Source organism: Streptomyces sp. MUSC 14 (assembly GCF_001866675.1).
Taxonomy (GTDB): Bacteria; Actinomycetota; Actinomycetes; order Streptomycetales; family Streptomycetaceae; genus Streptomyces.
On the sequence record NZ_MLYN01000113.1, the window covers coordinates 1 to 42,095 of the forward strand.

The 42,095-nt window shown below is 70.9% G+C and carries 34 protein-coding genes and 6 pseudogenes; 25 read left to right on the forward strand and 15 right to left on the reverse strand.

Going from position 1 to position 42,095, the window contains the following annotated elements; translation table 11 throughout:
- Nucleotides 1-76: 76 nt before the first annotated feature.
- Nucleotides 77-1,294: an NAD(P)/FAD-dependent oxidoreductase gene (locus BIV25_RS45165; protein WP_071378427.1), complete on the reverse strand. Its 1,218-nt coding sequence runs from the start codon at nucleotides 1,292-1,294 to the stop codon at nucleotides 77-79.
- A 136-nt stretch (nucleotides 1,295-1,430) separates the two neighbouring features.
- Between BIV25_RS45165 and BIV25_RS45170 the strand changes: the two genes are divergently transcribed.
- Complete coding sequence (locus BIV25_RS45170) at nucleotides 1,431-2,006, forward strand: TetR/AcrR family transcriptional regulator (protein WP_177235660.1); 576 nt, start codon at nucleotides 1,431-1,433, stop codon at nucleotides 2,004-2,006.
- Nucleotides 2,007-2,070: 64 nt separating this feature from the next.
- On the opposite strand, the gene BIV25_RS45175 is transcribed toward BIV25_RS45170, so the two are convergent.
- Nucleotides 2,071-2,250, reverse strand: coding sequence for a hypothetical protein (locus tag BIV25_RS45175; protein ID WP_071378429.1), 180 nt, complete (start codon nucleotides 2,248-2,250; stop codon nucleotides 2,071-2,073).
- A 98-nt stretch (nucleotides 2,251-2,348) separates the two neighbouring features.
- On the opposite strand from BIV25_RS45175, the gene BIV25_RS45180 reads away from it, so the two are divergent.
- Complete coding sequence (locus tag BIV25_RS45180; protein WP_371273154.1) at nucleotides 2,349-2,738, forward strand: FAD-dependent monooxygenase; 390 nt, start codon at nucleotides 2,349-2,351, stop codon at nucleotides 2,736-2,738.
- A 384-nt stretch (nucleotides 2,739-3,122) separates the two neighbouring features.
- Here BIV25_RS45180 and BIV25_RS45185 read toward each other — a convergent pair whose 3' ends face one another.
- Nucleotides 3,123-4,280 carry an FAD-dependent monooxygenase gene (locus BIV25_RS45185; RefSeq protein WP_071378431.1) on the reverse strand — a complete coding sequence of 386 codons (1,158 nt, stop codon included), beginning with the start codon at nucleotides 4,278-4,280 and terminating at the stop codon, nucleotides 3,123-3,125.
- Between the two features lie 73 nt (nucleotides 4,281-4,353).
- Between BIV25_RS45185 and BIV25_RS45190 the strand changes: the two genes are divergently transcribed.
- Both BIV25_RS45190 and BIV25_RS45195 read left to right on the forward strand, forming a co-directional pair.
- Complete coding sequence (locus tag BIV25_RS45190; RefSeq protein WP_071378432.1) at nucleotides 4,354-4,911, forward strand: TetR/AcrR family transcriptional regulator; 558 nt, start codon at nucleotides 4,354-4,356, stop codon at nucleotides 4,909-4,911.
- 169 nt (nucleotides 4,912-5,080) lie between these two features.
- Complete coding sequence (locus BIV25_RS45195) at nucleotides 5,081-5,680, forward strand: hypothetical protein (protein ID WP_071378433.1); 600 nt, start codon at nucleotides 5,081-5,083, stop codon at nucleotides 5,678-5,680.
- A 546-nt stretch (nucleotides 5,681-6,226) separates the two neighbouring features.
- Here BIV25_RS45195 and BIV25_RS45200 read toward each other — a convergent pair.
- Nucleotides 6,227-7,054, reverse strand: a complete 828-nt coding sequence (locus tag BIV25_RS45200) for a LysR family transcriptional regulator (RefSeq protein WP_071378434.1) — start codon at nucleotides 7,052-7,054, stop codon at nucleotides 6,227-6,229.
- A gap of 69 nt (nucleotides 7,055-7,123) precedes the next feature.
- Between BIV25_RS45200 and BIV25_RS45205 the strand changes: the two genes are divergently transcribed.
- Together BIV25_RS45205 and BIV25_RS45210 are read left to right on the forward strand one after the other, a co-directional pair.
- A complete protein-coding gene (locus BIV25_RS45205; protein ID WP_071378435.1) occupies nucleotides 7,124-8,011 on the forward strand; it encodes an NAD(P)H-binding protein in 888 nt (295 codons plus the stop codon).
- On the forward strand, nucleotides 8,008-8,703 hold the full coding sequence (locus tag BIV25_RS45210; protein WP_071378436.1) for an SDR family NAD(P)-dependent oxidoreductase: 696 nt from the start codon (nucleotides 8,008-8,010) through the stop codon (nucleotides 8,701-8,703). The genes BIV25_RS45205 and BIV25_RS45210 overlap by 4 nt, the downstream gene beginning before the upstream one ends.
- 712 nt (nucleotides 8,704-9,415) lie before the next feature.
- Here the strand turns inward: BIV25_RS45210 and BIV25_RS48880 are convergent.
- A pseudogene (locus BIV25_RS48880) lies at nucleotides 9,416-9,688 on the reverse strand (winged helix-turn-helix transcriptional regulator); the annotation flags it as partial.
- A 109-nt stretch (nucleotides 9,689-9,797) separates the two neighbouring features.
- Here BIV25_RS48880 and BIV25_RS45215 point away from each other — a divergent pair.
- From BIV25_RS45215 to BIV25_RS50135, 12 genes are all read left to right on the forward strand, one after another.
- A complete protein-coding gene (locus BIV25_RS45215) occupies nucleotides 9,798-10,703 on the forward strand; it encodes a virginiamycin B lyase (protein ID WP_071378437.1) in 906 nt (301 codons plus the stop codon).
- A gap of 339 nt (nucleotides 10,704-11,042) precedes the next feature.
- Nucleotides 11,043-12,548 (forward strand): carboxylesterase/lipase family protein, encoded by a 1,506-nt coding sequence (locus tag BIV25_RS45220; RefSeq protein WP_071378438.1) that lies wholly within the window; start codon nucleotides 11,043-11,045, stop codon nucleotides 12,546-12,548.
- A 262-nt stretch (nucleotides 12,549-12,810) separates the two neighbouring features.
- Entirely contained in the window at nucleotides 12,811-13,368 is a 558-nt protein-coding gene (locus tag BIV25_RS45225; protein WP_071378439.1) for a GNAT family N-acetyltransferase, read from the forward strand.
- Nucleotides 13,369-13,703: 335 nt separating this feature from the next.
- On the forward strand, nucleotides 13,704-14,081 hold the full coding sequence (locus BIV25_RS45230) for a hypothetical protein (protein ID WP_256257210.1): 378 nt from the start codon (nucleotides 13,704-13,706) through the stop codon (nucleotides 14,079-14,081).
- A gap of 524 nt (nucleotides 14,082-14,605) precedes the next feature.
- The gene (locus BIV25_RS45235) at nucleotides 14,606-15,148 is read left to right on the forward strand and encodes a hypothetical protein (protein WP_256257211.1); all 543 of its coding nucleotides are present in this window, start codon (nucleotides 14,606-14,608) and stop codon (nucleotides 15,146-15,148) included.
- A 169-nt stretch (nucleotides 15,149-15,317) separates the two neighbouring features.
- A complete protein-coding gene (locus BIV25_RS54135) occupies nucleotides 15,318-18,914 on the forward strand; it encodes a CHAT domain-containing protein (protein WP_071378440.1) in 3,597 nt (1,198 codons plus the stop codon).
- Nucleotides 18,911-19,606: a hypothetical protein gene (locus BIV25_RS45245; RefSeq protein WP_071378441.1), complete on the forward strand. Its 696-nt coding sequence runs from the start codon at nucleotides 18,911-18,913 to the stop codon at nucleotides 19,604-19,606. Before BIV25_RS54135 ends, BIV25_RS45245 begins: the two co-directional genes overlap by 4 nt.
- Nucleotides 19,606-20,259 carry an RES family NAD+ phosphorylase gene (locus tag BIV25_RS45250; RefSeq protein WP_071378442.1) on the forward strand — a complete coding sequence of 218 codons (654 nt, stop codon included), beginning with the start codon at nucleotides 19,606-19,608 and terminating at the stop codon, nucleotides 20,257-20,259. Before BIV25_RS45245 ends, BIV25_RS45250 begins: the two co-directional genes overlap by 1 nt.
- A gap of 120 nt (nucleotides 20,260-20,379) precedes the next feature.
- Nucleotides 20,380-21,384, forward strand: a complete 1,005-nt coding sequence (locus tag BIV25_RS45255; protein WP_371273153.1) for a hypothetical protein — start codon at nucleotides 20,380-20,382, stop codon at nucleotides 21,382-21,384.
- A gap of 200 nt (nucleotides 21,385-21,584) precedes the next feature.
- Nucleotides 21,585-22,262: a hypothetical protein gene (locus tag BIV25_RS45260; protein WP_071378444.1), complete on the forward strand. Its 678-nt coding sequence runs from the start codon at nucleotides 21,585-21,587 to the stop codon at nucleotides 22,260-22,262.
- 356 nt (nucleotides 22,263-22,618) lie between these two features.
- On the forward strand, nucleotides 22,619-23,362 hold the full coding sequence (locus BIV25_RS51900; protein WP_177235658.1) for a protein phosphatase 2C domain-containing protein: 744 nt from the start codon (nucleotides 22,619-22,621) through the stop codon (nucleotides 23,360-23,362).
- The gene (locus tag BIV25_RS50135) at nucleotides 23,359-25,014 is read left to right on the forward strand and encodes a DUF4189 domain-containing protein (protein WP_071378446.1); all 1,656 of its coding nucleotides are present in this window, start codon (nucleotides 23,359-23,361) and stop codon (nucleotides 25,012-25,014) included. Before BIV25_RS51900 ends, BIV25_RS50135 begins: the two co-directional genes overlap by 4 nt.
- Before the next feature lie 390 nt (nucleotides 25,015-25,404).
- Here the strand turns inward: BIV25_RS50135 and upp are convergent, their stop codons facing one another.
- The 5 genes from upp to BIV25_RS45295 all read right to left on the reverse strand — a co-directional run bounded on the left by upp (nucleotide 25,405) and on the right by BIV25_RS45295 (nucleotide 34,761).
- Entirely contained in the window at nucleotides 25,405-26,127 is a 723-nt protein-coding gene (upp, locus tag BIV25_RS45275) for a uracil phosphoribosyltransferase (RefSeq protein WP_079177317.1), read from the reverse strand.
- Nucleotides 26,128-26,153: 26 nt separating this feature from the next.
- Complete coding sequence (locus BIV25_RS45280) at nucleotides 26,154-28,043, reverse strand: HAD-IA family hydrolase (protein WP_256257212.1); 1,890 nt, start codon at nucleotides 28,041-28,043, stop codon at nucleotides 26,154-26,156.
- The gene (locus BIV25_RS45285; protein WP_071378447.1) at nucleotides 28,040-28,993 is read right to left on the reverse strand and encodes a pseudouridine-5'-phosphate glycosidase; all 954 of its coding nucleotides are present in this window, start codon (nucleotides 28,991-28,993) and stop codon (nucleotides 28,040-28,042) included. Before BIV25_RS45285 ends, BIV25_RS45280 begins: the two co-directional genes overlap by 4 nt.
- Nucleotides 28,994-29,024: 31 nt before the next feature.
- Nucleotides 29,025-33,179, reverse strand: coding sequence for an amino acid adenylation domain-containing protein (locus BIV25_RS45290; protein ID WP_071378448.1), 4,155 nt, complete (start codon nucleotides 33,177-33,179; stop codon nucleotides 29,025-29,027).
- Nucleotides 33,180-33,501: 322 nt separating this feature from the next.
- Nucleotides 33,502-34,761 (reverse strand): MFS transporter, encoded by a 1,260-nt coding sequence (locus tag BIV25_RS45295; protein WP_079177318.1) that lies wholly within the window; start codon nucleotides 34,759-34,761, stop codon nucleotides 33,502-33,504.
- Between the two features lie 67 nt (nucleotides 34,762-34,828).
- On the opposite strand from BIV25_RS45295, the gene BIV25_RS45300 reads away from it, so the two are divergent.
- Entirely contained in the window at nucleotides 34,829-35,506 is a 678-nt protein-coding gene (locus BIV25_RS45300; RefSeq protein WP_071378449.1) for a FadR/GntR family transcriptional regulator, read from the forward strand.
- Between the two features lie 310 nt (nucleotides 35,507-35,816).
- Nucleotides 35,817-35,969 (forward strand): hypothetical protein, encoded by a 153-nt coding sequence (locus tag BIV25_RS51910; protein WP_177235659.1) that lies wholly within the window; start codon nucleotides 35,817-35,819, stop codon nucleotides 35,967-35,969.
- Between the two features lie 66 nt (nucleotides 35,970-36,035).
- Here BIV25_RS51910 and BIV25_RS54890 read toward each other — a convergent pair.
- Nucleotides 36,036-36,140, reverse strand: a pseudogene (locus BIV25_RS54890) (dehydrogenase); the annotation flags it as partial.
- A 75-nt stretch (nucleotides 36,141-36,215) separates the two neighbouring features.
- Nucleotides 36,216-36,341: pseudogene (locus BIV25_RS51915) on the reverse strand (hypothetical protein); the annotation flags it as partial.
- Between the two features lie 5 nt (nucleotides 36,342-36,346).
- On the opposite strand from BIV25_RS51915, the gene BIV25_RS45310 reads away from it, so the two are divergent.
- Both BIV25_RS45310 and BIV25_RS53970 read left to right on the forward strand, forming a co-directional pair.
- Nucleotides 36,347-36,757: a class I SAM-dependent methyltransferase gene (locus BIV25_RS45310; RefSeq protein WP_079177322.1), complete on the forward strand. Its 411-nt coding sequence runs from the start codon at nucleotides 36,347-36,349 to the stop codon at nucleotides 36,755-36,757.
- Nucleotides 36,758-36,837: 80 nt separating this feature from the next.
- Nucleotides 36,838-37,247 (forward strand): annotated as a pseudogene (locus BIV25_RS53970) (Tn3 family transposase); the annotation flags it as partial.
- A 45-nt stretch (nucleotides 37,248-37,292) separates the two neighbouring features.
- On the opposite strand, the gene BIV25_RS45325 reads toward BIV25_RS53970, so the two are convergent.
- Nucleotides 37,293-37,898, reverse strand: coding sequence for a helix-turn-helix domain-containing protein (locus tag BIV25_RS45325; RefSeq protein WP_107486720.1), 606 nt, complete (start codon nucleotides 37,896-37,898; stop codon nucleotides 37,293-37,295).
- A gap of 142 nt (nucleotides 37,899-38,040) precedes the next feature.
- On the opposite strand from BIV25_RS45325, the gene BIV25_RS45330 reads away from it, so the two are divergent.
- Entirely contained in the window at nucleotides 38,041-39,027 is a 987-nt protein-coding gene (locus BIV25_RS45330; RefSeq protein ID WP_071378453.1) for an alpha/beta fold hydrolase, read from the forward strand.
- Nucleotides 39,028-39,281: 254 nt separating this feature from the next.
- On the opposite strand, the gene BIV25_RS45335 is transcribed toward BIV25_RS45330, so the two are convergent.
- A complete protein-coding gene (locus BIV25_RS45335) occupies nucleotides 39,282-39,980 on the reverse strand; it encodes an SDR family NAD(P)-dependent oxidoreductase (protein WP_071378454.1) in 699 nt (232 codons plus the stop codon).
- A gap of 105 nt (nucleotides 39,981-40,085) precedes the next feature.
- On the opposite strand from BIV25_RS45335, the gene BIV25_RS45340 reads away from it, so the two are divergent.
- Nucleotides 40,086-40,964 carry a helix-turn-helix transcriptional regulator gene (locus BIV25_RS45340; protein WP_071378455.1) on the forward strand — a complete coding sequence of 293 codons (879 nt, stop codon included), beginning with the start codon at nucleotides 40,086-40,088 and terminating at the stop codon, nucleotides 40,962-40,964.
- Between the two features lie 266 nt (nucleotides 40,965-41,230).
- Nucleotides 41,231-41,832: pseudogene (locus BIV25_RS45345) on the forward strand (nucleotidyltransferase family protein).
- A gap of 78 nt (nucleotides 41,833-41,910) precedes the next feature.
- On the opposite strand, the pseudogene BIV25_RS45350 reads toward BIV25_RS45345, so the two are convergent.
- A pseudogene (locus tag BIV25_RS45350) lies at nucleotides 41,911-42,078 on the reverse strand (transposase); the annotation flags it as partial.
- Nucleotides 42,079-42,095 lie beyond the last annotated feature (17 nt).

Below are 42,095 nucleotides of genomic sequence, written 5' to 3' on the forward strand. Positions count from 1 at the left end.
CGAACCTCGCTCGGTATGCGCATACCACACCAACGACGCAGAGACCGTGAAGCAACGCGTTGATTCTTTACGAGCCCTAAGCCCCGGTGCGCTCGCCCGCCCGGCGGGCCCGTTCCTGTCGGTAGGCCTCCGCCCGGGCGAGGTAGTCCCGGTGCTCCTGCTCGGGGTCCGGCGGCAGGTCGGGCGTGTCGGTGGTGGCGAAGAACTGCACCAGTGCCTCGTTCGAGTTCACGGCGAGCTCTCCGGAGCGGGCGAACATGTCCGACTCGTAGCGGGCGGCCCCCTCGTCGAGACAGGCCGCCTGGCTGATGGCGTGTGCGAGTTCCGCGCCGTCCAGCATCGCGAGGTTGGCGCCGTGACCGCCGAAGGGCGCCATCAGGTGGGCCGCGTCGCCGATCAGTGTGACCCCGGGGGAGTGCTCCCAGGTGAGCGGGGCGGGCAGCGCCCAGAAGGAGCGCGGCACGTAGTCGCCGTCGTTGCGGATGATCAGCGCGCGCATGTCCGCCGACCAGTGGCCGAACTCCCGGGCCAGGTGGGAGCGGATGCTTTGCCGGTCGGTGAGGTCCACGCCGGCCCCGACGTGCCAGTCCGGTGCGGCGCGGAACGCGATGTAGCCGCGGACCACGCCGTCGCCGTTGCGCTGCAGGATCACTGCGCGGCCGTTGTTGTCGTTGGAGAACATGTGGCCGGAGCCCACGATCCCGGCGACCTCGGGGTGGCGGGAGTCGACCTCGTCGAACCGGGCGTCCAGGAAGCAGACCCCAAGGTGCTGTGGGGTGGCGTCGCTGACCAGGGGTCGGACCTTCGACCACGCCCCGTCGGCGCCGATCACCAGGTCGGCCTCCACGGAGGTGCCGCCCGCGAACTCCAGGCGGTGTCCGCCGTGGCCGAGCGGGGTCGCGCGGACGAGCCGGTGGCCCCAGCGGACGGTGCCGGGCCGCAGGTGGTCGAAGAGAAGGCGGCGCAGCCGGCCGCGGTCGATCTCCGGGGCGGCCTCGTCGCCGGGGCCGGGGGTGAACTCCGCCAGGACCGCGCCATGGTGGTCGCGGCGGGTCATGGCCTGCCCCTCCGGCCGGGCCAGTGCCATGAAGGCGTCGAGCAGCCTGGCGTCCGCGAGGGCGATCTGCCCGGAGTCGGCGTGCAGGTCGAGCGTGCCGCCGGAGTCGCGGGAGTCCACGGCGTCGTCGGCGTCGTACACGGTGACCTCGATGCCGTGCCCTTGCAGGACGCGGGCGCAGGTGAGGCCGGCGGGTCCGCCGCCGACTATGCAGATCCGGGGTGTGCTGTTCGTCATCGGGACCTTCCCCTCGGGTGGCGCGGATCGCGAACGGGTCGCGACAGCACCAGGCTAGGTGCAACCGCTCAAAAAGCGTAACAGCTCAACTTTCTAATTCGATGCACTTACGGGGTAAGGTGAGCGGGTGACCGAGATGGGGCGCCGAGAGCGCAAGAAGGCAGCCACCCGCCAGGCCCTTGCGGACGCGGCACTGCGGCTGTTCGCCGAGCGGGGCTACGACGAGGTCGGGGTGCGCGAGATCGCCGACGCGGCCGACGTCTCGGTGACGACGCTCTTCAAGCACTTCCCCGACGGCAAGGAGGCGCTGGTCTTCGACCAGGACGCGAACCGCGAGGCGGCCCTGGTCGCAGCAGTCCGCGAGCGCCCCGCCGGCCAGTCCGTCCCGCAGGCACTGCACCGGATGCTGCAGGGCGAACACTCCCGGCGGGTCCACGCCGACCCCCGGTTCGACGACTTCCTGCGCCTGATCGACACCACCCCGGCGCTGCGTGAGTACGCCCGCCGGATGTGGCTGCGACACGAGCACGCCCTGGCCGCGGCGATCGCCGACGACGCCGGACTGCCCACCGACGACCCGGGCTGCCGGGCGCTGGCCCACTTCGCCCTGGAGGCACCCGTTCTCGTCCGCGGGTCCCGCGATCCCGGCACCGCCCTCGACCGGGTCTTCGACCTGCTCGGCAACGGCTGGACCGGCGCCCGCGTGGGCTGACCCGGCGTCAGCGCCCAGTACCCAGCGGCACCCCAGGACGCGCGAGCCCCGAACGAGATCGCCGTCATGGCCCCGAAGCGGGCGACGGCCAGGCCGCGACCTGGACGGGAAGGCCCTCGACGATGTCTGTGGTGAACGTGTCCGCGCTGCGCTGGACGGTCTCCAGGCGGTCACGTTCGCGCGGGTCGTCGTTGCCGAGCAGGCCGGTGCGGTGGGGGGTGGTGGCGGCTTGGCGTGGTGTCACGGGATTCGCCTGTTCGTGGGGAGGAGTGGCCGGGGTGCGGTCCGGCGTGACGGGCGGGAGGTGGCGGCAGCCGCCACGGCGGGGCCGGATGCGGTGGGATCGGGCACGGCGGGGCCGGTCGCAGTGAGCGGGCGGCAGCGGGAAGGAGCGTACGGCGGCAAGTGGGAAGTCCCCGCCTCCTCGCGGCCATGGCGGACGCCGAGGACTTCTACTTCGCCTCGACCTGCCAGGTCCAGCTGGAGCACTGGTCGGCCGGACGCATCGCCGTGCTCGGCGACGCCGGCTACTGCGCCGCCCCGACCGCGGGCATGGGCACCTCCCAGGCCCTGATCGGCGCCCACTGCCTCGCGCGGCACCTGACCGCCGCCGACGGCGACCACCGCGCGGCCTTCGCCGCCTACGAAGCCGAACTGCGCCCCTGCGTCGCCGAGAACCAGGCCAAGGGCCGCGAGGCCGTCGCCATGTTCGGCGGCGACCCGCAGCACTGACCCGGTCAGAACCCTCCGGAGGCAACTGCCCGGCCGCCGGCCGGAGGAGGAGGAATCCGGGGGCGGTCGGCCTCTCAGCCACGACGTCGCCCTCTACCAGGCGGGACTGCGCGTGACGCTTACCGTGCGGGCGGCGGGTGTGGCGAAGGACGCGGCCACCACGAGTATCAGAACCGCGCACACGGCGTTGCACAGTCCGGCCTGCTGGCGGAGAGCTCCGAGTGAGGGCGGGCCCACCAGGACGGCGACGTGTCCGACGGCGGCGGCGAGGCAGCCCTTCGCAGTGCAGCGGGCCGCCGGATTCGGCGGCGAGCGCGACGTGGCCCGGAAGATGTCCGGTGGTCCGCGAGATGTCCGGTGGTGAGGTGGCGGGCACGAACCGGATCAGTGCAGCGACGGCGGGACCCAGGCGTGATGGCGCAGGATCATACGTGTGGCGACCCGGGACGGTGTCAGTCGCATCGCCGTGTTCCGCAGGGTGACGGCCAGTGGGTGGGAAAGCTGCTGGCCCATTCTCCCGGCCTGCCGGGCAGCCCGTGCGACGGCCTGGCTGCGGGGCCGGCGCACGGCGTCGTAGCGGGCGAGCGCCGTCTCGACGGTGGACTCGGCGCCGAGGGCGGCGGCCAGGGTGACCGCGTCCTCCAGTGCCTGGCAGGCACCCTGTCCGAGGTTGGGGGTCATCGCATGGGCCGCGTCGCCGAGCAGCGCGATCCGACCGACCGCGTATGCGGGGAGCGGCGTGCGGAGTTCGCTGACGTCGTGATGCAGCACGGCCGCGGGCCGGGTCGCGTCGAGCAGCGCGGGGATCGGGTCGTGCCAGGTGTGGAACCGTCGGCGCACTTCGGCCAGTGGGTCGGCGAACCGGGTTCCGGCAGGGTGGCTGAGGACGGCGTGCCACTCGGCCCGCCCGTCCAGGAAGGCGATGTGCCCGAACTCCGACCCTCGGCCCCAGGTCAGCTCGAAGTCGGTGCGCAGGTCGACCGCGTGCTCGGTGATGGCGCGCAGCACCGTCGAGCCGCTGTGGACCGGGCCGGGATGGTCCGGGAAGAGACGGCTGCGGACGTTGCTGCCGATACCGTCGGCCGCCACCACCAGATCGGCGTTCAGGACCGTGGCGCCGCAGTCGACCTGAACCGTCCCGGGGCCGGCCTGCTCGACCCCGGCCACCTCCGAGCCGATCACCAGTGATGCGGCGGGCAGACAGTCGCGGAGGATGCGGTGCAGGGCGGAGCGGGGGATGCCCGTGATCGGCGTGCCCACCGCCTTCTCCAGCGCCGAGCCGTCCAGCCGGGTCAGCCGGCCGCCCCGGGGTGTCCGCGTGCCGCCGCTGTACTGGCCTTGTGACGCCTCCCGAACGGCCTTGCCGACGCCGAGTTCGTCCAGTGCCCGCAGGCCGTTGGCGGCCAGTGAAATGCCTGCCCCCGCGTCCTCACGCAGGGACGCACGCTCAAGGACCGTCACGGCCCATCCGATGCGGTACAGACCGATCGCGGCGGCCAGCCCGCCGATGCCCCCTCCGACCACCACTGCCGTGTTCCCCATGCCGGACCCCCTTATTTTCTACATCTGTAGAAACCCACCTTATCCCGAGTCTCTACGGGTGTAGAAAGGGGGCATGGCTTCCGATCGGCGCACCCTTCTGGCAGACGCGGCTCTCGACGTGCTCGTCGACGAAGGGATGCGCGGCCTGACCCACCGCGCGGTCGACCGGAAATCCGCCATGCCGCCCGGCACCACCTCGGCCTACTTCCGCACCCGTGCTGCGCTGCTGACCGGACTCGTCACCCGCCTGGTCCAACGTGACCAGGCGGAACTTCACACGATGGCGGAAGAGCTTCTGCCCCTGCGCACCGTCGAGGAGCTGGTGGACGGCATGATGCTGCTCACCCGACAGCGGCTCACCGGTGAGGGCCGCCGCCGTTCGCTCGCCCGCCATGCCTGCGCCGTCGAGAGCGTGCGCGACCCGGAGCTGCGGGAGATCCTCGTGCCCCGCGAGAACGCCGGCCGCGAAGCCGTCCGGCTGTTCCTCACCGCGCACGGCGTCACGGACGTCGAGAACCGCACGCACACTCTGCTGACCTGCATCGACGGACTGGTCTTCGATCGGCTGGTGAACGGCGGCGAAGTACGGCGCGAGGCTCTCGACGGCCTGGTCGCCGCCGCGCTGCGTTAGGACCGAGGCGCCCACGGCGTCCACGGAGTCCACGGCCCTGCTCGAACCGGCCGACGGCCTCAGCCGCCTCCGCTGCCTGCGGACCTCATTCCGAAACGCTCCTCAAACCGACGAGCGCCCACGGGGCGGGGCGTGAGAGGGTGCGGTTCGATCGGGGACAGGGGGAAACGTGGGGCTGGTCTACGGCTACGACATCTGTCTTCGTGCTCGGAACGTCGCGAGGGCGTTGGCCGAACTCGCCGAACTGGCGCCACCGGCACGTGCCGTACCGCCGCTTGAGATCACCCTGCCCGGCGGTGACCGGATCGTCCTCCCGTTCACGTCCGGTTTCAAGAGCGAGCCGGTCGACTGCTCCACGAGCAGCACGCTCGAGCTCGACATGTCTCTCATGTTCGATGTCGATGACGCACTGCGTGAGTACGCGCAGACGAACGGCCGTGAACCCGAGGCGGACGGGCGCGTCCAGATCGGGTACATCTACGCGACGATCCGGTTCGAGTCCCTTCTGCACCCCGGCTACACGTCGGTGGAGTGCTGGGCAGCGACGTCGAGGATGAGCCGCTTGTTCGCGCGGTCGGCCACCATCAGGAAGACGTTCACCGACCTCACCGCCGACAGCGGAGGAGTGTGCTGTCTGTTCGACACCGGCGACGGCGCCCCCGAGCACGTGTGCCGGATCGACGGCGAACCCACCCGGGAGACGGTCTCCGGTCCCCGCTTTCCAGATCTGCGAACACTCGTGGCGACGTGGCCCGACTGCGAGAAGTGAGCACCGGTGCTCTCTGTTCTTCTTCGTCGGGCCCGGGTCGTGGACGAGGTCCGCGGGCAGTTGGGCCACGCCCGGTCGTCGACGCGTGGGCCCTTGGCCGCGTCGCCGCAGGACAGGGTCTGCCAGACGTCGTCGGGTGCCTCGCCGATGAGCAGCTCGTCGATGCGCCGGATGCCGGCCAGGGACTCGATCCGCTGGGACTTGGGCACCGCCACGAGACGGCCGACGTCGAGCTCGGATCAGGCAGCGCAGGGCTCGTCCGGACCCGCAGGTGGCAGGACGCCGACGCCAGCCGGTCCACCTGAGGCCCGTGCTCGGTTGGCGACGCCAGTCCCGTCCGGGGTGACGGTCCATCTGCGTGAGGAACTCGTTCGCCGGCAGGATCTCGTGGTGGCCGGTGTCGACAAGACCGTCCACACCAGGCAGGACGCCCCGAAGGAAGGCCCGGGGCGCCGCTCGTAGTCCGCCAGGATCCCGCCCGAGAGGTCGATGTCGTACGAGTACGAGTATCAGTACGAGTACCCGTTCGGCGGGGAGGGTTCCTCGTCAAGGAGACAGGCTCCGGGCGCTACGGAGCGCCGTGGTGGCGATGTCCAGGAAGGCCAGGACCAGTGGTTCGCGGGTGGTGGTGGGGGCCACCAGGCAGGTTTCCTCGGAGGGTACGTCGGTGACCGGGATGTGGGTCAGGTCGGGGCGGGAGTAGGTGCGGGCGACGCTCAGTGGGACCAGGGCGATGCCGTGGCCGGAGGCGATCAGCTCGAACTTCTCCTCCGCGGAGGTGGTGCGGCGGCGGGTCGGGGTGTCCAGGACCGGCTCGCCCTCCAGGTCGGCCAGGGTCAGTACGTGACGGCTCGCCAGGTGATGGCTGGTCGGGAGGCAGGCCACCCGGGGTTCTCTGCCGATCGGGACGGTGGACAGCCCCGTGTCGTCGAAGGGGCGGCGCAGGAAGCCGACCTGGGCGCGGCCGTCGCGCAGCGGGAGGTCCTTCTCCCACCAGTGCGCCGGGACGACGTCGATCTCCACTTCCGGATGGTGCTCCCCGAAGGCCCGGATCGCCTCCGAGACGTGCAGCCCGGGGGAGAAGGCGACCATCAGCCGCCGCACGCCTCGGTCGGCGTCCCGGACGCGCCGCAGCCCGGCCTCCACCGCCGCCAGGATGCCCTTCGCCTCCTCGTGCAGCTGATGCCCGGCCGCCGTCAGCTCCACCCGGCGCGTCGTCCGGTTGAGCAGCGTGCACCCCAACTCCTGCTCGAACGCCCTGATCTGCCGGCTGAGCACCGGCTGGGCGATGAACAACTGCTGCGCTGCCCGCCCGAAGTTGCCGTGCTCGGCCAGCGCGACGAAGTAGCGGAGCTTGCGCAGATCGAGACTCATGCCCTCAGGGTATCGAGCGGGGGCAAAGGGTATTGGACGCCCGAAACGTCCGGGCCGAGACTCGAAGGCATGATCGTAGTCACCACTCCCACCGGAAGTATCGGCAGCTCGCTGCTGCGCGGCCTCCTGGACCGGACCGACGAGCCGGTCCGTGTCGTCGTCCGCGACCCCGCCCGGCTCCCCGACGCGGTCCGCGACCGCGTCGACGCCGTCACCGGCTCGCACGGCGACCCCGCCGTGCTCGACCGCGCCCTCGCCGGCGCCGACGCCGTCTTCTGGGTCGCCCCGCCCAACCGCCAGGCGCCCACCCTGGACGCTGTCTACGCCGACTTCACCCGCCCCGCCGCCAAAGCCTTCGCCGCCCACGGCGTCGGCCACGTCGTCAGCGTCTCCGCGCTCGGCCGCGGCACCCCCGTCGCCGACCACGCCGGGCTGGTCACCGCCTCCCTCGCGATGGACGACCTGATCGCGGCAAGCGGCGTTGCCCTCCGGGCCCTGGCCAACCCCAGCTTCATGGAGAACCTGCTGCGCCAGACCGCCTCGATCCGTGACGACGGCGTCTTCACCGACACCGTCCCCGCCGACCTCAAGGCCCCCGTCGCCAGCACCCGCGACATCGCCGCAGCCGGGGCCCGGCTGCTGACCGACCGCAGCTGGACCGGCACCGGCGAGGTGCCCGTACTCGGCCCGGAGGACCTATGTGCCGCAGACCTGGCCCGCATCATGAGCGAGGTCCTCGACCGCCCGATCCGCTACCGCCGGCAGTCCCTGGAGGACTTCCGCGCCGCGCTCCAGAGCCACGGCACGGGACAAGCCCTCGTCGAGGGCTATGTCGCGATGATGCGCGCCAAGGGCGAGGGCCTCGACAACGGTGTGCGGCGCACCCCGGACACCGCGAGCCCCACCACCTTCCGCACCTGGTGCGAGGAGGTCCTCAGGCCGGCGGTGGACGCATGAGCGGCACAGCCCCGACCGCTCTGATCGCCGGTGCCTCCCGCACCCTGGGCCTCGGCCTCGCCGCCGAGTACGCGCGCCGCGGCTGGCACGTCGTCGGCACCGTTCGCGGCGAGGCCCGCACCGGTCTGCACGACCTCGCGGACGCCTCCGACGGCCGGGTCACCGTCGAGCAGCTGGACATCAACGAACCCGAGCAGATCAACGCGCTCCGCGACCGGCTCGCGGGACGCAGCCTCGACCTGCTCTTCGTCAACGCCGGCATCACCCGCGGCGACCTGCCGATCGCGGACGTGCCCACCGACATGTTCACCGACGTCATGGTCACCAACGCGCTGAGCCCGATGCGCGTCGTCGAGGCGCTGCGCCCGCTCGTCGTCGCGGACGGCACCATCGGCGTGATGTCCTCCCGGCAGGGCAGCCTCGCCCACAACACCCACGGCGGCCAGGACGCCTACCGGGCCGGCAAGTCCGCCCTCAACCAGCTGATGCGCAGCTACGCCGCACGGTACGCCGACGCAGCGCACAGCCTGCTCCTGATGTGCCCCGGCCACGTCCGCACCGAACTGGGCGGCCCTGGCGCACCTCTGACGGTGGATCAGGTCGTCCCCGGGATCGCCGACACCATCGACCGACACCGCGGCGAGCCGGGCCTGAAGTACCTCGACTACCAGGACCACACCATGCCCTGGTAGCCGCCGGCCGGCTCACGGTTGAGGTGCTGGCTCCTGGGCGCGTGCCCGTACCGGACGACTCGCCGTCCTGGTCGAGGCCGTGGTCGAAGGCTCCTCACCCGTGCCCGACCGGGGCCCGTTCACTGCTGGGCAGCCGGTTCGCCGTCCGCTGCGCTGCTTGGCGCACAGGCGGTCGTGACGGGAGGCGGCGACAGAATGTGACACCTCGTCACCCGTTACCCGTCCCCCGTCACCTGCCACTCGCCGTCCGCCGCCCGTCAAACATCGCAACTCACGTGCACAGGAGTTCTGTTGCCCCCATTCAACTGAGTCTCAATGGTGGTGTCCCCTGTGAACGCAACAGGGAGAACCTGCCCGACATGACGCTTCGCCGGGCACGCACCGGACACCGTGAGGTAGGCCGTCCCTTGGCCGAGGCGATCCAGAAACCGCCTTCTTGACCACATGTCCCCCACCCCCCCGTGCGTGACGACGCGCGCTGAGCCTGTCCGGGACGCGCGTCCGGGCGCAGGCGTGCGGTGCCCTCGTACCGGCGGCCGTTGAAGGTCGGCGTCACCGATGCTTCGAACGTCGGCGACGTGTCGTACGCCCGTGCCCGCGGTATCGCTGTGGAGGTCGTCCGGCCCGCGGGCGCGGCCCGTCAACCGGCCGGACATCTCGCGTCGCTGTGTGCGTCCGGGGACAGACGCTGACCGTCTCGTCGACCGTCACCTCACCGGTGTCGTTCTCCGCCGGTCTTCTGCACGTGCGTGGTGTCGGCGTCGAGGAGGGTTCCGTCAGCGCCGGTCGGCTTGATGTCCGGTACGCGGGCGCCGTGCTCATCGACCAGCGTCGAGTGCGCTTCGCCGGGCTCGAAGGCGTGGTGTTCTCCCCACTGGCGCAGGGTGAGGAGGACGGGGAAGAGGTCGCGGCCCGCGTCGGTGAGTACGTACTGCAGGCGGCGGCCCGAGGGCGCGGTCCGCTGGGCGAGGACTGCGCGCAGCGTGGTGGGACTGGCCCACCGACCTGGTCACCGAACACGCCCGCACCATCATGGCCGGAACGCCGGCCGACATCGAACGCATCGCCGCCGAACACGGTTTGGGGAAGCCCCTTTGACCCAGGTATCCATCGAAGAGTACGCGGTGGCCGACGGCGAGGCCGGACCCTACGCCCTGACCACGGGGCCGGACGGCGCGCTGTGGTTCACCCTCGTCCACAGCGGCCGGATCGGCCGGCTCGTCCCCGGCGAGAAGCCGACGAGCCACCGGCTCGACCCCGGCTGCGGGCCCACCGTCATCACGCCCGGCCCGGACGGCGCGCTGTGGTTCACCGAGTATCGGGCGGACCGGATCGGGCGGATCACCATCGACGGTGTCATCGACGAATTCCGCGTGCCCGGCCCCGGCTGCGGGCCGTTCGGCATCGCGGCGGGACCCGACGGTGCGCTGTGGTTCACCGAGACCGCCGCCGACCGCATCGGCCGCATCACCGTCGACGGCCGCATCACCGAGTTCCCGCTCCCCGCCACAGGCGCGTTCCCCTCAGCGATCACCGCCGGTGACGACGACGGGATGTGGTTCACCCTCAACCAGTGGAACGGCATCGGCCGGATCGGCATGGACGGTGCGGTCACCCTGCATCCCCTGCCGACGGAGGCGGCGGCGCCGGTGGGGATCGCCGCAGGCCGCGACGGCGCGTTGTGGTTCGTCGAGATCGCCGCCGGGCAGATCGGACGGATCACTCCCGCCGGGCAGATCACCGAGTTCCCGCTGCCCGACCGCACCGCCCGGCCGCACGCCGTCACCGTCGACGGCGAAGGCACCGTCTGGTTCACCGAATGGCGAGGCAACCGCATCGGCACGATCACCCCCGACGGCTCCCTGACCGTCCACGGCCTGCCCACCCCCCACTCCGAACCCCACGGAATCGCCCCCGGCCCCGACGGCGCCCTGTGGGCCGCACTGGAGATCGGCTCACTCGCCCGCATCGCCCCGGCGGACGGAGCGGAACCTTCATGACATACGCACTCGTGATCTCCGAGACGGACGAGTCACGCCCCCGGATCCAGGCCGACCGGTCCGCATACCGCAAGGAACACGAAGGCTGGACCGGCAGCCTCGCCGCGGCCGGGAAACTGCCGGCGGCGAGACCCCGGAGACCGAGCACATCACTCCTTCGACGGCAGGTTCGTCATCGAGGCGGACGACCGTGAGGAAGCCCCTCCCCACCCCGCCCGCCACCGTGGCTCCCGAGGCCGGCGTACGCGTGTACGTCCCCGGCCACGTAAAACTGATGTCGCTCCGATGACCCGGCTGAGCCGACTGAGCCGGCCATGTCCCATCCAGTGGAGGAAACCTGTGGATGTCCGCACGACGAGAGACGGTCTGGTCCGGGGCCGACGGGTGGCGGCGCCCGATACCGTGGCGTTCCTCGGTGTTCCCTACGCTGCCGCGCCCTTTGGGGCCAACCGCTTCCGAGAGCCGCGTCCGGTTCAGGCGTGGGAGGGGGTCCGTGAGTGCCGGGACTTCGGACCGATAGCCCCGCAGTCGGCACGGCTTCCAGGGGCGCCGTCCTGGTCGCCCGGCGACGAGGACATCCTCACGCTCAACGTCTGGGCTCCCGCGACCGGCAGCGGTCCGGCGCCGGTCCTGGTCTGGATCCACGGTGGTGCCTACACCTTCGGCTCCTCCGCGCAGCCCGACTTCGACGGCACCGCCCTGGCCGGTGCCGGTCTGGTGGTGGTGACCTTCAATTACCGGCTGGGTTTTGAAGGGTTCGGGCACGTTCCGCCCGGTGCAGAGCCGCCGTTCCCGGAGAACCGGGGCTTGCTCGACCAGATCGCCGCGCTGCAGTGGGTACGTGAGAACATCGCCGACTTCGGCGGCGACCCGGCCAACGTCACGGTAGCGGGGCAGTCTTCCGGGGCGGCCTCGGCTGCCTGCCTGATGGTGATGGACCGGGCACGCGGGCTGTTCCGCCGTGTCATCGCCCACAGTGTCGTCGGCCCGTGCTACTCCGCCGATCTCGCCGCTGAGACCACCCGGAGGGTCGCGGCCGCGGCGGGCATCCCCGCCACCTCCACACACCTGACGTCCGCCACCCCGCAGGCACTGCTCGCGGCCTCCGATCGTGTTGTCGATGACTACCGGCACGACCCGGATTCCGGGCCCCGCCACTACAACTCCGTGCTCTACGGTCCGGTCGTCGACGGAGACATCCTGCCCAGCGACCCCCTGTCGGCGACGGCAGCCGGAGCTTCGGAGGCGGTGGATCTCCTCGTGTCCCACACCACTCAGGAGTACTGGCTGATGGACGCCGTCGGCAGTACGGCGAAGGTCACCACCGACACACAACTGCGCAGCTTCGCCCGGGACTTCCACCTCCCCGACAACCTGGTGCCGGGATACCGGCAGCTGATGCCCGACGCCCCTGTCCACGACGTCCATCTCGCGATCCTCGGTGACCTGCTGTTCAGCGAGTACACCAGCCGACTGGCGGAGCGGCATGCGCAAGCCGGTGGCCGGGCATTCCTGTCCTGCTTCGCCCGCCACCGCGAGCGCCCCGGGGGAGTGGCACGCGCCTGGCACTGCGCTGACATCCCCTTCGCCTTCGGCAACACCATCCTCAAAAGTGTCGAGTTCCTGATCGGAGGTCCACCCGACACCGCGGACCAGGAGCTGTCCCAGCGCATGATGGGGGCATGGGTCAGCTTCGCCACCTCCGGTGACCCCGGCTGGTCCCCCCTCGACGGCCCGTCGACACACCCCCATGTCTGGGACACCGCAGACAGCCCTGCTGGAGCGCAGAACACGGCGGCCCGTGCCCTGTGGCGCCACGCGGACTACGCACCGCTTCGGCCCTGAAGCGAAACTCGGGTCCGCAGGGTGGTCCGGTCGGTTGTCGGCGGTCGACGACATCGACACGCCGGACGGTGTCTCGTCGGGCTTGTGCACTTGCCCTGCCGGCCCGATCCGGGCGTCGCCGAACAGGTCCGCGAGGACTTCGGCCAACTCGGAACCGCACATCAAGGGGCACCTTTGCCAACCGCGAAGTGCCAGGTCACGGGCCGTCCGAGGGCGGCGAAAGCCCTGGACGTCGCACCCTGCGCCGTGATCCGATGGCGTGATGACATCGTTCTGGACGAGCAAACGGATACGCCTGCGCGGCATCGAGCCCGACGACTGGACCGCGTTCATGCGCTTCGCCGAGGACGAGGAGAGGCTGGGAGACCTGCTGAACCCACCGCGTTCCGCCGAGGGCTTCCGCGCCTGGGCGAAGGAGCAGGCCGCCGCCACGTCCGACGGCGACTGCTTCCAACTCGCCGTCGAAGCCGTCGACACAGGGGAACTGGTCGGTGCTGTCGGCTCGTACCACGCCGACCCACGTGCGGGCTGGTTCGAGTACGGTGTCACGATCGGCGCTGATCATCGGCGCAAGGGCTACGCGGCAGAGGCCGTGGTGCTGTTGCTGCGCTTCATGTTCGCCGATCGGCGCTACCACAAGTGCGAAGCCCGGATCTTCGCGCACAACGAGGCATCGTTGGCGCTTCACCGTCGACTGGGATTTACCGAGGAGGGCCGCCTCCGCGATCGCGTGTTCCTCGCCGGCGGGCACCGCGATCTCGTCGTGATGGGCATGCTCGCCGACGAGTTCACCCGACACCACTCGATGAGCGATGTGTGAGCTGGCCATGCCAGATCCACAAGCCGCCGCTTGTTGTGCCGGTCGACCAGATGCGCAAGAACGTATTCGTTCACGCGGATGCACGGCCAACCGGCCGGCACGGGCAATCGTGGTCGTGAACCCGTCTACCAGGAGCTTCATCGCGGGCGCAGGCCAACCGGCGGATTGATCAACCGGGTTGGCGGCCGACTTCGTTGCTGCGAGCTCTGTATAGGCTGGCGCGCGTGGATGTGACGGGGTGTCTTGGGTGTGACCTTCTGACCGGGCGCCGGGAGTTGCCCGGGGGTGTCCTGCACGAAACCTCTGCCTGGGTGGTGAACCACGTCGTCGGTCCGATGAATCTCGGCACCTTGATCGTCGGTCCGCGGGAGCACGTCGTGGCCATCGCGGAGCTCGACGACACGGCAGCGGCGGAACTCGGCCCGCTGCTGCGCGCTACCGCTCGTGTCGTGGAGACGTTGTGCCGGCCCGAGCAGACCTACGTCTGCATGTGGTCGCACGGCCGCGATGCGCGCAAACACCTGCACATCGCGGTCCAGCCCGTGACCGCGGATGTGCGAGCCCGCTACGACGGGCTGCGCTCCGAGCAGCTCCAGGCCCGGATGCTTGCGGATGGTGACGAGCCGGACACCACGGAGGTCGAGCAGTTCTTCGAGCGGGCTCGCGAGCTGTTCCGGGCGATCGCCGACAGCAGCGTCGAACAGCGCGGCTGATCACCGGTGCCAGGCCCACCCGCACGGTGGTGGCAGCGGTTCATCAGGACGAACACTCCCCACCCCGAGGTATTCGCGCCGGTACCTGGCCCGACGCTGACCAAAGAGACAGAACCCAGGCTCTACCTGCGCTTTCGTGTGTCACTGTGCAAGGCGGCACCAGAGCCCCCTCTCCACTGTGCAACGTGGCACTCCACATGATGCGTCGTCGGTCCTAGGTTGGCCGGCGGCTGAGGGGGCTGTGTGGAGTCGTGTGGGAACGGGACTCCACACGACCACTCCGGGCGGCCTGGGTCGCCCAGGAACCGCCGCTGAGCAGCCGGAGCCATGCCCCCTGTGGCGTTTTCGTCGTTACGTCCGCCCTCCCCGGCGGCGGCATCCATCGCAGGAGCTGGGCGCCGTCTCGACCATGCGCCAAGCGGCCGTGAAGTCCACGGCCGCCGCAGCACCCACCGCAGGCACCCGCGGTGGCCAGGAAGTGCGAAGCTGGAAGCAAACCGCCTACGGGGGACGGGAGTTGGATCATGGACGCGTCCGTGATGTCCGGGCTGGGCGTGGCGGTCGTCGGTGTGCTGGGCACCTTGCTGTCCTCCCTGCTGACCCAGCGTGCGGCGGACGAATCCCGGCGGCGGGAGAGGGCCGAGGAACGCCGGGAACAGGAGGGCCGGGCCCGGCTCGACGCACGGCGGGACACCTATGTCGCGCTCAACACCGCCTGTCGGCAGTATCTGGCCGCGCTGACGGACCAGATGCACGCCCTCGCGAACGCGGACGGCTCCCCGGCCGTGAGCCGGCGGCTGACCGAGGCGCGCGACGCCCACCGGGACTGCTACGCCGAGGCTCAGCTGCGGGTTCCCGATCCGGTGCTCGACCTCGCCGGGACCGTCAACCGCTCGCTGAGCGCGACCTACGGCATGCTGATGCGGCTCGATCACGGCGACCCGCGCCCCGGGGACTCGCTCGGCGCCGTACGGACGGACATCGAACTGCTCTGGCGGCACATCCGACTGATGCGGCAGCGGATGCGCACCGACCTGGGGGTGCCGGGGCCCGAGGGGGACGGCTGAGGGAGCGGTGTGCGGCCGGGTACAGCCGAGGTGCGGCCGGGTTGCGGTCGGTGTGCGGTTGAATCCAGGTCGTTTTCCGTCCGGTGCCCCGTATCCGCGACCCGGCGGCGATCGACTGGGCATGATGCGAGGACCGTGAGACGGGACAGGCGGCTCGAACGGGGGAGCGATGAGTGACGACAGCGGTGGGGCGCAGGCACTGCGGATGTGGGCCCGGGACGCCGCGGCCCGGGCCGATCCGCTGATTCCGTTCACCGAGGTCCCGGCATCGGCCCGGTTCGAAGTCATGTCCGAACCGGGGATCCAGGACCGAACGATCAGTGAACTGACCGAACTGGAAGGGCTGTTGGAACCCGGCGAGGCAGTGCGCCACGCGGTGGTCGCACGGCTGGGCGTGCTGCTCGCGCTGCGGTACGCCGGCCCGGGCGGGGGCGGGGGCGGGGGCGGGGGCGGGGCCGAGGACCGCAGGCGGGTGCTGCGGTACATGCGCCAGGTCCGCGACGCCGAGCCGAAGGCGCCCGAATGGGAACGGCGGTGTGCCGCGTTCGGGCTGCTGGTGACACTGTTCCCGAGTCCTGAGCTGGGCGGGCGCGCCGGAGGGCTTCCCGACCACGCGGCCTTCATGGACTGGTATCTCAAGGACGGTGGGAGTTTCGACGTCGCGGAACTGCCCCGGCTCTTCACCGACGTCCAGGTCCTGCCGATGCCGCCGGAACTGCGACAGGTCCTCGACCGGGCGGTCCCCGCACTCGGCCTGCTGACGGAGATGCTGCGGCCGGGCGGTGCGTCCCGGGTGACGGGCGAGCAGCTGGCCGGCGTGCTGCCGGACGACTTCCCGTGGGCCGACCAGATCGCGACGGTGAGCAAGACCCGGGAACGTCTTCGGGAGCAATCAGCCTCCACGGATGAGGGGTTCCGGCCCGACCGGCCCGACCGGCCCGACCGGCCCGACCGGCCCGACCGGCCCGACCGGCCCGAGGCGAGCGAGGCGGGCGCGGCGGAGGCGGAGTCACGGAACAGAGCCCGGGTACTGTCCGCGCTCCAGGCCGTTCACCCGGGCTTCGTCAGCCCGGAGGCGCTCCGTAGGATGAACGAGGAACTGGACCGGGACCCGGTGCACCCCCCGCTCCGGCCCGAGGACCGTGCCATGGACGCCGTTCCCCAGGCCCTGCAGGAAGCGGTGACGGCTTTCCGCAACGGTGACCCCGATCTGCTCGACTCGGCGCTCGGCCGCATGGCCGATGTCTCCGGCCGGCTCCCGGCGGGGCACGAACTGGACGCCATGGTGGACGCGCTGCGGTCCGCGGTCGTGGGCAGCGCGGAGGCGGTCGGCGGGAGCCTTGAGGACGCGGCGGTCGCCCACCAGCTCCTCGAATCGGCGGTGGAACGCCTCGCCGAGACCCGGTCCCCGCTGAGTCTCACCGTGATGACCCGGACCGTCCTGGCGCTGTCCCGGCTGGACCGGGCCCGACAGGCCGAAGACCTGGCCGAGTTGGACACGATCCTCGACGAACTGCTGAGCCTTCGGGACAGCGCACCGCGGGACGACGACATCGCCGTCAACATCCTGATGGCCCTGGCCCAGGCCTACGACGCGCGAGGCGCCCTGCGCGGCGACGCCGCCGACAGACAGCGCATGTTCGCCTGCCTCGAGGAAGCCGTGCGGCTGGAGGATCTGTCACCGCCCCTCAAGGAGCTGACCCGGGAGCTGACCCGCCTGATCCGGATCCAGCGCGGCCAGGAGGAGAACGATCCCGAGCTGATCCGCGCGGGCCTCGCCATCCCGTCCGCGACGACCCTGAGGAGCGAGGAGGGCGAGTTCCGGACAGCGGTGGGCCTGCTCTCCCTGTACGACCACACCAAGGATCCCGCCGATCTCGACCGGGCCATCGCGGGCTTCGAGCGGATCCGGGAGCGAATCCGGCGGGGCGAGGAGACGCTGCTCGCGGGAAACGTCCTGTGGCACCTCGCCGAGGCGTACGCCTGCCGGTCCGACCACACCGAGGACCCGGCGGACCTGGACGCGGCCATCACCGCCGCGTTGGACTCCCTGCACTGCGTCGCCGCCGACGTCCTCCTGCAGTCCGGCGCCGAGCACGGCCTGCTGACGGCCAGGAGCGGCGGCGAACGCGGGGTTCTGGTCGCCCGCTGGGCCGCGGTGTGCGGTCGCCTGGCCGAGGCGGTCGAGGCGCTGGAATGGAGCCGGGCGCTGGTGCTCCAGGCCGCCTCGGCCTCCGCGGGGGTACCCGAGCTGCTGCGGGCGCGGGGGAAGCGGGAGCTGGCCGACGCCTGGGGCGAGGCGTCCGCCTCGCGGCCGGGTGGGCCGGACAGACAGCTCCCCAGCAGCCTGCGCCGCCGCGCCCTGGAAGCGCTCGGCTACCGGCGCGACGACGATCGCCGGCAGCTGTTCGGCATCCCGACGATCGAGGAACTGTGCGGCGCGGCAGCCGCGGCCGACACCGACATGCTGGTCTATCTGGTGCCCGGGGACGCGGAGAATCCGGGGACGGCCCTCGTCCTGGCACCTGAGACGGGGGCCATGACCGCCCTGGTGCCCGCCCTGTCCGGCAAGGGGAGCGGGCCGCTCGCCGGATACCTGGACGCCGCCGCGGCCCGGTCCCGGTACCGGAACGAAGCCGCCGAGCACGCCTGGGAGGAGGCCCTCGGAAAGCTCTGCGACTGGTCCTGGTCCGGAGTGATGGCACAGGTCTGCGAGCTGGCCGCCGGACTCCGCGCCGACGCCTGCGGCAACGAGGACGGCCCGCCCGCCCCGCCCCGGGTCGTCCTGGTGCCCTGCGGGAACCTGGGCGTGGTGCCCTGGCACGCGGCGCGGGCCCGCGACGGGGACGGGTACCGCTACGCATGCCAGGACATGGTGGTGAGCTACGCCGCCTCGGGCCGTCAGTTCCTCCTCGCGACGGCGCGCGAGAGGACCCCGGTGGACGCGGCGCCGGTGCTGGTGGCGGATCCCCGGCTGACACTGACCCACGCGGAACGGGAGATCAGCGCGCTGCACGCCGGTTTCTACCCGCGGGCGAGGCTGTTCGGCGAGTTCTACCAGCCGCCCGCGCCCCCGGAGGCGCCCGGAACGCCGGCCGAACTGCTGGAGCTGCTGACGGCCGGACACGAGCGGCCGCTCTCGCTGCTGCATGTGGCGTCGCACGGTTGTGCGGGTCCGCGTCCGACCGTCTCGGCGCTCAGCCTGGCGTTCCCCGGCGACTCCGAGTCCTGGCCCGCCGGGCTGGGCGGCCCCGGAGCCCTGCCGGACGCGGGCATGCTGACCGTGACGCGCCTGCTGGACCGCCCGGCCGAGGACGGGGCGCGGCCGGGCAGCGGGCCGCTGGTCGTCCTGAGCGGGTGCGAGACGGACCTGAGCACCCGCGACCACGACGAGGCACTGACCCTCACCACGGCCTTCGTGGCGCGGGGCGCGCGGAACGTCGTGGGCTCACGGTGGACGACGACCGACAGCGCCTCCGCGCTGATGATGGCGGTCTTCCACCACTTCGCGGCCGTCGAGGGCTTCGATCCGGCCGGCGCCCTGCGAGCGGCGCAGCTGTGGATGCTGGATCCGGGGCGCCGGCTGCCCGACGGCGTGCTGGACGTACTCACCGCGGGCGAGGCCGAACTGCCGGGCCTGACCCGGCCGGCGCTCTGGGCCTCCTTCATCCACCAGGGGCACCCCGGCCCTTCGTCCGGGACACGCACGCACAGGGGCACCCCGGTTCTTCGTACGCGGCACACACGCGCAAGGGGTACCGCATGAACGCCGAGGACCTGCTCGACCTGATCAGGTCGCACTGGCCGGACATCCGCTCCGCCCTCGATGACGAGCGGCGTGACGTGCTCCTTGCCCGGCTCGGGGACCTGGCCGCCGCCCCGTCCGAGGAACGGGCCGTGCGCCAGGCCGCACAGGGGGTGCGGCTGGCCCTGCTGGCCCTGCCGCCGGGCCATCCCGTGCGGTCCGCGCTGGACGGGCCGCGATGGGCGGGGCCCGCGCGGCCCACCCCGGACCTGGCCGAGCGGGCGAGGGAACTCCACGCCCGGCTCACCGTTTCCGGCCCGCCCACGGGCACGGCCACGGACACTGGCACGGACACGGCGGGAATCCTCGCGCAGGCGCGCCAACGGCTTCTGGCGGAACCGTCGTTCTCCCCCGCCGAGGCACGGCACCGTTGCGCGGACCGCGCCGCCGGCACCGACGGGCTGATCCGGCTGGACGACCCGGTACGCGGACCCCGCTATCCGGCCTTCCAGTTCACCGGCGGCGACGGAGGCCCGCTCCCCGTGGTGCGCACGGTCAACCGCCTGCTGCTGGCTCAGGAGGATCCCTGGGGCGCCGCCGACTGGTGGCTGAGCGGCAACCTCTGGCTGGGCGGTCGGCCCGCGGCACTCCTCGGGCGGCTGCCCGACGATCTGCTGGTCGGCGCGGCCTCGGCGATGCTGGAGGGCGACTGATGCCCGACCGATTCCCGCCGGCCGCCTACCGGTTCACGCCCCACGTGTCGACGCTGCCCGCGGGCTCGCAGCTGTGGCGGTGCCACAGCGGCAGGCGGCCACCCGAGTCGTTCAACCCCGTCGCCGTCGACTCGCACTTCGGCGGCAACCGCTTCGACGGCACGTCCGAGGATCCCTACCCGTTCCTGTACGCGGGCGCCGAACCCGCCACGGCGCTCGCCGAGGTGCTGCTGCGCTCGCTGGACTTCGACACCGGGTCGGGATGCCGGCTGGTGCCGCGTGCCTGGGTGGCGGGCCGCTCGCTGAGCCTCCTGCGCACCCGGGTCGATCTGACGCTGATCCGGCTGGTCACCGAGGAGGACCTGGCCGCGGTCTGCCAGGACTCCTGGCTGCTGGAGGCGGAGGGTGCCGGATACTCGCAGACCCGGCGCTGGGCGAGCGAACTGCGCGTCCAAGTGCCGCATGCACAGGGCCTGTTGTGGCAGTCACGGCGGCACAGGCCGCGGCATGCGGTGGTCCTCTTCGGCGACCGCTGCGGTGCCGAGCCACTCAAACCGGACCCCGCCCTGGGGATCAACGACCTCGGATCCCCCACCGGCATCGCGGAAGCCAACCGCCTGCTCGCCCCGCTGCGGGCGGCGCTGGTCCCCTGACGGGGCGCCCTGGGCTTCTTGTGGCCAGGGACGCGGCGATGCATCCTTTGGGTCATGGCGGAGGGGACAGCTGATCACGCCTCAGTTCTCCATGATCTGAAGGAAGTTCGCCGAGCGGGGATGGTGCGCCTGCGTGACGTTCGGCTGCCCGCGCTCAGCGCGGCGGCCTCGGCGGCACTCGCGCGCGAAGGCGCGTCCGGGAGCGGGACATCCGCCGTCGCGGTCGAGTGGCTGCTGCGGCTGGCGGTGGACCGGCTGGGCGGCGGGAACCTGCAGGAGGCGGCCGAGTACACGCTGGGAATGGCTCCGGGGACCCGGGACTGGCCGGGCGCCGACCGCCGCAGACGCGCCGCCGGGGTGTACGGCGTCAGCGTGGAGCGGTTCCGCAAGCACCAGGAGGGGATGGTGCTCGGCCAGATCGCCGAGCAGATCGGCCGGCTGACCGCCGAGGCCCCGCCGACCGGGACCCCCGTGGACACCCACCGCGCCCTCACCGTCGCGGCGGGCGACCGGAGTGTTCCCGTCACCCTCCATGTGCACCCCGTCGATCTGCTGCGCGGCGTGGACGCGATCGTGGTGCCGTCCAATACGCACTTCGCGCTGCCGGAGGCGTACAAGTCATCGGTCTCCGCCTCCTTGCGGCGTGCCGCGGCGTCCTGGAGCCTGACCGGAGAGCTGCTCGCCGACCCCGTCCACGAGGAACTGCGCGACTGGGCCGCCCGGAACGGCACTTCGGGCCGGCCGGTGGTGCCGGGGACGGTGGCGGCCACCGGCTCCGGCGCACTGGCGGAGCGGGGGATACGCCGGCTCTACCACGCCGCCGTCGCCGTTCCCCGGTCCGGGACCAACGACTACGACGTGCTGCCGGCCGACGTCACCCGGGCGGTGGCCGGGGCGCTGGCGCTGCTGGCGGAGGAGAGCCCCCGGTTCGATCCGCCGTTGCGCTCGGTCTGCCTGCCGCTGCTCGGTTCGGGCCGGGGCGGGCTGTCGTACCAGGAGAGCGTCGAGGCGGTCTGGGCGGCGGTCGACGCGGAGCTGTCCCGAGGCGCCGACCCGGCGCTCCATCTGATCGTGCGCCATCCGGAACCGGCGAGGCTGCTGGTGCGGACGCTGGCCCGGGACTGAGCCGGGACGGAGGACCGGGACCGGCGACCGGCGCCGACCGGAATTCGCCCCGAACGAGCCCGGATCACGACCGGGCCGCCTGCCGATCCGGCGCGTACGGTTTGGATGGACGGGGACGAGGGACATCGCCGGGACTAGTCCTGGCATGCGCAGGGCAACAGAGATCGGTACGGCGTACGACAACGGGGAGATGTATCCACATGGCGGAAACCAAGGGTGTGCTGCTGCCGGCCTATGTGCTGGCCGACGAGTCCGGCTCCATGGCGCCCTACGTGCAGGAACTGTCCGACGGCCTGGTCTCGTTGTGCGAGGGACTACGGGCCGAGCCGATGATCGCCGCCAAACTGCGCCTGAACGTACTCGGCTTCTCCGACGACGTGCGAGTCCGCCTCACCGGGGCCGACATGCGCACCGAGACCAACCTTCCTCAGGTGGTCATCCGGGGCCTCACCAACTACCAGGCGGTGTTCGACGACCTGCTCGGCCGCATCCCGACCGACGTGCAGTGGCTGCGCGGCGAGGGCTACAAGGTGCACCGTCCCGTCGTGTTCTTTCTCAGCGACGGTCAGCCCACCGACGGCGGAACCTGGCGCAAGCCGCACGCCACGCTCACCGACAAGGCACAGACGCCGACTTCACCCAACATCATCGCCTGCGGGATCGGCGACGCCCAGGCGGGCACGATGCTGGAAGTGGCGACGCGCCCCGAGTTCGCCTTCGTCGCCAAGGCGGGCACCGACATCGGCCGGGCCATCTCCGAGTTCTTCCACGCACTCACCGCGAGCCTGGTCGCCTCGGGACACGCACTCAACTCGGCCACCCCGTCGCTCGTGATCAACAAGCCCGATCAGTTCACGATGGCGATCGACGAGGTCTGACGGTGAGCCCACTGGTGAGGTACCTGGGCCGGAAACGAGGCGGATCCGGGAGCACGGACGGCCCTTCTGCGGTACCGCCGCCCCCTGCGGCACCGCCCGCCGCGACGCCTCGGCCCGTCACACAGACACCGCCCGTCCCACAGCACCCGCCACGGCCCACGTCCCCCACCGGCCCAACACCCCCCTCCGAACCACCACCCCCCTTCGGGCCCGCGCCTCAGCCGTGGCAGCGGCTCACGGTCGGCATCCCCGGACCGGAGTTCGAGGCGCAGCCACCGGGTCAGAACGGCTCCGAGTTCCCTGACACGGAGTGTGACGGCTGGTCCACTCCGCAGCTCACAGTGCGCTGTGCCTCGGTGCGTGGCGCCAGTCACCGCTACTACCGGCAGCCGCGCCAGGACGCCGCCCGTGTCGCGGTGCACGAGGCGACCGGCAGCATCGTGTTCGCCGTCGCCGACGGGGTGTCGAGCGCCACGAACGCCGAGTTCGGAGCCGTAGAGGCATGCCGTTCCGCGCTGGAGCGGATGCTCCGTCTCCTCTCGCTGGGCCAGCAGTCGCCGGACTTCCAGGACGTCGCCGAGGCCGCCGCCGAACGGTTGCGCCGGCTCGCACGGCAGCGGCTGGACAAGGAGGAACCCGAGCAGGCCGAGGTGGCGGGCCTGTACGCGACGACGCTCGTGGCCGGTGTCGTGCGCCCCGACCCGGCGGGCCCCCTGGTCGACCTCTGCCGTATCGGCGACTCCGGAGCCTGGCTGCTCGATCCCGCGGCCGGCCGGTACCAGCAGCTGTTCGACTCCAAGACCGGTTCGGACGCCCTGTTCGTCGTGAACGAGGTGTCCCCCCTGCCCCTCCTGCCCGATCCGCTGCCGCGGACCAGTACGCGCCTGGCCCCGCACGAGGTACTGCTCATCGGTACCGACGGCTTCGGCGACCCACTCGGGGACGGAGACGGCCAGGTCGGCGCCCTGTTCGCCCGCCACCTCGCCGAGCCACCGACGCCACTGTGGTTCGCCCACCTGGTCGACTTCACCCGCGAGACCTTCGACGACGACCGGACACTGCTCGCGATCTGGCACCGCACCGCGGCGGCGTCGCGATGACGTCCCCGCCCGCACCCCAGGTCGAGCACGGCACACTGGCCCTGGGCCGCCAACTCGGCCAGGGCGGCCAGGGCGCCGTTCACCAGGTCCTCAACAAGAAGATCAACAGAGCCGACGGCGGCGGCTGGGACGTCGTCTACAAGGAGTACAACTCCACTGTGCTCCCCCAACTCGAAGCCACGGCACTGGAGTTGGCCGTAGCACTCCTGGTCGAGCCCGGCTTCGGCGAGGGCCAGTGGCTGTGCGAGAAGACCGCCTGGCCCGCGGCCGTGGTGCGGCGTCAGGGCCAGGCATGCGGATTCCTCATGCGAGCCGTACCCGACCGCTTCCAGTTCACGCTCCGGAGCCTGGCCGGCTCGGGTACGGGCACCCAGCGGCTCGCGAACCTGGAGTACCTGCTCAACGACGACGCCTACGTCGCCGGAATCGGCCTGACCATCAGCGACCGTGACCGGCTGGCCCTGCTCGCCGACCTGGCCGCCACGCTCACCAGACTCCACCGCATCGGCATCACGGTCGGAGACCTCTCCCCCAAGAACCTCCTGTTCGCGACCGCCCCGCGGCCCGAGTGCTTCCTCATCGACTGCGACGCCATGATGCTGCGGGGCCGCACCGTGCTGCCCCAGGCCGAGACGCCCGACTGGCAGCTCCGCGCGGGCGAGCCGAAGGCAACCACTCCCGGCGACGTCTACAAGTTCACGCTGCTCGCCATCCGGCTCTTCGCCCGCGAGCAGACCGCCGACGACCCCGCGGCCCTGACCGGGATCAGCCCCGCACTCGCCGCCCTGGCCCGTGCCGGGCTCTCCCCGGACCCGGCCAGTCGCCCCACGCCGTCCCAGTGGGCCGAACAACTCGCCACGGCCACCAGGAAGGCATCCGGAGTTCCCGGCTCCGGGCGCACCGGCACGAACAGGCCCGGAGGCGGGCAGCCGCGGACGGCCAACCGATCCGGACCGCAGCCCCCGACAAGAGGCGGCATCCGGTCCACACCCCGGACGACCTCGGGCAACTCGCCGCCCGGCAAGGCGATCGCCACCATCGCGGCCCTCGCCGGGGTGGTGATCCTCGGGATCGCACTCCAGCACTCCGGCGACTCGTCCGGCTCCGGCACCACACCGCAGTCCAACATCTCCGCTCTCGAGAACACACCCGACAACGGATCGGTTCCCACCTACCCCACCACCCCGGACACGACAGTGCCCGACGGCGGCTCGGATCCGACGTACGACCCGCCGGACCCCGCCCCGACGTACGATCCGCCTGACCCGGTCCCGACCTACGATCCGCCGACCCTTGACCCGCCGACACCCCCGGCGCCCCCGCCACCACCTCCTCCACCACCACCTCCTCCGCCCCCGCCCCCGCCGAGCTATTTCGGCGCCATCGCCGTGGGAAACCACGGCGGCATGGGCAAGGCCTGGGACTACAAGTCCGAAGGCGCCGCCCAGCAGGGAGCCCTGACGAGGTGCCCCGATTCGGGCTGCAAGGTCCTCACCACGTTCGTCAACGGATGCGGCGCCGTCGCCTACAACACCGACTCCGGCCGGTACTGGGGAGGCAACGGCGCCACGGAGTACGCGGCCGAGAACGACGCCATCGCCAACGCGGGCGGCGGCCGCTGGATCACCGCGGTGTGCACCACGCGGTACTGAAAGGTGGCTTCGCCGGTGCGGGGGCGGGCCATGAGGTCGGTCATGGCGAGGTGAATCATGGGCTCGGAGCGGGCGGACAGGGAACCCTTTCCAACCTGACGCGGTGCCAGATCGCGCGTGGGGGCGGGCTGTACGAAGGTGCTCCGCATCGTGTCAGGCGGCGCTGCGATGCTCATTGAGGCGCATTCCCCGCACGCCGTGCCCGGCAAGCGCCGCGACATGCGTCCCACCGGCTCCAGCCTCCGGTCGCGCTGGCCCGAAGACGGGCCGCGTTTGTGCTCACCGAGCCGGCCCGACCGTCTCCCCGGCCCATTTCCCCGTCACCACGAAACGAGTCTGGCCCCGCCGCTGATACGGCGGGGCCAGAACCTCGAAGTCTTCATCAGCCTGCTAGCGGTCCGTTCCGAAGTAGCGGTCTCCGAAGTCGCCGATGCCGGGCACCATGTAGGCGTTCTCGTTGAGCCTCTCCTCGATCGCCGAGGTCACGATCCGCACCCCGGGGAAGCGCTCGCACACCGCCGTGATGCCTTCCGGCACGGTGATGAAGTTGACGAAGACGATGTGTTCCTCGGGCACACCCCGTTCGAGCAGCAGCTCGATGGCGGCCACTGCCGTGCCGCCGGTCGCCAGCATCGGGTCGAGCAGAAGGACGTGGCGGTCGGCGGTGTCGTCGGGGAGCGCCTGGTAGTACAGGTGCGGCCGCTTGGTCGTCCTGTTCCGCTGAATGAGGATCTTGCCGATCCTGATCCCCGGGATCACCGCGCGCAGTTCGCTCTCCATGCTCTCCCCGGCACGCACGATGGGCACCGCGAGCAGCCGCTCGGCGAAGCGCAGCCCGTGGTACGTACTGCCGACGGGAGTCTGGACGTCGTACGGCTCGAAGGGCATGAGGTCCAGGGCGGCCTCGGTCAGGAGGCGGATGATCCGGCCGGCGTGGAAGACGAAGTCCTGACGGCTGGCTTCACGGTTGCGGATGACGGTGTGCAGGGCGCGCAGCTGTTTCGTCTGGGGCAGCAGGTGGACGTTGCGGCCGAGGTAGTGCTCGATGGATGCGGCGGGCGCGGGGCCGGTCCACGGGGTCACTTCGGTGGTCTGCTGGAGTGCGGTGGTCATGTCTGGTCCTTGGGTGGGGAGGGCGGTCAGTCGGTCGGGGGCTGTTCGAAGGTGAGCGGAAGCTCCGGGGTCGCGGTGAACTGGCCTGCGGCGACCCGGTAGATCGACCTGCCGCCCGTGCGCTGCCACAGCTCGCGCATCACGTGGACGAGCTTGGGGTTGTGTTCCTCTTCCTCCTCCACGGCCCTGGCGATGTGCCAGTCCCATTCGCGGGCCCAGCGGGGGTCGCTGAGGTCGTCCGTCGCGGTGTCGAAGAGGCCGTCGAGCGCGGTCAGCTTCGCGGGGCGCGGGAAGTGGCCGCGGGAGAACAGCACGCCCAGGATGCCGGTCCAGTAGGCCTTGACCACGTCGGGGCGCTGTCCGGCGAGGAGGGCGTCGCAGACGGCCCGCATGGCGTGCAGTGCGGTGATGAGGTGCAGGAGCAGGAAGTCCCCTGGTTCCGCCAGGTACAGCAGGGTGACCAGGTAGGCGAGCTGGTCCCAGCTGGCGGCGGGGTCCTGGCCCTCGACCCAGCCGGGGGTGTCGTGAATCAGCGGGTGGCCCTCGCCGAGCATCCGGGCGATCCGGTACTGGAGTCCGGACCTGACCAGCTCCGGGTGGATGTCGGCCGAGGTCTCGCCGACCAGATTCTCCACCCACGCGCGGAGCTGCGGCTGGTTCGCCTCCCAGTGGCCGGCGATGCGCAGCAGCGAGTCCTTCGGCCGCTCCGTGCCGTGTGCGTCCGAGGCGTCCGACGGGACCGAGCGCTCGGGATGGCAGCTCACATAGGAGAAGGCCAGGTAGGAGATGCCCTCGATGGCCATCCAGCGGTGGCCCGCGGCCAGTGCCCAGCCCAGGTGGATGGTCGCGTGCTGGAGCGCTCCGGCCCAGCCGGGGAGGAGGTGCGGCAGGTAGCGGCGCAGCAGTTCGGGCATGCCGATCTCCCGCTCGCGCCGGTCGAAGAACTCGCAGTAGGCGGCCCAGTCCTGGCGCTTGCCGACGAGTTCGAGCCAGTTGTCGTCGTCGATGGTCCGCCGGGGCGGCCTGGCCGGCTCGACCGCGCAGCCGTACGGCGTCATCCTGATGTAGTTGTCGTGGTAGGCCTTGATCCGCTCCGGCGCGACGCCGAGCCCGGCGAGCGCGACGACGGCGTGTTTGACGTGGTTGGTCAGGTGACCGTTGAACTCGATGTGGTACGTACGGTCGTCCAGCAGCCCGTCGACCACCGCGGCGTCGGGCAGCGTGCCGAGGATGTACGCCACGACCCCGGGGAACGTCTCGGCCACGTGTGACGGGCGGGCCGCGGCGAGTTCCGCCCGCCCGTGCACCCCGTAGGTGACCGCGATCGACCCGGTCCCGGCCGCGTGCGCCATCTTCAGGTCGTGGGTGGTGTCGCCGACCATCACGGCGTGCTCGGGGCGGGCGCCGAGCTGTTCGAGGATGCGCAGCCCCGACTCGGGGTGCGGCTTGGGGTGGGTGACGTCGTCCGCGCCGATCAGCACGGCGAAGTGGTCACGCAGTTCGGCCGCGGTGAGCAGGGCGTCGGCGCTGGCGTGGAACTTGCTCGTGGCCACCGCCAGGGTCACGCCGCGGCGCCGCAGCGCGGCAAGTCCCTCGGCGACGCCGGGGAAGACCAGTGAGCGGGCGCGGGGCAGGATGACGGTGCGGAACGCCTCCTGGTAGCGCGCGACGCCCGCGGCGACGCGGGAGTCGTCCTGCGCGACGCCCAGCAGCTTGGCGAACGCCTGCTCCAGTGGCAGGCCGATGGTGGCCCGGACGTCCGCCTCGTTGCGGGGGCTCTCGCCGAGCGCCTCGAAGGCGGCGGCGAAGGTCTCGACGATCGCCCGCGGGGAGTCGACGAGTGTCCCGTCCAGGTCGAACATCGCCACGTGTGTCACGGCTGCCTCTTCCTTCTCCGTTTCCCTGGCGGTGTTCACTGCGTCTCCTCGCGTCGGAGCCGGGCGTGGGCGGCGGCGAGCCGGCCGCCGACCTCGGCGGTGTTGATCAGGACAGCCATGTTGGCCGTGGCGGAGCGGCCCTCGGTGGCACGGTCCACGGCGCGCATGACGTACTTGGTCACGGCACCGCCCCGCACCCCGTCGGCCTCGGCACCCCGCAGCGCCGCGGCGATGGCCTCCTCGATGTCGTCCCCGTCGATCGCGTCCTCCTCCCGGGTGGGGCTGGTGATGAGGACACCGCCGGGGCTGCCCAGGGCCCAGTGGGTGTCCACGGCCCTGGCGATCTGTGTCTCGTCGTCCAGACGGTGCGGGGCGCGCAGCCCGCTGGAACGGCAGTAGAAGGCCGGGAAGTCGTCGTAGCCGTAGGAGATGACGGGCACGCAGTGGGTCTCCAGGAACTCCATGGTCAGGCGGAGGTCGAGGATCTTCTTCGCGCCGGCGCAGACCACCGCCACCTTGGAGCGGGTGAACTGGATCAGGTCCGAGGAGACGTCCATGGTGGTCTCGGCGCCGCGGTGGACGCCGCCGATGCCGGCGGAGGAGAAGAAGGTGATGCCGGCGAGTTCCGCCGCCACCAGCGACGAGGCGACCGTGCTCGCGCCCATGCCGCCGGAGGCGAGGACGGCCGGCAGGTCCCTGCTGCTGACCTTGGGGATGCCGGGAGTGGAGGCGAAGCGCTCGATGTCCGTGCCGGTCATCCCGATCAGGATCCGGCCGCCGTCGACGCCGATGGTGGCGGGTGTCGCACCGCCGGCACGTACGGCGTCCTCCACCTTGCGGGCGGTGGCCGCGTTGTCCGGGTAGGGGAGCCCGTGGGTGATGACGTTCGACTCCAGGGCCACCACCGGGTCGCCGTCGGCGAGGGCCGCGGCCACCTCCTCCGTGAAGACCAGCGGGACGGAGTGCGGGCCGGGTGTGCGTGTCGTCATGTGTTTCCTTCCAGGAACCGGGGTGCGGAGATCAGTAGTTGGGCGTCTTGCGGAGCAGGTCCTGGCGGCGGACGATCTCGGGCTCGTAGACCTGTTCGTGCCAGGACTCCTGCCTGACCGGTTCGATGGCGATGGAGACGACGTCCTCCTTGCAGCCGAAGGCGTTGCTCACCGCCGAGGTGAGTGCGGCGAGGAGTTCCTTCTCCTGGGCCGCGCTGAGGGCGACGGGGAAGTGCTTGATGTTGATGTGGGGCACTCCGACCTCCTGGGAGATGACGCGGGACAGGGTGACCTGGCTCGCGGGCGTGGACCTGGCATCGGTGCGCAGCCGCTCGTTGACCAGCGTGGCGAGAGCGTCGACATGCGGCTCGCGCAGCAGTTCGTAGTGGCCGGAGGGCAGTTGGTGCACAGCGGGCGGCAGGACGGAGAAGGCGCCCTGGCGCTCGACGAAGGAGTAGTTGTCGTCGTTGGCCTTGACGAGCGTCACGGGGGCGTTCAGGCGTCGCCCGGCCAGCTCGTGGAACTCGTACGTCGGGGAGTAGGTGCGCTTGACGATGCCGGTGACGGCCCGGACCAGTTCCGTGCCGAGGCCGGGCAGACGGCTGGTGACGAAGTCGACGAAGCTGTCCTCGTCGGTGACGGTGCGCAGGCAGTCGTCCAGCTGTCGGCCGCTGAGGGTGCCGGCGAAGACGGAGTGGAGGAGGGCGACGAAGGCCCGGTCGGTGAAGTCCGCCCGGCCCGTCGAACCGGCCGTGTCCTGCTCGCGCAGGCGCGGCATGCCCGGGGCGACGAGGAAGAGGTGCTCCACCCGCAGGCCGGCCTGCTCCATCTGCCGGGCCGCCTCGAAGGCGACGCGGGCGCCGAACGAATAGCCGCACAGGATGTAGGGGCCTTCGGGCTGGACGCTGCGGATGGCCTCGACGTCCGCCGTCGCCATCTCGCGGACCGTGGTGTAGGGGAGCTCGCCGCGGTTGACGCCGTGTGCCTGGATACCCAGGACGGGCCGGTCCTTGCCCAGGGCGGCGGCCAGCGGGCGCAGGTTCATGGGATAGCCGCCGAGGCCGGGCCAGCAGTGGATCGGTGTGCCGCTGCCCTCCGGCTGGAGCGGGACGAGCCGGGTGAGGGGCTCTGACGACTCGGTGTCGAGCCGGGCGGCGAGCTTTTCGACGGTGGGAGCGTCGAACAGCACCTGGAGAGGAAGCGTTCCTTCGAACGTCCTGTTGATCCGGTTGACGAGGGCCACGGCGAGCAGGGAGTTGCCTCCCAGCTCGAAGAAGTCGTCCGTGACGGAGATCTGCTCCTGCTTGAGGACGGTCTGCCACAGATCGCGGACTCGGCGCTCGGTACGGGTGCGGGGTGCGACGAACGTCCTTGTGGCCAGGGAGAGTTCGGTGTGCTGCGAGGCCTCCAGGGCCCTGCTGTCGATCTTTCCGTTGGCGGTCAGGGGCAGCCTGTCCAGGACGACGATCCGGTTGGGCAGCATGTAGCGGGGCAGCAGTCCGGCGAGGTCCTCCTTGATCAGCTCGGCCGGTCCCTGCATGTGGACCACGTCCTCCTTCATGCCCTCGCTGCGCAGCTGCTCGTCGCTGACGCGCCCGCCGACGAAGAAGTACGACGGTCCCGTGGGCAGTCCGCAGTCGTGGAGGATCCTGTTCAGCCGCTTGGCCGCGGGCAGGTCGTTGCCGCTCCTGGAGCTGTAGCCCGAGGACATGAAGCCGAGGTTCAGGCCGTTCATCTGGAGGCGCTGTAGCTTGCTGCCCAGGTCGAGATAGTGGCGCCAGGAGTCCGGGCCGGTGGAGACCAGGCTGATGCCGAGGCCGGCGCGCTCGTAGACGCGCTGGTTGATGGCGATGACGTGCTTCTTGAGTACCAGGTCGTCCGAGATGCGCACCAGGGAGCCGTCGGCGTACCGGTACTGCCCGGCCTCCAGACCGTCGATTCGGCCCGCGTGTGCCTGGACGTAGATGTCCAGCGCGTCGGCGCTCCCGTTCGCGTCGTACGGCACGAGATCGAACGTGCCCAGGTAGTGGTCTTCCTCGCCGCAGTCGAGTCGGTGCCGGATCTCGGGCCGGTACTCGGCGGCGGCGATGCCGAGGCCGTGGGCGGGGAGCACCGCCTCGAACAGGCCGACCATGTGCCCGGCCTCGATCTCCAGGACCTCCCGTATGTTGTTGCGGTAGACCGGCTCGATCGCGCTGTGCTTGCCGAGGAGGTGGACCCTCGCCCGCGGGGCGGACTGCCGCGGGGCGGACTGCCGCGGGGCGGGGCCGATCAGCACCAGGTGGTGGTGGAGCGGGTGGTAGTAGTACAGGCCCGGGTCGATGCCGCCGATGCCGTCGAGTTCGAGGTACAGCTGGGCGGCGTAGAGGGAGCCGGGGGAGGCGTAGGCGTACTTGGGCAGCAGCCGCTGGTCGCTGAGGTACTGGCCGAAGTTGCGGAGGATCCCGCCGAGTTCGGCCCGGCTCAGGCTCCCCGGGGTGCGTGGGACGACGCCCGGCCGGGCGGGCGGGGCCAGCAGACGCAGGATGTCGTCCCGGCTCACCTGTCCGCCCTCGTAGCAGCGGTACGTCTTGCGGGCGAAGGCCAGGGCCCGCTGCCCGGGCGTGGCCTCGGCGCCGGGGAGTTCGGTCACCGGGCGGCCCGCCAGGTCCGCGGCGTCGCGGCAGCCCGCGTGCGACAGCTGGGCTCTGACCTGGAGCCTGCTGCGCTTGGACTGGTGGTGGGCGCCGTGGTTGCCCTGGTCCATCAGGGCGGCTTCCTTGGGGTTCAGTTCCACGAAGGCGACCAGGTTCTGGAAGCCGGTGGCCTCGTCGTCCCTGAGCAGGACGGCCGAGCTGCGGACCCAGTCGTGGGTCTCGATCGTCTGGCGTATCTCGTCCAGCTCGACCCGGTAGCCGCGCAGCTTGACCTGGTTGTCCGTCCGCCCGACGAACTGCACCGTCCCGTCGGCGTTGAAGTGGGCGAGGTCGCCGGTCCGGTACAGGCGGGCGCCCGGGGCGGACGAGAAGGTGTCCTGCACGAACCTCTCGGCCGTCAGGTCGGGGCGGCCGAGGTAGCCGCGGGCCACCTGGATGCCGCCGATGTGCAGTTCGCCGATCTCGCCGACCGCCGCCTGACGGCCGGCCGCGTCCAGGACGTGGAAGGTGGTGCCGTCGACCGGTGTGCCGATCGGCATGATCCGGGGACCGTCCTTGACCGCGGCGCGGTCCACGACGAAGGCGGAGGCGTTGATGGTGCACTCGGTCGGACCGTAGAGGTTGACGAGCGAGCAGTCCGGCACGGTGTCGAGGAACTGGGCGGCGAGGCTGCGGGACAGCGCCTCGCCGCCGCTGAACACCTGGCGCAGCGAGCCGCACTCGGTGAAGGTCTCGGTGTCGAGGAGTGCCTGGAGGAGCGTGGGGACGCACTGGAGGGTGGTGACGCCGTGCCGGCGGATCGTGGCCACGATCGCCTCGGGGTCCCGGTAGATTCCGGGGGCACCCATCACCACGGTGCTGCCGCAGGCGGGGGCGAGGATCTCCCACTGGGCGGCGTCGAAACTCAGGGGAGTCTTCTGGAGGACAGTTTTTCCGCTGTCGACTCCGCAGGCTTCGGACAGCCAGCGCATCTGGCTGACGATGCTGCGCTGCTCGATCATCACGCCCTTCGGTTTCCCGGTGCTGCCGGACGTGTAGATGACGTACGCGAGGTCTTCCGGACGGGCCCCTTCCCAGCAATCCCGGCCTGCTGACGAAATATCCTCGACCGTATTCTCCGCCGAAGGGAATATATCCGAAGCGATGATCCGGACGCCGGTCGGCGACAGCTCCTCGAGGCGGGTACGCAGTAATTCCTGAGTAAGGACGACTTCCACCCCCGCGTCCGCAATCATGTACGCGATCCGCTCCTCGGGGTATTCCGGGGAGAGCGGGACGTACGAACCGCCGGCCCAGAGGATTCCCCAGACGGTCGTCATCAGCTCCAGCGAGGGCTCCATGAACACGCCGACTCGGCTGCCTCTGGTCACTCCGGTGTGCCTGAGGTGGGCTCCCAGCAGCCGGCTCCGGTCCAGCAGTTGGGCGAACGTCAGGCTCTGGTCCTCGTGGACCACGGCGGGCCGGTGGGGTGCGGCATCCGCCTGTTCGGCGAGCAGCGTGGTCAGGGAGATGTCGTCGCGTTGGGTGTGGGCATTCGCGTGGGGGCTCATGGACCTCTCTTTTCCGCGGTAGCGGCATTACCCGGGAATTCACGCACTCGTGGTGCCCCGGGTTAATGGCTGATGGGAGGCTAGGGGAAATCTTCCGGCCAGGTCAACAAATTCTGGATATGTTCACGGAAGTTGATCCCGGCTTTTCGGTGATTCACCTGGCGGCGCGGCTGCTGATTCCGGGCATGGGGTATTGCGGGCATGGCGCAGTCAATGCGTACCTCCTGCTCGGCAGGGCCGGGAAGCGAACAGGAGAGCTGCGATCTCGGTCGCCCTCGACGGGGCGAGCCGGTATGAGATCCGTCGTGCCGACGAGCGTCGCTCAGCCGATCTGGCGGTCGCGGCCCGCGACCAGACCGGCTGCGATCTGTACCAGGGTCATCACGAGGACGAAGGCCAGGGGGGCTCGCCAGCCGCCCGTGTGGCCGTAGAGCACGCCGACGACGAGCGGGCCGGGGATCGAGAGCAGGTAGCCGAAGCTCTGCACGAACCCGGAGAGCCGCACCACGGTGGCGCTGTCGCGGCCGCGCATGCTGATCATTGTCAGGGCCAGCGGGAAGGAGCAGTTGGCCACGCCGAGCAGGAACGCCCACAGCCAGGGCGCGGTGGAGGCGGAGGCCCACATCCCCGCGAATCCCGCCAGGCCGCACAGGCCGATTCCCACCGCGATCCCGCTCTGGTTGCGCAGCTTTCCGGCCACGGCCGACAGCGCGAAGGACAGCGGTACGCCGAGGAGCGATGTGCCGGAGAACAGCAGCCCGGCACTCTCCGCGGACAGCCCGGCATCGCGGAACATCTGGGGAAGCCAGCCGATGATGACGTAGGCGGAACTCGCCTGTAGCCCGAAGTAGGCGGTGAGCGCCCAGGCGGTGGGGTCGCGGGAGATCCGGCTTCGCGGATGTGCCTGCGGTTCTCCTCCTCCGTCCACCGCACCGGCCGCCGCCCGTCTCTGGTGGCCGGAGGCGGCGAGCCAGGGCGGTACGGCGATCGCGGCCAGGACGGCCCAGATTCCCAGGCCGTATCGCCAGTCGCCGCCGAACGCCTCGGTGAGGGGCACGGTGACGGCGGCAGCGGTCGAGGCGCCGACGTTCAACGCCATGGAATACAGCCCCGTCACCGCGCCCACCCGGTCGGGGAAGCGCTGCTTGACGACGGCTGGGAGCAGCACGTTCGCGATGGCGATGCCGGCCAGTGACAGGGCGGTCAATGCGACGAACAGGGCGGCGTCGGTGGCGAAGGGACGCGCCGCGAGTCCGGCCGTCAGCAACGCGGCGCCGGCCGCGATCGCGCCGCTCGCGCCGTAGCGCCGGGCGAGGGCGGGGGCCATGCAGCCGACCAGGGCGAAACACACGGCCGGGATGGACGTCAGCAGTCCGGCGGCCGTGCCGCTCATGGCGAGGCTGTCACGGACCTCTTCGAGTACGGGCCCGAGGCTGGTGACGCCAGGGCGCAGGTTCAGCGCCGCGAGCACGAGCGCCACGAGCGTCAGTCTGCGCAGCCGCTGTGAGCGGTCGGGGGGCGCCGCCCGACCGGTGGGTAAGGCGGTGTTCTTGAGCTCTTCCTTCGTCACATGGCCGATCATAGACTCATCCCATGACTCTATGTCTAGTGGTTCTTATGGGTTTGACGCCGGGTCATATAGTGATGGGATGACTATGGATCCTGTGCGCCGCGAATCACTGTCGAACCAGGTGATTGCCCGACTCAGACGGCAGATCACCTCCGGCACCTGGCCCGTGGGCTCGCGCATCCCCGCAGAGACGGAGCTCGTCGAACAGCTCGGCGTGGCGCGCAACACGGTGCGCGAGGCCGTCCGGGCCCTGGCCCATACGGGCCTGCTGGACATCCGCCACGGCTCCGGGTCCTATGTCCGGGCGACCAGCGAACTGGCCGGGATGATGCGGATCCGCTTCGAGAAGGCACACACGGACGACGTCGCCGAAGTGCGCGGCGCCCTGGAGGTCCGTGCCGCCCGCCTGGCCTGCGCACACCGCACGGCGGAGGACCTGGAGCGACTGGACGCCCTGCTGTCCCAACGGGACAAGGCCTGGTCGGAGGGGGATCGGGTCGCTTTCGTGAACTCGGACGTGGCCTTTCACCTGGCCGTCGTCACCGCGTCCCACAACACGGTCCTGGCCCAGTTGCACGCGGACCTGGGCGAGGTGATCCGGGCCTCGCTCTTGGACCACTTCGGTGAGGAGCTGCGCCCCGAGCAGTTCCAGGACCACTCATACCTCGTCGAGGCCATCCGCGGCCGCGACAGCGACAAGGCGGCCTACGAATCGGGTTCCTACACGGACTGTGCTCCCACCCAGGAGGGCGACTGAGCGATTCCGGGGGAGCGACCCGTACGGCCCTGGACCCATCGGCCGTGTATCCGCGGCCGAACTCGGCCTGGAGGAAGGGCTTGAGCCGCGCTTCCACGAGGACGAGTGCCACCCGCTCGGCGGCGTGACGGCCGAGGTCCTCCGCCGCGGCGCCGAGTGGCTCCAGCGCTCCCTCGACGGCCGACCGGCCGAGCCCGCCCGCGACGTCCGCCGGCCCCGCGCCGGCCAGGCGGCCGCAGGGGCCGGTCGCTGTGTCCGGTCCGCTGCCTGCTTGACCGCCTTGACCACCGGTGCCGTTACGAGGTGCGCGATGGCTGGGAGTGCGGCGATCCGGATGGTCAGGTACCGGTACAGCTCCCGTTGGTTCGCGCACACCACGCTCGCCTACAGGTTGGTCGGGCCGGTCGTGGCGGCGGCGAACGCGATCTCCGGATGCCCGGCCGGCGCCTGGCCGGTCTCCTGAAGGTGTGCGGGGGCGACCGAGAGCCACGGCGGAGCGCTCGGGGTCGAGTGGGGTGCCGAGGAGCGGGTCGTCGGGGCGGCCCATCCGGCCGCGGGGGATGGGGGACTCGAACTGGCGCTGGGTGGCCTCGTCGAAGAGTTCTTCCTGCTTGGCGGTGGTGACCTGGCCGGGGGCGGGCGGTCTCGCGGCATGCCGCGTGCGACGCCCGCACGGACACAGGTGTCGCACGCGGCCGAGGGCCGAGCGTCAAGCGGAGGGCGCTGATGCCGGGGTGTACTCGTACCAGTCGAAGGCGACCGTGCCCTCGGTGGCGTACATGCCGATAACGCGGCCGGTGAAGCCGCAGGCGACCTCGGTGGACAGATACCGCCCGTGGCCTGGCCGACGGCGGCCGACTGCTCGCCTGCGACGTCAGCGAGGAATGGGCCGCGATCGGCCGGCCGTACTGGGAGCGTGCAGGCGTCGTCGACCGGATCGACCTGCGCATCGCCCCCGCGCTGGAGACCCTGCGCGCGCTCGACGCCAAGCCGGTCATCGACATCGCGTTTATCGACGCCGACAAGGACAACTACCCGGCGTACTACGAGGAGATCGTGCGCCGACTGCGACCCGGCGGGTTGGTGGTGCTGGACAACGTCTTCCTCGGCGGCCGCGTGCTTGACCCGGCGTACCAGCAGGCGCATCACCTGGCGGTACGGAGGCTGAACGACATGATCACTCGCGACAAGCGGGTGCACTCGGTGATGCTGCCGGTGCGCGACGGCGTGACCATCGCCCAGCGCTGCTGACGCGTGACCATCGCCCAGCGCTGCTGACGCGTCAGCAGCGCTGGGCGATGCGGCAAGCTTGACAGATCTGATTCCACAGAATGCTCGCCCTGGTCGACCCGGTCGACGACACCTACCGCCGGCTGATGAACCGGCAACTCACCGTGCAGGAGTCCCGCCACCGCCTGGCCTGCGCGATCTGCCACGGCGGCCGTGGCCAGATCCGCCAGGCGTACCGAGAGGGCCAGGAGGATCAGTTGGCCAGTCTGGGTCTCGTTCTCAATGCCGTCGTGCTGTGAACACCCGCTACTTGGACGCTGCTGTTGCCCGGCTCCGCGCCGAGGGCCACGCCGTCAAGGACGAGGACGCCGCCCGGCTCTCCCCGCTCAAGGACCGGCACATCAACTTCCTGGGCCGCTGCCTGTTCAACATCAAGGCCAGCGGCCCCGGCCAGGGTCTGCGCCCCTTCCGCGACCCCGACGCCGCTGAGGACGACGAGGAAGAGGCCTGACATCCTGGGCGTATCCGGGACGTCAGGCCGTTCGTTCGCTGCTTGCTACCGGGCCCTGGGGCCGGGGGCGGGCGGGGTGCGCGGTCGCAGGCGCTCTCCCTGCGGCCCGAACATGATCAGGTACTCGACTGGGCCGCCGGGGCCGACGTTCGCGACCCCATGGCGATTGCGGGTGTCGAACTCGGCGACGTCCCCGGCACTCAGGACGAGGTCCTGGTCGCCGAGTGCGAGCCACAGCCGCCCGTACAGGACACACAGCCATTCCCAGCCGTCGTGGGAGACCTGCCGGGGCCGCGCGGGCGGCTCCTGGACGGCGGGTAGGACGTGTTTGTGGGCGTGCAGGCCCCCGACGTACCGGGTCAGCGGCAGCACCGCCTTGTCGTCGCCGAAACGCTGGAGCGCGGAGGTGCGGGGCTCGGCGGCGGGAGCGGTGCCGGCCAGCTCGTCCAGGGAGACGCCGTACTCCTTCGCCAACTGCAGCACCACTTCCAGGGTGGGCTTGCGTCGGCTGGTCTCGATCCGCGACAGCGTGCTCGGGGAGATGCCGGTCGCGCAGCTGACGCCGGTGAGCGTGGAGCCGCGGTGTTCGCGCGCAGCCCGCAGCCGGGGGCCCATCGCCGCCAGCATGTCGGCCACGTCGTCGCCTGTCACCCGCTCTGCCCCTTCCGAACGTGCCACCCCACCACCTGTCCTGCAAGTTTGCCAGATTGGCAAGGGTAATCGCGGTGGACGGTCGCTGCGCCGCATGATCGATGCGTACCTGCATCCACCGGCGAACCGAGGAGAAGCCCCCATGCAGCCCGAGCCGTCCGCCGCACTCCGCCACCGCACCGTCGAGGCCCCGGCCGGGCGCCTGCACATGGTCGAGCAGGGCACCGGCCCGCTGGTCCTGCTCGTGCACGGCTTCCCCGAGTCCTGGTACTCCTGGCGCCACCAGCTCCCGGCCCTCGCCGCGGCCGGCTACCGGGCGGTGGCGATCGACGTGCGCGGCTACGGCCGCTCCTCCAAGCCTGCGGAGACCGACGCCTACCGGATGCTGGACCTGGTGGAGGACAACGTCGCCCTCGTGCACGCCCTCGGCGAGGAGAACGCGGTGGTCGTCGGCCACGACTGGGGCTCCAACATCGCCGCCACCTCCGCCCTGCTCCACCCCGAGGTCTTCCGGGCCGTCGCCCTGCTGAGCGTCCCGTACGCGCCACCCGGCGGCCCCCGCCCCACCGACATCTTCGGCCAGATAGGCGGCCCCGAGCAGGAGTTCTACGTCTCCTACTTCCAGGAGCCCGGCCGCGCCGAGACGGAGATCGAGCCTGACATGCGGGGCTGGCTCGCGGGCTTCTACGCCGCCCTGTCCGCCGACACCATGCCCGCCCAAGGCGAGCCCGACCCGCACTTCGTCGCCCACGGCGGCCAGCTGCGTGACCGTTTTCCCGCCGGCATCCTCCCGGCCTGGCTGGCCGAGGACGACCTCGACGTTTACGCCGGAGAGTTCGAACGCACGGGTCTGACCGGCGCCCTCAACCGCTACCGCAACATGGACCGCGACTGGGAGGACCTCGCCCCCCACCGCGGAGCCCCGATCAAGCAGCCGTCCCTGTTCATCGGCGGCGCCCTGGACGCGTCCACCACCTGGATGTCCGACGCTATCGACGCCTTCCCCACCACCCTCCCCGGCCTGACCGCCTCCCACCTCGTAGAAGGCTGCGGCCACTGGATCCAGCAGGAACGCCCCGAGGAGATCAACCGTCTGCTGACCGGCTGGCTCAACACCCTCACGGGTTGAACCGCCAGGCGCGGCCGGGGCTTCTGCACACGGAACAGTTCGGCCCGCGTACCCGCGCGCAGCGGCTACGGCCAGGTGCTGCGTGATTCTCACAAATGACGGAGGGCACTGGATGCGGGACGGTGGAGGTAGGGGCGACGGTGGGGGTGGAATGAGCCTCCGCCAACTTGAAGAAGCAGGTCAAAGGGCTGGCGTGACGGTCGCCCCAGGTTCTCACGCTGGTCGGAGGCGGCAGTCTCCGGACCGCCGGTGTATCAGGACCAGGCGATCTCGCCATGGCGGTCGATGAAGCGTCCGGTGCCGGCACCGGGCCCCTCGGTGGCGAGGGCGACGATCGCGTCCGTGCCCTCGGTGACGGTCTGGGAGCCGCTGTGACCGTTTATGTCGGTCGCGGTGTAGCCGGGGTCGGCGGCGTTGACGCGAATGCCCTTGAGCCCTTTGGCGTACTGCGTGGTCAACATCGTCAGCGCCGCCTTCGAGGAGGCGTACAGCGGCACGACGACGTGCGACTCGGACCGTCCGGGGTCGTGGGTGAAGGCGAGGGAGCCCATGCCGCTGCTGACGTTGATGATCACGGGGTCGTCCGAACGGCGCAGCAGCGGCAGGAACGCGGTGGTGGTGCGGATGACGCCGATGACGTTGACGTCGAGGACGGCGCGGGCGTCGGCGGCGGTGAGGTCGCCGGGATCACCGAAGGGACCCTGGACCCCCGCGTTGTTGATCAGGACATCGATCCTGCCCTCGTGCTCGGCGACGTCCGCGGCGGCGGCGCCCACGGACGCGTCGTCGGTCACGTCGACGGGGACGAAGCGTGCGCCCAGCGCGGCGGCTGCCTCCTCACCCCGCTCACGGTCGCGGGCTCCCAGGAGAACGGTGTGACCGCACGCGATGAGGCGGCGAGCGGTCTCGCGGCCGATGCCCTTGTTGGCTCCGGTGATGAAAGTGATCGTCATGCCTTCGATAGTTGCCTTGGCGAGGGAGCCGGACCAGGGACGCTTCGACGGTGGGAAGACCAGTACCACCCTCGCGCCCCCGCATGTGATCGGGGACGCGGGAGGATGGAGAGCATGACGACGACACCCCCCGGAGCTGGACTGGGCGCGATGATCCGCATGTGGCGGAACCGGCTGCCCCCGTCAGCCGCTGGGCTGCCGGTTGTCCGCAAGCGCCGGGCTGTCGGGCTGCGGCGCGAGGAACTGGCCGACCTGGCCGGAGTGTCGGTCGACTACGTCGTGCGCCTGGAGCAGGGGCGGGCCACGACACCCTCGGCGTCGGTGGTGGCGTCCCTGGCGCGCGCTCTCCAACTGTCCACCGCCGAGCGGGACCACCTCTACCGGCTGGCCCGGATCGTGCCGCCGGCGGACGGCACGATCTGCGACCATCTCCCGCCCGGTATGCAACGGGTACTCGTCCGCCTCGGAGACGTACCGGTGGCCGTGTTCGCGGCGGACTGGCAACTGGTGTGGTGGAACCACGGGTGGGCCGCCCTGCTGGGAGACCCCTTGGCCTCGCCGCCGCGGATGCGCAACTTCGCCCGCGACAGGTTCCCGGTGGACGTCGATCACACCCCCCTCGCGCTGTGGCCGGTCACCGAGACGGACCCCGACACCGCCGACGCCGCCCTCGTCTCCGATCTGCGCCGCGCCGCGGGCCGCTTCCCCCGGGACAGCCGCCTGGCCGCGCTGGTCCGCGACCTGAACGCAGGCAACGAGAGGTTCGCCGAGCTGTGGGCGACGGGAGAGGTGACCGCGAACCGCGAGGTCCACAAGAGGGTCGATCACCCGTCGGTGGGCCCGGTCACGGTGGACTGCGATGTCCTGACCGACGGCGACACCGAGCTCAAGATCGTCATCATGACCGCCGCGCCGGGCAGCGAGGACGAGACCAAACTCCAGCTCACCACCGTCGTCGGCCCACCGGCCGGCACGCGCAACTGATCCGCTCCGCCCATCGGCCGACCGACGGCTCACGGTCCCTGTCAATCGCTTCGCGTCGTGGGGAACCTTTCAAGCGGCCAACTCCACGGAGGGGTCGGCAGTGTGGCTTCGTCGGTGTAGGGCGAGAATGGTTGATGCCGAGTTCGGGCAACAGATGTTGATCAAGTGGGCTCGGAATGTAGTCAAGTTCCGGGCACACCCCATCGGTGTGTCGGTCAGTCGAAGTTGATCGAGGCTGCCGTGGGCGCGTTGTGGTAGGCAGGGCTGTGATCAGCCGACTCCCTCCTGACCAGCAACTTGAGTCCCTGCGTTCGGTGCTTTCCTGTAACCATGTGTTGACGGAAGTGCTGGCGCGAACTGCGGCATTGGGCCTGCCTGGGTGGTATGTGACGGCCGGATGCCTGTTCCAGACGGTATGGAACGTGGTCACGGAGAAGCCTCCGACCAGCGGCATCAAGGACTACGACGTCTTCTACTTCGATGGCAGCGATCTTTCCTGGGAGGCGGAGGACGCAGTGATCCAGGTCGGCCGGGAGGTGTCCCGTGTCCGCCGTATGACTCCGCCGAGGCGGCGATCGACAGCTTCGCCGCAACGACATGCTGTCTGGGAGTGAGTGTGGAGACGGACGGGCGGTGGCGTGTCTATGCGCCCCATGGGCTGTCGGACGTGTTCAACCTCGTCCTCCGGCCGAACCCGGTGCTCGCCCCGCGGTCGGTCTATGAGGCCAAGGCGGCGCGGTGGCAGGAGGAGTGGCCCGAGCTGACCGTGCTGGACTGGCCGTCCACCGAGATCACGGTGACTCCAGTGCCCGTTCCTGATCCAGGTATGCCAAGCGGCACGCCTGTGCGCCCGCGCCGCACGTCGTAATGGCTGCGGCGCGGGCGCGGCCCTGATTAGAGATCGTTTTCTCCCATTGTTTTACACCGGTATGTGGGCTTGATCTTGTTATGTCGGATCGCGCCAGGAGATCGTGGCTTCACCGGTGAGGCGGCGGGCCATGAGGTCGGTCATGGCCAGGTGGATTATTGCTTCGGAGCGGGCCGGGAGGGTCTCGTAGTCGCGGGCCAGGCGGCGGTGGAGCATCAGCCAGCCGTAGGTCCGTTCAATCGCCCAAGCACACTGCGCTTATG

What these genes read in the sequence shown, in the direction of transcription:
- BIV25_RS45165 (WP_071378427.1), bottom strand. Translation starts at nt 1,294, where the DNA reads ATGACGAACAGCACACCCCGGATCTGCATAGTCGGCGGCGGACCCGCC.
- BIV25_RS45170 (WP_177235660.1), top strand. Translation starts at nt 1,431, where the DNA reads ATGGGGCGCCGAGAGCGCAAGAAGGCAGCCACCCGCCAGGCCCTTGCG.
- BIV25_RS45185 (WP_071378431.1), bottom strand. Translation starts at nt 4,280, where the DNA reads ATGGGGAACACGGCAGTGGTGGTCGGAGGGGGCATCGGCGGGCTGGCC.
- BIV25_RS45190 (WP_071378432.1), top strand. Translation starts at nt 4,354, where the DNA reads ATGGCTTCCGATCGGCGCACCCTTCTGGCAGACGCGGCTCTCGACGTG.
- BIV25_RS45200 (WP_071378434.1), bottom strand. Translation starts at nt 7,054, where the DNA reads ATGAGTCTCGATCTGCGCAAGCTCCGCTACTTCGTCGCGCTGGCCGAG.
- BIV25_RS45205 (WP_071378435.1), top strand. Translation starts at nt 7,124, where the DNA reads ATGATCGTAGTCACCACTCCCACCGGAAGTATCGGCAGCTCGCTGCTG.
- BIV25_RS45210 (WP_071378436.1), top strand. Translation starts at nt 8,008, where the DNA reads ATGAGCGGCACAGCCCCGACCGCTCTGATCGCCGGTGCCTCCCGCACC.
- BIV25_RS45225 (WP_071378439.1), top strand. Translation starts at nt 12,811, where the DNA reads ATGACATCGTTCTGGACGAGCAAACGGATACGCCTGCGCGGCATCGAG.
- BIV25_RS45230 (WP_256257210.1), top strand. Translation starts at nt 13,704, where the DNA reads ATGAATCTCGGCACCTTGATCGTCGGTCCGCGGGAGCACGTCGTGGCC.
- BIV25_RS45235 (WP_256257211.1), top strand. Translation starts at nt 14,606, where the DNA reads ATGGACGCGTCCGTGATGTCCGGGCTGGGCGTGGCGGTCGTCGGTGTG.
- BIV25_RS54135 (WP_071378440.1), top strand. Translation starts at nt 15,318, where the DNA reads ATGAGTGACGACAGCGGTGGGGCGCAGGCACTGCGGATGTGGGCCCGG.
- BIV25_RS45245 (WP_071378441.1), top strand. Translation starts at nt 18,911, where the DNA reads ATGAACGCCGAGGACCTGCTCGACCTGATCAGGTCGCACTGGCCGGAC.
- BIV25_RS45250 (WP_071378442.1), top strand. Translation starts at nt 19,606, where the DNA reads ATGCCCGACCGATTCCCGCCGGCCGCCTACCGGTTCACGCCCCACGTG.
- BIV25_RS45255 (WP_371273153.1), top strand. Translation starts at nt 20,380, where the DNA reads ATGGTGCGCCTGCGTGACGTTCGGCTGCCCGCGCTCAGCGCGGCGGCC.
- BIV25_RS45260 (WP_071378444.1), top strand. Translation starts at nt 21,585, where the DNA reads ATGGCGGAAACCAAGGGTGTGCTGCTGCCGGCCTATGTGCTGGCCGAC.
- BIV25_RS50135 (WP_071378446.1), top strand. Translation starts at nt 23,359, where the DNA reads ATGACGTCCCCGCCCGCACCCCAGGTCGAGCACGGCACACTGGCCCTG.
- upp (WP_079177317.1), bottom strand. Translation starts at nt 26,127, where the DNA reads ATGACCACCGCACTCCAGCAGACCACCGAAGTGACCCCGTGGACCGGC.
- BIV25_RS45285 (WP_071378447.1), bottom strand. Translation starts at nt 28,993, where the DNA reads ATGACGACACGCACACCCGGCCCGCACTCCGTCCCGCTGGTCTTCACG.
- BIV25_RS45290 (WP_071378448.1), bottom strand. Translation starts at nt 33,179, where the DNA reads ATGAGCCCCCACGCGAATGCCCACACCCAACGCGACGACATCTCCCTG.
- BIV25_RS45295 (WP_079177318.1), bottom strand. Translation starts at nt 34,761, where the DNA reads ATGATCGGCCATGTGACGAAGGAAGAGCTCAAGAACACCGCCTTACCC.
- BIV25_RS45300 (WP_071378449.1), top strand. Translation starts at nt 34,829, where the DNA reads ATGACTATGGATCCTGTGCGCCGCGAATCACTGTCGAACCAGGTGATT.
- BIV25_RS51910 (WP_177235659.1), top strand. Translation starts at nt 35,817, where the DNA reads ATGGCTGGGAGTGCGGCGATCCGGATGGTCAGGTACCGGTACAGCTCC.
- BIV25_RS45330 (WP_071378453.1), top strand. Translation starts at nt 38,041, where the DNA reads ATGCAGCCCGAGCCGTCCGCCGCACTCCGCCACCGCACCGTCGAGGCC.
- BIV25_RS45335 (WP_071378454.1), bottom strand. Translation starts at nt 39,980, where the DNA reads ATGACGATCACTTTCATCACCGGAGCCAACAAGGGCATCGGCCGCGAG.
- BIV25_RS45340 (WP_071378455.1), top strand. Translation starts at nt 40,086, where the DNA reads ATGGAGAGCATGACGACGACACCCCCCGGAGCTGGACTGGGCGCGATG.